Source organism: Gilliamella sp. Gris1-4 (assembly GCF_001690335.1).
Lineage (GTDB): Bacteria > Pseudomonadota > Gammaproteobacteria > Enterobacterales > Orbaceae > Gilliamella > Gilliamella apicola_P.
Window position 1 is genome coordinate 1 of record NZ_LZHA01000032.1, and the last position, 57671, is coordinate 57671.

General features: G+C 35.7%; 47 protein-coding genes, 1 tRNA gene and 1 CRISPR repeat array. Of the genes, 27 read left to right on the plus strand and 21 right to left on the minus strand.

What is annotated here, in order from left to right; genetic code table 11:
• Nucleotides 1-63: 63 nt before the first annotated feature.
• The 8 genes from A9G31_RS03940 to A9G31_RS03975 form a co-directional block, all read right to left on the minus strand.
• Complete coding sequence (locus tag A9G31_RS03940) at nt 64-366, minus strand: IS3 family transposase (protein WP_065560538.1); 303 nt, start codon at nt 364-366, stop codon at nt 64-66.
• 203 nt (nt 367-569) lie between these two features.
• On the minus strand, nt 570-1334 hold the full coding sequence (locus A9G31_RS03945) for a histidine phosphatase family protein (protein ID WP_065560578.1): 765 nt from the start codon (nt 1332-1334) through the stop codon (nt 570-572).
• 13 nt (nt 1335-1347) lie between these two features.
• Nucleotides 1348-2676, minus strand: coding sequence for a hypothetical protein (locus tag A9G31_RS03950; protein WP_065560539.1), 1329 nt, complete (start codon nt 2674-2676; stop codon nt 1348-1350).
• A gap of 266 nt (nt 2677-2942) precedes the next feature.
• Nucleotides 2943-4337: a glycoside hydrolase family 1 protein gene (locus A9G31_RS03955; RefSeq protein ID WP_065560540.1), complete on the minus strand. Its 1395-nt coding sequence runs from the start codon at nt 4335-4337 to the stop codon at nt 2943-2945.
• 3 nt (nt 4338-4340) lie between these two features.
• Complete coding sequence (locus tag A9G31_RS03960; RefSeq protein ID WP_065560541.1) at nt 4341-6257, minus strand: beta-glucoside-specific PTS transporter subunit IIABC; 1917 nt, start codon at nt 6255-6257, stop codon at nt 4341-4343.
• A gap of 193 nt (nt 6258-6450) precedes the next feature.
• Nucleotides 6451-7293, minus strand: coding sequence for a BglG family transcription antiterminator LicT (gene licT, locus A9G31_RS03965; protein ID WP_065560542.1), 843 nt, complete (start codon nt 7291-7293; stop codon nt 6451-6453).
• Nucleotides 7294-7466: 173 nt separating this feature from the next.
• Nucleotides 7467-9341, minus strand: coding sequence for a molecular chaperone HtpG (htpG, locus tag A9G31_RS03970; RefSeq protein WP_065560543.1), 1875 nt, complete (start codon nt 9339-9341; stop codon nt 7467-7469).
• A 312-nt stretch (nt 9342-9653) separates the two neighbouring features.
• Nucleotides 9654-11015: a sodium-dependent transporter gene (locus tag A9G31_RS03975; RefSeq protein WP_218056365.1), complete on the minus strand. Its 1362-nt coding sequence runs from the start codon at nt 11013-11015 to the stop codon at nt 9654-9656.
• 478 nt (nt 11016-11493) lie between these two features.
• Here A9G31_RS03975 and ubiG point away from each other — a divergent pair, with 478 nt between their 5' ends.
• The 3 genes from ubiG (at nt 11494) to guaB (ending at nt 15307) form a co-directional block, all read left to right on the plus strand.
• On the plus strand, nt 11494-12204 hold the full coding sequence (gene ubiG, locus A9G31_RS03980; RefSeq protein ID WP_065560544.1) for a bifunctional 2-polyprenyl-6-hydroxyphenol methylase/3-demethylubiquinol 3-O-methyltransferase UbiG: 711 nt from the start codon (nt 11494-11496) through the stop codon (nt 12202-12204).
• Between the two features lie 112 nt (nt 12205-12316).
• Nucleotides 12317-13639 carry a gluconate transporter gene (gene gntT / locus A9G31_RS03985; RefSeq protein WP_065560545.1) on the plus strand — a complete coding sequence of 441 codons (1323 nt, stop codon included), beginning with the start codon at nt 12317-12319 and terminating at the stop codon, nt 13637-13639.
• A 201-nt stretch (nt 13640-13840) separates the two neighbouring features.
• Nucleotides 13841-15307 (plus strand): IMP dehydrogenase, encoded by a 1467-nt coding sequence (gene guaB, locus A9G31_RS03990; protein ID WP_065560546.1) that lies wholly within the window; start codon nt 13841-13843, stop codon nt 15305-15307.
• A 2134-nt stretch (nt 15308-17441) separates the two neighbouring features.
• Here the strand turns inward: guaB and A9G31_RS11580 are convergent.
• On the minus strand, nt 17442-17675 hold the full coding sequence (locus A9G31_RS11580) for a hypothetical protein (protein WP_141671376.1): 234 nt from the start codon (nt 17673-17675) through the stop codon (nt 17442-17444).
• 70 nt (nt 17676-17745) lie between these two features.
• Here A9G31_RS11580 and A9G31_RS03995 point away from each other — a divergent pair, with 70 nt between their 5' ends.
• Both A9G31_RS03995 and A9G31_RS04000 read left to right on the plus strand, forming a co-directional pair.
• Nucleotides 17746-18810 (plus strand): hypothetical protein, encoded by a 1065-nt coding sequence (locus A9G31_RS03995; protein ID WP_065560547.1) that lies wholly within the window; start codon nt 17746-17748, stop codon nt 18808-18810.
• A 1062-nt stretch (nt 18811-19872) separates the two neighbouring features.
• Nucleotides 19873-20199 (plus strand): Grx4 family monothiol glutaredoxin, encoded by a 327-nt coding sequence (locus A9G31_RS04000; protein ID WP_065560580.1) that lies wholly within the window; start codon nt 19873-19875, stop codon nt 20197-20199.
• Between the two features lie 92 nt (nt 20200-20291).
• Here A9G31_RS04000 and rnt read toward each other — a convergent pair whose 3' ends face one another.
• The gene (gene rnt / locus A9G31_RS04005) at nt 20292-20984 is read right to left on the minus strand and encodes a ribonuclease T (RefSeq protein WP_141671377.1); all 693 of its coding nucleotides are present in this window, start codon (nt 20982-20984) and stop codon (nt 20292-20294) included.
• Between the two features lie 215 nt (nt 20985-21199).
• On the opposite strand from rnt, the gene A9G31_RS04010 reads away from it, so the two are divergent.
• From A9G31_RS04010 to cysZ, 7 genes are all read left to right on the plus strand, one after another.
• A complete protein-coding gene (locus A9G31_RS04010; RefSeq protein ID WP_065560549.1) occupies nt 21200-21958 on the plus strand; it encodes a Nif3-like dinuclear metal center hexameric protein in 759 nt (252 codons plus the stop codon).
• Between the two features lie 95 nt (nt 21959-22053).
• Nucleotides 22054-22932 (plus strand): 4-hydroxy-tetrahydrodipicolinate synthase, encoded by an 879-nt coding sequence (gene dapA / locus A9G31_RS04015; protein WP_065560550.1) that lies wholly within the window; start codon nt 22054-22056, stop codon nt 22930-22932.
• A gap of 30 nt (nt 22933-22962) precedes the next feature.
• Nucleotides 22963-23730, plus strand: a complete 768-nt coding sequence (gene bamC / locus A9G31_RS04020) for an outer membrane protein assembly factor BamC (RefSeq protein ID WP_065560551.1) — start codon at nt 22963-22965, stop codon at nt 23728-23730.
• A 65-nt stretch (nt 23731-23795) separates the two neighbouring features.
• Nucleotides 23796-24506 (plus strand): phosphoribosylaminoimidazolesuccinocarboxamide synthase, encoded by a 711-nt coding sequence (gene purC / locus A9G31_RS04025; RefSeq protein ID WP_065560552.1) that lies wholly within the window; start codon nt 23796-23798, stop codon nt 24504-24506.
• Nucleotides 24506-24961, plus strand: a complete 456-nt coding sequence (locus A9G31_RS04030) for a DUF441 domain-containing protein (RefSeq protein WP_065560553.1) — start codon at nt 24506-24508, stop codon at nt 24959-24961. The genes purC and A9G31_RS04030 overlap by 1 nt, the downstream gene beginning before the upstream one ends.
• A gap of 3 nt (nt 24962-24964) precedes the next feature.
• Nucleotides 24965-26980, plus strand: coding sequence for a tRNA(Met) cytidine acetyltransferase TmcA (locus A9G31_RS04035; protein WP_081299335.1), 2016 nt, complete (start codon nt 24965-24967; stop codon nt 26978-26980).
• Nucleotides 26981-27159: 179 nt separating this feature from the next.
• Entirely contained in the window at nt 27160-27990 is an 831-nt protein-coding gene (cysZ, locus tag A9G31_RS04040) for a sulfate transporter CysZ (RefSeq protein WP_081299336.1), read from the plus strand.
• An 8-nt stretch (nt 27991-27998) separates the two neighbouring features.
• On the opposite strand, the gene A9G31_RS04045 is transcribed toward cysZ, so the two are convergent.
• The 5 genes from A9G31_RS04045 to pdxS form a co-directional block, all read right to left on the minus strand.
• Nucleotides 27999-28187, minus strand: a complete 189-nt coding sequence (locus A9G31_RS04045) for a YpfN family protein (protein ID WP_065560555.1) — start codon at nt 28185-28187, stop codon at nt 27999-28001.
• A 71-nt stretch (nt 28188-28258) separates the two neighbouring features.
• Complete coding sequence (gene dapE / locus A9G31_RS04050) at nt 28259-29398, minus strand: succinyl-diaminopimelate desuccinylase (RefSeq protein ID WP_065560556.1); 1140 nt, start codon at nt 29396-29398, stop codon at nt 28259-28261.
• Between the two features lie 15 nt (nt 29399-29413).
• Nucleotides 29414-29770, minus strand: a complete 357-nt coding sequence (locus tag A9G31_RS04055; protein WP_034914226.1) for an ArsC family reductase — start codon at nt 29768-29770, stop codon at nt 29414-29416.
• A 370-nt stretch (nt 29771-30140) separates the two neighbouring features.
• A CRISPR array of direct repeats spans nt 30141-30588; the repeat unit is 28 nt; unit sequence GTTTACCGCCGAGTAGGCGGTTTAGAAA.
• A gap of 137 nt (nt 30589-30725) precedes the next feature.
• Nucleotides 30726-31325 carry a pyridoxal 5'-phosphate synthase glutaminase subunit PdxT gene (pdxT, locus tag A9G31_RS04060; RefSeq protein WP_065560557.1) on the minus strand — a complete coding sequence of 200 codons (600 nt, stop codon included), beginning with the start codon at nt 31323-31325 and terminating at the stop codon, nt 30726-30728.
• Nucleotides 31325-32212 (minus strand): pyridoxal 5'-phosphate synthase lyase subunit PdxS, encoded by an 888-nt coding sequence (pdxS, locus tag A9G31_RS04065; RefSeq protein ID WP_065560558.1) that lies wholly within the window; start codon nt 32210-32212, stop codon nt 31325-31327. Before pdxS ends, pdxT begins: the two co-directional genes overlap by 1 nt.
• 202 nt (nt 32213-32414) lie before the next feature.
• Between pdxS and A9G31_RS04070 the strand changes: the two genes are divergently transcribed.
• The 3 genes from A9G31_RS04070 (at nt 32415) to A9G31_RS04080 (ending at nt 35401) form a co-directional block, all read left to right on the plus strand.
• Nucleotides 32415-33824, plus strand: a complete 1410-nt coding sequence (locus A9G31_RS04070; RefSeq protein ID WP_065560559.1) for an aminotransferase-like domain-containing protein — start codon at nt 32415-32417, stop codon at nt 33822-33824.
• Nucleotides 33825-34315: 491 nt separating this feature from the next.
• A complete protein-coding gene (locus A9G31_RS04075) occupies nt 34316-34579 on the plus strand; it encodes a SemiSWEET family transporter (RefSeq protein WP_034914233.1) in 264 nt (87 codons plus the stop codon).
• A gap of 417 nt (nt 34580-34996) precedes the next feature.
• Entirely contained in the window at nt 34997-35401 is a 405-nt protein-coding gene (locus tag A9G31_RS04080) for a DUF1161 domain-containing protein (RefSeq protein ID WP_065560560.1), read from the plus strand.
• Between the two features lie 56 nt (nt 35402-35457).
• Here the strand turns inward: A9G31_RS04080 and asnA are convergent, their stop codons facing one another.
• A complete protein-coding gene (gene asnA / locus A9G31_RS04085; RefSeq protein WP_065560561.1) occupies nt 35458-36450 on the minus strand; it encodes an aspartate--ammonia ligase in 993 nt (330 codons plus the stop codon).
• A gap of 435 nt (nt 36451-36885) precedes the next feature.
• On the opposite strand from asnA, the gene A9G31_RS04090 reads away from it, so the two are divergent.
• Genes A9G31_RS04090 through A9G31_RS04100 form a run of 3 tightly spaced genes read left to right on the plus strand, consistent with a single transcriptional unit; the run spans nt 36886 to nt 39148 of the window.
• Nucleotides 36886-37656, plus strand: a complete 771-nt coding sequence (locus A9G31_RS04090) for a basic amino acid ABC transporter substrate-binding protein (protein WP_065560562.1) — start codon at nt 36886-36888, stop codon at nt 37654-37656.
• 18 nt (nt 37657-37674) lie between these two features.
• Nucleotides 37675-38439 (plus strand): amino acid ABC transporter permease, encoded by a 765-nt coding sequence (locus tag A9G31_RS04095; protein ID WP_065560563.1) that lies wholly within the window; start codon nt 37675-37677, stop codon nt 38437-38439.
• Complete coding sequence (locus tag A9G31_RS04100) at nt 38426-39148, plus strand: amino acid ABC transporter ATP-binding protein (RefSeq protein ID WP_065560564.1); 723 nt, start codon at nt 38426-38428, stop codon at nt 39146-39148. The genes A9G31_RS04095 and A9G31_RS04100 overlap by 14 nt, the downstream gene beginning before the upstream one ends.
• Before the next feature lie 86 nt (nt 39149-39234).
• Here the strand turns inward: A9G31_RS04100 and fabB are convergent, their stop codons facing one another.
• Nucleotides 39235-40446 carry a beta-ketoacyl-ACP synthase I gene (gene fabB, locus A9G31_RS04105; protein WP_065560565.1) on the minus strand — a complete coding sequence of 404 codons (1212 nt, stop codon included), beginning with the start codon at nt 40444-40446 and terminating at the stop codon, nt 39235-39237.
• 265 nt (nt 40447-40711) lie between these two features.
• Between fabB and A9G31_RS04110 the strand changes: the two genes are divergently transcribed.
• Together A9G31_RS04110 and A9G31_RS04115 are read left to right on the plus strand one after the other, a co-directional pair.
• Nucleotides 40712-41971 (plus strand): putative DNA modification/repair radical SAM protein, encoded by a 1260-nt coding sequence (locus A9G31_RS04110; protein WP_065560566.1) that lies wholly within the window; start codon nt 40712-40714, stop codon nt 41969-41971.
• Between the two features lie 2 nt (nt 41972-41973).
• Complete coding sequence (locus A9G31_RS04115) at nt 41974-42789, plus strand: TIGR03915 family putative DNA repair protein (RefSeq protein WP_065560567.1); 816 nt, start codon at nt 41974-41976, stop codon at nt 42787-42789.
• Nucleotides 42790-42904: 115 nt separating this feature from the next.
• On the opposite strand, the gene A9G31_RS04120 is transcribed toward A9G31_RS04115, so the two are convergent.
• On the minus strand, nt 42905-43663 hold the full coding sequence (locus A9G31_RS04120; RefSeq protein WP_065560568.1) for an MlaA family lipoprotein: 759 nt from the start codon (nt 43661-43663) through the stop codon (nt 42905-42907).
• Between the two features lie 126 nt (nt 43664-43789).
• Between A9G31_RS04120 and A9G31_RS04125 the strand changes: the two genes are divergently transcribed.
• From A9G31_RS04125 to tkt, 6 genes are all read left to right on the plus strand, one after another.
• A tRNA-Arg gene (locus A9G31_RS04125) sits at nt 43790-43861 on the plus strand.
• Between the two features lie 859 nt (nt 43862-44720).
• On the plus strand, nt 44721-44963 hold the full coding sequence (locus tag A9G31_RS04130) for a FeoA family protein (protein WP_065560569.1): 243 nt from the start codon (nt 44721-44723) through the stop codon (nt 44961-44963).
• Nucleotides 44960-47287 carry a Fe(2+) transporter permease subunit FeoB gene (gene feoB, locus A9G31_RS04135; RefSeq protein ID WP_065560570.1) on the plus strand — a complete coding sequence of 776 codons (2328 nt, stop codon included), beginning with the start codon at nt 44960-44962 and terminating at the stop codon, nt 47285-47287. Before A9G31_RS04130 ends, feoB begins: the two co-directional genes overlap by 4 nt.
• Before the next feature lie 75 nt (nt 47288-47362).
• The gene (locus A9G31_RS04140; RefSeq protein WP_065560571.1) at nt 47363-47599 is read left to right on the plus strand and encodes a FeoC-like transcriptional regulator; all 237 of its coding nucleotides are present in this window, start codon (nt 47363-47365) and stop codon (nt 47597-47599) included.
• Nucleotides 47600-47880: 281 nt separating this feature from the next.
• A complete protein-coding gene (gene tal, locus A9G31_RS04145) occupies nt 47881-48831 on the plus strand; it encodes a transaldolase (RefSeq protein WP_065560572.1) in 951 nt (316 codons plus the stop codon).
• Between the two features lie 138 nt (nt 48832-48969).
• Complete coding sequence (gene tkt, locus A9G31_RS04150) at nt 48970-50976, plus strand: transketolase (RefSeq protein ID WP_065560573.1); 2007 nt, start codon at nt 48970-48972, stop codon at nt 50974-50976.
• 215 nt (nt 50977-51191) lie between these two features.
• On the opposite strand, the gene A9G31_RS04155 is transcribed toward tkt, so the two are convergent.
• The 3 genes from A9G31_RS04155 to A9G31_RS04165 form a co-directional block, all read right to left on the minus strand.
• Nucleotides 51192-52580 carry an MATE family efflux transporter gene (locus tag A9G31_RS04155; RefSeq protein WP_065560574.1) on the minus strand — a complete coding sequence of 463 codons (1389 nt, stop codon included), beginning with the start codon at nt 52578-52580 and terminating at the stop codon, nt 51192-51194.
• Nucleotides 52581-52588: 8 nt separating this feature from the next.
• Nucleotides 52589-53905 carry a 30S ribosomal protein S12 methylthiotransferase RimO gene (rimO, locus tag A9G31_RS04160; protein WP_065560575.1) on the minus strand — a complete coding sequence of 439 codons (1317 nt, stop codon included), beginning with the start codon at nt 53903-53905 and terminating at the stop codon, nt 52589-52591.
• Nucleotides 53906-54238: 333 nt separating this feature from the next.
• A complete protein-coding gene (locus tag A9G31_RS04165; protein WP_065560576.1) occupies nt 54239-55165 on the minus strand; it encodes a siderophore ABC transporter substrate-binding protein in 927 nt (308 codons plus the stop codon).
• Between the two features lie 167 nt (nt 55166-55332).
• Between A9G31_RS04165 and A9G31_RS04170 the strand changes: the two genes are divergently transcribed.
• Nucleotides 55333-57303, plus strand: a complete 1971-nt coding sequence (locus A9G31_RS04170) for a TonB-dependent receptor domain-containing protein (protein ID WP_065560577.1) — start codon at nt 55333-55335, stop codon at nt 57301-57303.
• Nucleotides 57304-57671: the final 368 nt, after the last annotated feature.

Sequence of the window (57671 nt, forward strand, 5' to 3'; positions counted from 1 at the left end):
TTCGGGTTACATTTAAACATCGACATAATGCACGTAAGCTGTATCGATGCTTATTATGTAAAATTAACTCGATTTTCTTCCCATTATCAACGTCGCTTGCTTTAGGATATCATTCTCCATTAACAAGCGTTTATTCTCTTTGCGTAGCGCGATAAGTTCGTTATCTTCAGTTCGACGATTATCTTTTGCGATGAATGAGCCGGTAGTTTGGTACTGCATTATCCAATTATCTAATGCTGATTTGGTGAGGTCATACTCTGCGACGATATCCGCACGTTTTTTACCATTTTGATATAGCATGACCATTTGTTTTTTGAACTCGTTAGTAAAACTACGTTTTGCTCTTCGTGATGAATCGATTGCCATTGTTGTTACCTTCTCTTATTTTTAGTTTATCATAACAATGACCTTATAAAACTGGTACTAATTAGTGTAGCCGATCCAATTTAATAAATACACTATTAAATTATCCTTGTTTATAGCGATAAATACTACAAATTTATCGATTAATATTATGAGCTAATCGTAAATGTGAAATATGGCTCATTGGTGAGCCATACATTTTGAAGTTATTTTGCTTGATTTTTACCTTTTTCGACGTAGCTCATATCTCCAAGGCTTTCAACAATAAATTTACCATCGTCGGTGTAACGAATTTTAGTAACACTTGCGTTACCTAATCCAGCTGTAATTGGTTTATCTTGCCATTCTTGAACCATAGCCATAATTGCTAAACCGTGAGATACCACAAGCACGTTGCCACCACCTTGTGCTTTGGCTGATTCAGCAATGGCTTTTAATGATGCTTGCATACGATTTTTTACTTTATTGTAGTCTTCGGCTTCGCCTGATTTCTCAACTGCGGCGATTGCATCCATCATTGCTTTTAGGGTAACCTTGCCTTGAGCCATATCCGCCATTAGCTCTTTATCTGATGCATAACCTAAATGCTGTGCAGCTGGTGTCCACATGTTCGGATCAAAATCTCCTTCATAATCGCCAAAACACTGTTCACGCAAGCCTTCCATTTCATTAATTTGAATTTTATCGCCTTTAGTTTCTAAAACAATGCGAGCAGTTTGTCGTGCTCTACCTAAATCACTTGAATAAACTGAAATAAATTTGACATCTTTTAAACCACGACCAAGCTGCTGGGCAACTTCAACACCAGGTTTGGTGAGTGGTGTATCTGACCAACCTTGAGCTCGATGTACATTATTAAACATAGTTTTACCATGGCGAGTGACATAGATATATACATCATCCGCAAAAGCTTGCGATAAGGTCGTTATTGAAATAATTAATGAACTAATTAATATAATAAATTTTTTCATTGTTTTGTCCTCTTTATAATAAATTAAATCGGTAATCAATTACCGTTTCCGCCGAAAGTGAAGGTGAACGTTGGTATTTTCCGTGTCTAAGTTTTGGTGTCAGATCCGAAGCACTGACTGTTTTATAAGACCAACCATATCCAACCTTCGATAAAATAGAAAAATTTTTAAAAGCGCCACTAGTTGGTTTCCATATATCAAAAACGTTAATTTCGCCATTTTTTAATGTATTATGTTTGTAATTAAATTGGCCATAATTCATATATAAGCCTGTACTATTATCTTTAATAAAATCATAACTCATTACTGTTGTTAGTACCAATTCACCATCACGCAAATAATCTGCGCCAGCAGCGGCAAGACCGTTAAAACGAGCCCGAGTATTTTTACCTAAATGTCGATTATAATATCCGATAGCGTTATGTTTGTTAGCATCTGTATAGGCTAAACCGACTTTAATACTCCAGTCTTCTTCTTTCCATTCTACATCGGTTGCATAGTGCCATGCGTGATCTTCAAACTCTTTTTTGTTTTGTTTCATGGCATCATAATTGTCAAGAGCATAACTTCCGTAGAATTGTCCGCCTAAGATTAATTTTGGGATTGGTTTATAAGACAATTCAATTACATGGCGTCTTAAATAATCTTTAGCAACACCATAAGAATAATCTAAAGTAAGATCTTTATCTTTATAAGCGATCTCAGCTGTTGAAATATTATTAATGACTTTTTTACGATCTGCCGTTAAAAAACGCAATTTTTTAGCAGATTCACGGGGTAGGGTGCTATCAATATAAGCTAATGAAAAATAAACGTTATCATATTTTAGAATTCCGCTATAACCAAGATAACTATTGCGAGTAAGATGTTTGGTTGAACTTATGACGCCTAAATCTTTCAAGCTATGCCATCCAGCTTTACCATTAAAATTAATACCATCATTACCTAATTTTATTTTGGCATAACGTTGGGTAAATTTATTAAATCCGTGAGCGTTATGTTTGTTATAGCCTTTACCATCGTTATAAAGTAGGTTACGGGTCGCAAAGTAATCACTAGCGCCTAATCTTATTATGTTATCATAGGTGACATCAAAACCAATCATGTCAAATAAATAACCTGATTTATAATCAAAACTAAATGCTTGCCCCCAAGCGCTGTGTACTTCTTTAGGTTGGGATGCATTTTCTTTTAAATATTTCCAATGGTTTCGGGTAGAAAATACAAATTTGGTGTCTTTAAAAAATGTATCATCGAGGATTGAGTTCTGGGTTGCTGCATTTGCTAGAATAGAATAACTTGATATCCCTAATAGCATTATTGTGAGATATTTTATTTTCATTGTTCTTTTTCCTAATCGTTTTTATATTAAAAAACCTAAATACCAAATCAGAGATAACTTTCTAATTAATATTTAGGTTTTGCCTGCCAAAAAGCAGTAACAATCCAATAATTTAAAGTTTTATTTTATTTTTATGTATATGTTTTTTTATAGTAATATGGTTAATTTAAATAATTTATATCTCCATTCGATTAGCTATTTACCTTGTCACATGTTTATTAAAAAAATAATAGGAGGATAAGTAGCATCAATCCTCCCAGATTATCTTATGCTTTCAAATTTTCACCTTTTGATGAAATCACGGATTGATACCAGTAGAAGCTTTTCTTTTTATAACGATTTAATGTGCCTGTGCCATCTTGATTTAGATCTACATAAATAAATCCATAGCGTTTAGTAACTTCGGCTTTAGATGCACTGATAAGATCTATTGGTCCCCAACTGGTGTATCCCATGACTTCAACACCATCGTTGATGGCTTCTCGGATTTGTACTAAATGATCATTCATATAATTAATCCGATAATCATCATTGATTGTATTGTCTACTTCTAATTTATCTTTAGCACCTAAGCCATTTTCGACAATAAATAACGGTTTTTGATAACGCTCATAAAGTAAATTAAGAAGATAACGAATCCCAATTGGATCGATCTGCCATCCCCATTCGGATGCTTTAAGATAAGGGTTAGGCACCATATCTAAAATATTACCTTTGGTTTTTTGTGACTCATCATCTGTTGCACAGCAACTCATGTAATAACTAAATGAAACAAAATCGACTGTTTCTTTAAGATCTTGTTTATCTTGTTCAGTAATATCAAGCTTAATATGATTTTCTTTAAAGAAGCGATCCATATAGGTTGGATAATAACCACGCACCTGAACATCCCCAAAAAATAACCAACCATGATTTTCTTGATGAGTTTCCCAAACATCTTCAGGTTTTGGTGTAAGAGGGTAAGCCACAGCACCTAATAACATGTTACCAATTTTTGCATCTGGAATGATTTGATGACAGAGTTTAACTGCTCGACCACTGGCAACTAATTGATGATGAATTGCTTGGTAGATTTGCTGTTTGGTACTGTTTCTGTCCAAACCAACACCAGTGAAAGGTTCATGTAATGACATGTTGATTTCATTGAAGGTAAGCCAATATTTAACCTTATTTTTATAGCGTTCAAAAACAGTTTTAGCGTAACGAGTGAAAAATTCAATGACTTTACGATTTTCCCATCCACCATATTGAGTAACAAGATAATAGGGCATTTCATAATGTGATAAAGTGACTAGTGGTTTTATGTTGTGTTTTGCCATTTCATCAAATAATTTATCATAAAAGGCTAAACCAGCTTCATTTGGTTGCTCTTCATCGCCATTAGGAAATATGCGTGTCCAAGCAATTGATGTGCGTAGACAAGTGAAACCCATTTCAGCAAATAGAGCAATATCTTCAGGATAGCGATGATAAAAATCGATAGCTTTGTCTTTTATACTAGCAATATCAGTTTCATTGCGATTGATGATGTCACCAAATAAACCATTTGGCGTACAATCTGATGTAGATAAACCTTTACCACCTTCACGGTAAGCTCCTTCAACTTGGTTAGCGGCAATGGCACCGCCCCAAAGAAAATCATTAGGAAATTGTGTTGACATGTTTTACTCCTTATTTTGGGATAACACTAATAAAGCCTCTCCGCTTTGAATATTATCTTGTTCAAAGATACATTGTATATCTTGATAACTATCACTATTAGTAATGATAATTGGTGTGGTAACTTCAAAACCAGCTTGCTTAATTGCCTCTATATCAAAACTGACTAGCAAATCACCTTTTTTTACTTTGCTACCAGCTTCTACGTGAGCTTCAAAATGTTGACCATCTAATTTAACGGTATCAATACCGATATGAATTAATATTTCAGCTCCAGATTCGGTTTGAAAGCCAATTGCGTGTTTAGTTCGAAATAATGACACAACTTCACCATCATCAGGTGCAACAGCTTGACCAACAGTTGGAATGATTGCAATACCTTTACCCATTAATTCACTGGCAAATGTTGGGTCATTAACCTCGCTTAGTGGTGTGACCTTTCCTGTCATTGGACTAAAAATAGTGATGTCATCATTATTGATATTTGTTTGGTTGTTGTTGCCTTGGCTATTTGCTTGAGCCTCATGAATATCGTTTGGTGATATCATGCTGATTTTATCTTTTGATATACCAAACAAATAAGTCGCAATTAAGGCAATAATAAATGAGATAACACAAGCAAAAACAACTGCATAAAATTTATCGTCAATACCGTGTTCTGGGGATATTAATTGTAAAAAAGAGAAGACATTAATAAAACTGAAAGAATAAATCACACTATGGTAGCAACCAATAATCGCACCGCCAATAATTGCCGATAAACAACCAATAATAAATGGTCTTTTTAGGGGTAAGTTTATACCGTAAATAGCGGGTTCAGTTACGCCAAAAATACCAGACAGTACAGAAGAGCTTGCTAATGCTTTAAATTGTGGATCTTTTGCTCTGAGCATAACAGCAAATACAGCTCCAACTTGTGCAAATACCGCAGGAAATAATATAGGTAATAAAAAATCTTCATGATTTGTTGCTACATTGTTTAAGCAAAGCGGAACAAGTCCCCAATGAATGCCAAAAATTACCAGAACCTGCCAAAGTGGCGCTAAAATCATTGATGCAATAACTGGATTTAGTGCATAGAGATATTCAATTCCACTTGCTATATAACCGCTACCATAAGTCACTGCTGGGCCAATAAGTGCAAAGGTTAATGGTACTGTAATAACAAAGCTAAGTAACGGTGCAATAAATTTTTTAAAAGAATCATGCATGATTTTATTAAAGTTTCGTTCTAGTAACGAATAAAACCATGCTGCTAAAATGATTGGAAATACAGATGAAGCATAAGGAATTAAGTCAATTGGAATACCAAATAAATGTGTTTCTAGCAAAAACTTTCCTTGTGGTATCATGTTACTAACACTAGGGTGAAGCAATGCTCCGCCAATTGCTAGTCCCATATAAGGATTACCACCAAATTTTTTAACGGCAGAAAAGCCTAAAATCATAGGTAAGTAATAGAGTGGGGCGTCGGATATGGCGTCTAAAAAGTTAAAAGTTGAGGTGTTGCGCTGAACGACATCCATTGTTAGTAATAGCGCAAGTATGCCTTTTAAAATACCGCCTGCTACCATAACGACTAATACAGGAATAAAAATATTTGATACTAAGTCGATCAGTTTTGATAATATGCCCGATTTTTTATTTGGTTGTGTATCTGTGTTGGTTGTTTCGTTTAGGTTTGTTAACTGCATAATGTCACTATAAACATCAGCAACATTATTGCCAATTACAACTTGAAATTGCCCACTATTTTGTACAACGGTTATTATGCCTTTTCGTTTTTTTAAAATTTCGGCATTTGCTTTAGTTTCATCTTTTAGTGCAAATCGTAAACGGGTTGCGCAGTGTACTAGGCTGATGATATTGTTCTTCCCGCCAACATGTTGAATTATTGATTCGGCAAGTTCTTTGTTTTTCATACCTTATCCTTATTTTTGAACAAAAAAAAACCTAGCACCCCAATAAGTTAGGGTTCTAGGTTTTGCTTACAAAGTAAAATAGATTTAACTTTGCAATAACAATCCAATTGATGATTGATTTAAACTAGCATAAATTTTAAAAAATAGGTAAGACTTATGTAATAATAATTATCAAATTGTGATTCACTTCACATTATATTTTTTTAAGTTCAGTGCGTAGCCTTTCAATATGAATGGTTAAATACAAGCTTTCATCATCAGAAAGCGGATGTTGATATTGTTGTATTAAATGTAAATCTATCTGTTTAGTACAAAGATAGGCTAATTCGTATTTTTGTCGTACTAATTCATACAAAGAATTATCTTGTTGTGTTTGCTTGCTGTGGCTTAAAATACGATGAGCAAAGAATTTTAAATGAGTAACAAAACGTTGATAAGATAGGCAATTTTCGTCATATTCAAAGTTAAAGTGATATTTCACTATATTAAGAATTTCGCGCATGATTTTAGTCATATTAACAATATTGGGCATTGTGTCATTTAATTGCGCATTGATAATATGAAAAGTAATAAAACCAGCTTCGTCTTCAGGTAATTCAACAGATAATCGTTCTTTTATTATTGATAATGCATACAAACCGATTTGAAACTCTTTAGGGTAAAACTTTTTGATTTCCCAGAGAAATCCATTAGGAATATCAAAACCTTGTTTATGGCGTTCAATGGCAAAATGGATATGGTCGGTCAGCGAAATATAAATGCTGTCTTGTAATTTGCCATCTATGCATTGTTTTGCATGATTAATAATAATTTCAGATGTGGTCAATACCTCAAAAGGAATTTTTGAAAGTAATTCTTCAAATTTAGGAGATGTTTCTTTATTATCGAGTGAAAACTGCTTTTCAATAAGACTTGTATCAATTAAGTCACCTTCACGTTTTTTAAATCCAATTCCACGGCCGGTGACAATTAATTCATTACCTTTAGCATCAAGTGTAACAATAACATTGTTGTTTAATATTTTATAAACTTTCATTGAATATGATTAATTATAGCTATTTATTCATTATGAATAGCAATAGAAAAATCGGAAGCAAAAATATAAAGAAATGTGATAAACATCATATTTTAAAAAAATATTGTTTTTCTTTTACTATAAAAAAGCCCCGATAGGGTTAATGTATCGAGGCTGGTTAGTCTATTATTTTATTATTGTGCTAATAATTTATTCATGGTTTGAATAAATTTACTTGGATCACTAAGTGAACCTTTTTCAGCAAGTAAAGCCTGATCTAGTAGTAGTTCTACCCAATCGTTAAATGCGCTTTCATCTTGCGTATTGGCAATACGTTTAACCAGCTTATGATCTGGGTTGATTTCAAACGTGTATTTTATGTCTGGTGCTTTTTGACCTGCTGCAGCAAACAATTTAGCCATTTGTGTGCTCATTTCGTCGGCGGCAGTGGTAACAATCGCAGGTGTATCAGTTAAGCGATGCGTTAATTTTACTTCTTTCACTTTATCGCCTAATGCAGTTTTAACTCGTTCGATAAATGGTTCAAGCTCTTTTTCAACTTGTTTTTGCTCTTCAGTATCTTGATCAGCAAGTTTTTCAATAGATTCATCTGATTTGCTGATTGATTGGAATTGCTTACCATCAAATTCGGTTAAATTGCTCATCATCCATTCATCGATGCGATCAGATAATAATAACACTTCAATGCCTTTTTTGCGGAATAGCTCTAGGTGAGGGCTATTTTTAGCAGCACCATAGCTGTCGGCTGTGATGTAGTAGATCTTTTCTTGACCATCTTGCATACGGCTAATGTAATCTTCTAGTGATACTGTTTGTGCATCGCTATCAGTGTGGGTTGAGGCAAAACGAAGTAATTTAGCAATTGCTTCACGGTTGGCAAAGTCTTCACCAGTACCTTCTTTTAATACTAAACCAAACTCGCTCCAAAACTGTTGATACTGTTCCTTATCGTCTTTAGCAAGTTTTTCAAGCATCTGTAACACACGTTTAGTACACGCATTACGTAAGTTTTGAGTGATTTTGTTATCTTGCAAAATTTCGCGCGATACATTTAATGGCAAATCATTTGAATCAATTAAACCTTTTACAAAACGTAAATAGTTAGGCATAAATTGTTCAGCATCATCCATAATAAATACACGTTGTACATACAGTTTTAAGCCGTGTTTATTATCACGATTCCACATATCCCAAGGCGCTTTTGCTGGAATATAAAGTAAGCTAGTATATTCTTGTTTACCTTCAACACGGTTATGACTCCAGCTTAATGGATCGGCAAAATCATGTGATAGATGTTTATAAAATTCTTTGTATTCTTCGTCAGTCACTTCTGATTTACTACGAGTCCAAAGAGCTTGTGCTTTGTTAACTTTTTCCCATTTTACTTCTTTGCTTTCTTCATCAGTAGTTTGCACTTCAACAGGCAGTGAAATGTGATCAGAATATTTGCTGATAATAGAGCGTAAACGCCAATCATCTAAAAACTCTTTTTCATCTTCTTTTAAGTGTAAGGTGATTTCGGTACCACGAGTTTCTTTATTATCATCAGATATAGTATATTCACCTTCACCAGCTGATTCCCACATAACCGCTTCATCAGCTTTTGCAGTTGCTGCACGGGTTCTTACTGTGACTTTATCAGCAACAATAAAAGCAGAATAAAAACCAACACCAAATTGACCGATTAGTTGACTATCTTTGGCTTGATCGCTACCAATGGATTCTAAAAAAGCTTTGGTACCTGATTTAGCAATAGTACCTAAGTTTTCAATGACTTCATCACGCGTCATACCAATGCCATTATCAGCAATGGTTAGAGTACCTGCTTCTTTATTAGTTGAAATGCGCACACCAAGTTCGCCATCACCCGCGTATAAATCTGGGTTTTCTAACGCTTTAAAACGAAGTTTGTCGGCGGCGTCAGATGCGTTTGAAATAAGTTCTCTTAAAAAAATCTCTTTATTTGAGTATAAAGAGTGAATCATTAAATGTAGAATTTGTTTAACTTCGGATTGAAATCCACGAGTTTCAGTGCCTTGCTTACTCATTGACTAGTTCCTCTATTATATTTAGTCATTTCAATTAATTCTAATGGCGAAAATGATTTGTTATTAACTAACTTTTATCATTTTGCTCAGTTTAATAGCGCATTGCCAGTTAGATTAACCGAATAAAATTAACATAATGGTTTGATTTATTGATGTATTGCTATATGGGAGTAAAAAACCAGATTTCAATAGGGGTTAAGACATTTATTCATTGTTTGGTTATTTTTTGTTAAAAATGCAAAAAGAGAGCAAAAAAAAAGCCTTGAAGGGATTAAGGCTTTTTAATTAAAGGTTATTTTAAATTAATAAAAATTACATAAATCCATAAACAAGAATTAAAATAACAGCAGCTGGAATAACGAATCGTGATAAAACAGTCCAAATGCTAAACCAGAAATTATTTAAATTTAATTCTTCTCGGATGCGTTTTTGGTTCATCATCCAAGCACCAAATATCACTGTGCCTAAACCTGTAACAGGTAACATTATTTTACTAGTTAAGTAATCAAGCAAATCAAATATATTTTTACCAAATAGTTTCACTTCTGCCCATTCATTAAATGATAAAATACATGCGATACCTAATGCCCAAATAATTAAACTACTTAAAATTGTTGCTGATTTTCTACCCAATGGTGTTTTTTCTTCTAACAATTCAACTGTTGGTTCAAGTAATGAAATAGAAGAAGTTAATGCAGCAAAAGTAAGGAAAATAAAGAATAAAACACCTAAAACAGTGCCGCCAGCCATATTACCAAAAGCAATCGGTAAGGTGACAAAAATAAGTCCTGGGCCTTCACCAGGTTGTAAACCGTTAGCAAATACCAGTGGGAAAATCGCCATACCAGATAGCATCGCTACAATTACATCTAAAATAACTACAGTACGTGCAGTTGATAGTAAGTTCACATCTGAACCCAGATAAGAACCATATGCCATCATAATCCCCATACCTAAAGATAGACTAAAGAATGCATGTCCTAATGCCGCCAATACTGCTGTACCGTTAATTGCAGACCAATTAGGGGTGAACAAGAATTTAAAAGCATCATAAAAAGATGGACCGCTAACATAAGCAGCATAACCAACTAAAACAAGTAATAATACACCTAGCCCAGGCATCATCAATTTGCAACCGCGTTCCAAACCAGCACCAACACCAAGAGCAACAATAAATGCTGTAGCAAACATAAATACGGTGTGCCAAGTTAGTAGACTGTTAACATTACCAAGGAAATGGGTAAAAAGTTGACCAGTAGCTTCGCCATTAGCACCTTCGAAAGAACCTTGAGCAGCTAAAACAATGTAATCGGTCGCCCATCCCCCGATAACACTATAAAATGATAGAATTAAAAAAGAACCTACTACACCAATAATACCAACCCAGCGCCATGATTTAGAACGACCTTCTGAAACAGCGACATCTTCCATAGTATGAATTGGATTTTTTTGCCCTCGACGTCCAATTAACCATTCTAAAACTAAAATTGGCAAGCCAATAACAAACATAAATAATAAATAGGTAAGCACAAACGCAGAGCCACCCATTTCACCAGCCATATAGGGGAATTTCCAAATATTACCTAACCCAACAGCAGAACCCGCCGCAGCTAGCATAAATCCCATGCGCGAACTCCACTGTGAGTGACTTTTTTTCATAGTACCAGTACTCATTAATATTGTTTCCTTTAATCTCAATTAGTTTAATTTGCGTTGTGAAAAAAGTGTTTCTTTTATAAGTGAATTTTTAATCATGCCATGAAACACATCTATAAACAAGACATTATGCATGTTATTCGTTATATCTGTATAAAAATTTAGCGGGTAGTGATACAAATGTATCATATTTATTTTTAAGGGGATTAGCTAATTGTTATGCCATATTAAACATCTTTAATACATCAAAAATACAACTAAAAAGGGAAGCAATGTAAAAAGCGGTCGTTATTTTAACAAACCTATTTTTTATTAGTGTCGTCATGAGTTTATGTTACATCATTAATAATAGTGGTAGGCAAGGGAAAAATGGGTAATAAAAAATAATAAACGTACTAGCATTTAAATAAACAAGATTAATTAGGCTGATTTATTGATAATCACAAGCACATAGCATATAGTTAATTTTAGATTTTACTGATATTAAAGAGTCACTATGTCGCAAAACATCGACCAAAACGAAATTAACAAATTTTCACAACTTGCTGCCGATTGGTGGAATCCAAATGGTAAATGCAAACCGTTACACATCATCAATCCACTGCGTGTGGATTATATAAAACAAAAATGTGGATCACTAACCAGCAAACAGGTGCTTGATGTCGGTTGTGGAGGTGGAATATTGTCTGAAAGTCTAGCAAAATTAGGCGCTCAAGTTACTGCGATTGATCTTGCCGAGCAATCGCTAGCCGTTGCCCAAATGCATGCCTTGCAAAATGATCTAACTATCGATTATCAAAAACAGACAGTTGAAGATCATGCCCAACAACACCCTGCAAAGTATGATGTCATTACTTGTATGGAGTTATTAGAACATGTACCTGAGCCGTTTTCAGTCATACAAGCATGTGCCAAATTACTTAAACCAAAAGGTAAACTATTTTTATCAACTATTAACCGAAATCATAAAGCCAAACTATTATTGATTTATGGTGCAGAATATATTGCTCATTTGGTACCTAAAGGTACGCACGATTTTAATCGTTTTATACGCCCATCAGAGCTAATGGCACTAGTTGATCAAGCAAAATTGGAGGTAGAGGATATTATTGGTATGGAATATCTTTTATTTAAAAATCAATTCAAATTAAGTTCAAATGTGGATATAAATTACATATTAATGGCTCAAAAATCAGATTTATTTTAAAAATGTGATCGATTTCTCATTTTAGATATTTTTCACTGTGCTTTTTTTAAAATCCTATATAATTTCGCATGTTACCGATAACACGGACTATTTTATTTTAGAGGATCTATTTATGCCGTTAATAATAATTGCTATTGGTGTAGCTCTGCTACTTATTTTAATGTTACCACTTCGAGTCAATGGTTTTATTGCTCTAATTCTAGTTGCGCTAAGTGTTGGTGTAATGGAAGGCATGCCAGTTATGGATGTGGTGAAATCCATAAAAAATGGAGTAGGCGGTACACTTGGTAGTTTAGCCTTAATTATGGGCTTTGGGGCAATGTTAGGAAAACTATTAGCTGATTGCGGTGGAGCTCAACGTATTGCAACAACGCTAATTGAAACATTTGGTGACAAAAAAATCCAATGGGCGGTTACACTTACTGGTTTTATAGTGGGTTTTGCACTTTTCTATGAAGTTGGCTTTGTTCTGTTATTACCATTAGTATTAACTATTGCTGCCACGTTACGTATATCGCCACTATATATTGGTATTCCTATGGCTGCGGCTTTATCTGTGACGCATGGCTTTTTACCTCCACATCCAGGTCCAACAGCAATTGCAGAAATTTTTAAAGCAGATATGGGGCGTACTTTACTCTATGGTACTATCATCGGTATCCCTACGGTAATTTTAGCAGGACCGGTATTAGCAAGATTACCATTTATTCGCATAATTAATCATCCAATTGAAGAAGGTTTATATAATTCTAAAAAATTTACTGATGAGCAAATGCCAAGCTTTGCGGTCAGTGTTTTTACTGCTTTAATTCCGGTTATTTTAATGTCAATTCGTGCAGTTTGCGATATGACTTTAGATAAAGGACATGCAGTATTACCTTATGTAGAGTTTCTAGGTGATCCAGTCATTGCAACTTTGATTTCTGTATTAGTTGCGGTATTTACATTTGGCTTGTTACGTGGACGCTCTATGGTTGAGGTTAATACAACTTTAGTTGATTCAATCAAAATTATTGCCATGATGTTATTAATTATTGGCGGTGGTGGAGCATTTAAACAAGTGCTTGTTGATAGTGGTGTAAAAGTTTACATTGAACAAATGATGCATTCATCAAATATTTCACCTATTGTAATGGCTTGGTTAATTGCGGCATTGCTTCGATTAGCGCTTGGTTCTGCAACTGTTGCAGCATTGACAGCTGGAGGCATTGTGTTCCCTCTCATTGCATCAACCGGAGTAAGTCCTGAATTAATGGTTATTGCAACAGGTGCCGGAAGTGTTGTATTTTCGCATGTAAATGATCCTGGATTTTGGTTATTTAAAGAATATTTCAATTTAAGCATTACTGAGACCATGAAATCTTGGTCATTGTTAGAAACCATAATTTCCGTTTGTGGATTAGTAGGATGCTTAGCTATTAATATGGTTATTTAGCAAAACATTAAAAGCCTAATTTTTGCCTCACTAGTTTTTATTTAATTAGTGAGGTATTTTCAACATATCTTCACTTATATTTAGTTCTTTTGGGTCTTTATTTAAAAATAGCGTTAAATTCTACTAGCCTTTTAAGTAAAAGATAAGTAGAATGCCTCGGCAATATTTTATCAACAATTTAACTCAATGGTGAATATTGTCATGTCCCGTATTGTCAAAGAAGCTCTCACGTTTGACGACGTGCTATTAGTTCCCGCTCATTCAACTGTATTACCTAACACGGCTGATATTAGCACTCAACTAACCCAAACTATCAAGCTCAATATTCCAATGCTTTCTGCCGCAATGGATACTGTAACTGAATCAGATTTAGCTATTGCACTAGCTCAAGAAGGTGGTATTGGGTTCATTCATAAAAATATGTCAATTGAAAATCAAGCCAATCATGTAAAACGTGTTAAAAAACATGAAAGCGGTATAGTACAAGATCCTGTATCAGTCCTACCAACTGCAACTATAAAGCAAGTTATCGAACTAGCTAAAGAGTACGGTTTTGCCGGTTTTCCGGTTGTGACTGAAACTCAAGAACTAGTTGGCATTATCACCGCACGCGATGTACGATTTGCAACAGATCTCTCTTTACCTGTTACTGCGGTGATGACACCAAAAGAACGCTTAGTGACTGTAAATGAAGGTGAACAACGAGAAATCGTACTACAAAAAATGCACGAATACCGTGTTGAAAAAGTCCTTGTTGTTGATGGTCGATTTCACCTAAAAGGCATGATCACGGTCAAAGATTATAACAAAGCTGAACAAAAACCCAATGCTTGTAAAGACGAGCAAGGTCGTCTGCGTGTTGGGGCCGCTGTTGGTGCAGCAGCAGGTAATGAAGAACGCATTGCAGCATTAGTAGAAGCTGGTGTTGATGTATTATTAATTGACTCGTCACACGGTCATTCCGAGGGGGTACTTGAACGCATTCGCCAAGCAAGAAAGACCTATCCAGAACTGCAAATTATTGGAGGTAATGTTGCTACAGCCGAAGGTGCTAAAGCCTTAATTGATGCCGGCGTTAGTGCTGTTAAAGTTGGAATTGGTCCAGGCTCTATTTGTACAACTCGTATTGTCACTGGCGTTGGTGTACCACAAATTAGTGCTATTATGGACGCAGTCGAAGTGGCGCAAAAGCACAATATCCCAGTTATTGCTGATGGTGGAATTCGTTTTTCTGGTGATATCGCTAAAGCGATTGCTGCAGGCGCGTCCTGTGTGATGGTTGGTTCTATGTTTGCAGGTACTGAAGAAGCTCCTGGAGAAATTGAACTATTCCAAGGTAGAGCCTATAAATCATACCGAGGTATGGGATCGCTTGGTGCCATGGCTAAAGGATCTTCTGATCGTTATTTCCAAACCGACAATGCTGCCGATAAACTTGTGCCGGAAGGTATAGAAGGGCGTATTGCCTACAAAGGTTTACTAAAAGAAATAGTTCACCAACAAATGGGGGGATTAAGATCTTGTATGGGATTGACCGGTTGCGCAACAATTGATGAGTTAAGAACTAAATCTAAATTCTATCGTATTACAGGCGCAGGAATGAAAGAAAGCCATGTACACGATGTACTTATCACTAAAGAACCACCTAATTACAGAGCTGGAGCATAAAACTAGGAGGGAGAATTCTCTCCCAGTTATCACTTCGCATTTTATTCAGGTTTTAATTTAAATTTCTGATACAAATTGTAAATAAAAATACTAACCTTCAAAAACAAAACAACGTCAAAAAGCAACAAAAACACATTTTATAATCAAAAACACTGTTTTTAAATCATTTGTAAAGACTTAAAAATATTTCATAAAATAATTTAACCAATCATTGCGAAGTTTTACAAAATTCTCAGCCAAAAAGCTAGCCAAGCTTAATTTAAGGATTATAATTCCTATATACGCAAAGGTTATGTATTTCATGAATAGTAGAGTTGATGCTTTAGTAAAATATGAATTTATCTTGCATAAGTTATTTGCTAACTGAAAGATAGGATAATTATTCTATCTAAATAAATATCTTGATATTTCAAATATCCCGACATCGTGTTTTAGACACCTTACAGGGGTGGATAGAGATCCGTAACGAGACTTCTATCTAAGTTTGTAAAAGTGAAATAGTGTACTTAACAAATATTGAAAAATTAAATCTGGGTAAGATTCCCGTTTATTCACTCGTAATAAACTTAATAGTGATGAACCAAGATAGAGAAGATTAATTTTTCACAGTTAACTTTATCAACAAAATTAACCAAGCAGTTGGTTGTAGTGATGTTTTATGTATTCGCGTGGTGTCCCTGCATCAGCATGAGTTTTATTCTGACTCGATTACTTACTATGAACTATAACTTGCTTTTACTGTCAGTTATGACAAAACTAATAAATATGGTGGTCTAACTGGTAGGTAGGATGAAAGGAAGGATTTGATTGTTAAATTTACTATATCTACACTTATGGTCGCAACTTCCCGACTATAGGTGTTTAAGATTTAGCAAATCAAAAACCAACTGACTTGGTCCTTATTGTAGGCAATAAAGGATAAAAATAACCCAAAAACAGCTTTACTTTTAAATAAAGTTTGCCACGTAAATATTTTATCTAACTAATTCATTAATGATATGAATATCTTATAAAAAATTTTATAGAAAATCAGCTTCTCTCATATCCTAAGAAGATTTTTACAATGTTAGAATGTGTTGATAACAGACTAATTTTAAAGTGTTAATTAGGAATTATACGAGCGATATCAAGAATAAAAATAAAATCACACAACATCTACAAAGATAAGTATTTCTTTATTTTTCCTTGCGCTTATTTACATAAAATACACGGAAAAACTAGCTTAACAGCTTCCAATATTTATACTTTCAATTGGTTAAATTTGGTTATATTTAATAAACCCCCTACCAGAAAAAACGAATTCAAACAGAAAAGTTAACAAGTAAAACGCAATGAGTTTTAATAATGGATAAAGTGCAGGAAGTACTGGTCTTGGCAAACCTATATTCGAATTTATCATTGACTGTTCTATTGTTACTGCCGTAAACATTCGATTTGCAGGCATTATCAGTAACAAATGACTTAATTAATGATGCTATGCCATCTTCAACGATTAATAGTTATCAGCCTCGAATAGGGAAAGGATTCATTACGGAATGGGGCTTTATATCTGTATATAAAAATGCAAACATCTTTCATAGTAGAATTTGTATGAGTGATTCGAATGCAGATGGCACCATCAAGTTTGCAGTCTATGAATATAGTAGTAGAATTTCTGCTACCCCAAAGATAGAACTCTATGTGTCGTTTGTCTGACTCCTTAACTTCTGTGTTAGTGTTATGGGTAGGGCAGAAATGGAGTTTAAAGAATCATAAAGAACGATCCTGTAATTGTTTGATTTTATTTGAATGATAGCATAAAAACTTCAATAAAATCAATAGCATACTGGAACGATTTTAGGCCTTTAAAAAGCACCTACTCCACCAGTCCCAAAAAACACCCAACCGCTACGCCCCCATAAAAAACGCCACTCCCCAAAAAAAAGCCAAAGCAACCCCAAACTTACCCTTAACAAATCTTTACAATAAATTAACAAAAAAAGTGGCGCATTATTCATCATCAAGTTATAATTTTTGAGCTTATTCAGGCAAGGGGTCGCTCAAAATTCAAACGAACGGATATAAAAATCTAGAAAAAACAAGAAATTACTTGACAAGTAAATAAAAATGCATTACCATGGCTGGCATGCCAAACCTATGCCCTAAATCTTATTGATTCGCAAGGTGGCCAAAGTAGGGCGCCACAGTTATTTTCATCATCGAAGTCATTTCGCGTAGCGAAATTGACGCCGTCGTCGGGGTCTTTACCGCCGATATCCAAGAGGTTATCCAAACCGCTATTATTATCAAAATCGGCATTATTCTTTGCGCCGTTATTGTTATTGTCATATACGCAGGGTATACAGGCGTTAACGGTAAATACAACCAATACTATTCACGGTAGTGGGCCGTAAACGTTTGATGGAGGGCGGACAAAGGCAACTAATACAGACACCTTTTTGGCAATCGAGTTACCAGATGGAAGAACTATCACGCCATCGACCAACACGTCAAGTTCGACAAACCCGATAATGTTACCTAGTGGTAATTTTACATTTAATGATATTCATATGGTAATACCCTCGGGTTCAACGGCTACCAGTTTAAATAGCTTAATTAGCCAAGGAAAGTGGGGGGATGATGATGGTGATGGACAGGTAACAGCGACAGGGAATGTATCAGTATCAATTTATGATAAAGACGGTAGAACTGTTAGTCGAGGTAATACATTAAGCATTTGTAGTGCGCCTTATAAAGTAACCTTAAGTAGTACAGGAGGAAGTTTAGCTACACAGTACGGTATACCCAATAGTAGTACTTTTAGCGGAGGCACTGCGGAGTATTATATCACTTTACCATCACAGCCAGTTATTTGTTACGTAAAGTCGAATTTTGATCGAGGCACAAATACGAGCTTTTTAGCTCAGCCATTGTATGGTTTAAATTTTCCAAGTACGGGAGTCAATGGTTTTGGTTTCAGCTTAGAGATAGCAGGAGTGGATGCAAGTCAGTTGACGTGGGCTTCTGTCAGTCGTGGTGGAATAACGGTATCGGTTAGTTCGACAGGATCAGGTGCCCAAGTAGGATTATATGGTCCAGATACTTCTCAGGATAGAGAAAGTACACCTAATCCAATTGCTCCTCGCCCCTCGTTGCCACAGACATTTGAGCTAGAGGGAAGGGATAGTAGTGGTAATGTTGTCGTGAAATATGGATTTATATTGAATAAGTGGTTCGTCAAGCGACGTGTAGCCGAAGATAATAATGGTGATGCACAGGGTAGATGGTGTCGTAGTTTAGGCTATCGTCTTTCTAAAGTACGTGATTTAACTAATGCACGTCGTGGTCAGAGGTGCTCACGTCGAGTTGGTGGGGGGCTTTCTTGTGAGTGGGGTCCTATCTCTAGTGGATATTTCAAGGTCGATGAGCTCGTAAACGATCGCCCAGGCTGTGTCAAAATTGAAGATGGTACTCCAATGTGGAGTAAAACTCGTCTTACTTTTGCCTTTTGCGTCACCCCTTAGTTCTTAGCGTTTAGTTCTTAATCCTTAGGGCGCGGGGGTGGTTATGGTGCTTGAGAGGATAATATAAAAAAGAATAAAGCCCCCGCGTAAGTTGGGACGTTTCCCTTAGGGTTGCGCCGTTGTGGCAAAGCCACAATAGCGCCGCCCCCCCGCCGCCGACGCTGAAAGTGTCGATGGCTGTTTTAGTGGATTACGCTGTGGCGGTTTAAAGCTGTGGTCTATTTTAGTTCGGCAAGGTTTCGGACGTTTTAGCTTTGGGTGAATAAAATAACTACAGTGACAACGTCCGAGTCAGGGAATTAAAGCGAATTCCCTGACAACCCACGCTTTGGCTACAGAATGTGGCCTACGGCTGCCCGACGCCGACGCTCGGTCTTAACGCACCGTTTGTGCGATTACTCGTATCATCCTGATACTCGCCTCTACGAGGCCACCTTCGCTGTGCTCAGATGTTCAAATTTGTTCCAGACAAATTTGTCAAGCGCGCCACAAACTCGCCAAACGTCCTGTTTGGCGTGCTAACCTCGCTCTGTTGTCGGCACATTCTAACGCCGTAACAAGACAGATAACATAACCTTAAGTGGTTTTTATAAATTATTTTTTTAAATAAAAGTATCAATTTAAAGCTACAACATCTATTGTTTTTATCATCATCCCAACAAATATCCGCCTATTGTGGATAGTGCGTTTATTCAAGAGTTAAAAAACTATTTCAGCCAATAGCAGAACACACTGTGCCTGATGGGGCTATAGCTTAAGGTTGTGTTTTTGCTAAAAAGCACTAGGTAAAAACTATAATAAAATCAATAGTATACCGGAGCGCTTTTAAAGCTAAAATATAATGCTATTAAGTTAATTCATCAAACAGAATGGGTGGTGGGTTATGTTTTTCTTGGAACATAAATTTTTGAGAAAAATTTAAACATTTTGCTCCTTTATCTGTTTCAAAAATATTCGTTAAACAACGTTATTACAAGATACCAGTAGGAACAAACCCAATTGTACGGTAAAATAGCTCGCATTATTACAATAAATTTCCAAGGAAATCGCATGACGACTGAAATGACAACACTCGACAAAATCAAAAAACAAATTGCCGATAACCCGATTATTTTATATATGAAAGGTTCGCCAAAATTGCCAAGCTGTGGCTTTTCGGCTCAGGCGGTGCAGGTTTTGTCGCAATGTGGTGAAGCGTTTGCTTATGTTGATATTTTACAAAACCCTGATATTCGTGCCGAATTACCTAAATTCGCTAATTGGCCAACGTTTCCACAATTATGGGTTGAAGGCGAATTAGTAGGTGGCTGTGATATTATGCTAGAGATGTTTCAAACAGGCGAACTGCAAGCACTTATTAAGCAAACTGCGGAAAAGTATAAATCCTAATTTGATGCAGTATGGTAAATTAAGCGCGCAAAATAGGCGCGCTTTTTTATTTTTGTAAATTTGTAAATTAACACTGTTTATTCTTGAAATTGTTACTGTTCATATTGTTGTTTATTATCTAAATCTTTTTCGATTTTTGTATCTACATCGGAATCCGTAACTGCCAAAGGCCATCCTCCAAGTGATTTAAGTCGATTAACAATTTTACAAAAAAGTATTGCTGTTTTTTGTGTATCATATAGCGCACTGTGAGCTTGCTTATGATCGAATGTGATTTGTGCTGTTTGACAGGCTTTGGCAAGCACTGTTTGGCCAAAAACCAAACCACTGAGTGACGCTGTGTCAAAGGTAGCAAATGGGTGGAATGGATTGCGCTTTATACCTGTGCGTTCAGCAGCTGCCATTAAAAAACTATGATCAAAGTGTGCGTTATGCGCAACAATCACTGCCCGAGTACATTCACTAGCTTTTATGCCTGATCTAACCATTTTAAAAATTTCGTCTAAGGCGTGCTTTTCGTCAACACTGCCACGAAGTGGATTATCAGGATCGATGCCATTAAAAGCAAGAGCTGCTGGTTCTAAAATTGCACCACTAAATGGATTGACATTAAATTGTAAGGATTGATCTGGCTCTAGCCAGCCATCTGGGGTCATTTTTAAGGTGATAGCGGCGATTTCTAAAATAGCGTTGAGTTTTGGATCGAATCCAGATGTTTCAATATCAATTACAACAGGATAAAACCCACGAAAGCGTTCACATAATTTGGCGTTTGGCACGTTAATTTTTCTTATCTATCAAAAAAGCGCTATTATGACAGCTTTTAACCTGTTCGCCTAGCATTGGCTACAAGAGTTTGTATTCAATTTGTTAATCTTTGTAAAAAGCTATACAGTAAGTCTTATTCAAATTACATTAAAACTAATGAGTAGATGCGATTATTGGTTAATGTGATTATAATTATCAATCATCATCAAACAATATGAAAACTGAACGAATAATGTACAACTTTGAATTAGAACAGATAATTAATAACGAACTACAAATTAGTCGTTATCGTGACTATGCGCCAAATGGATTGCAAGTGCAGGGGCGTAAGCAAGTGAATAAAATTGTCACAGGCGTGACCGCTTGCCAGTTATTGTTAGATAAGGCGGTTGAATTAAAAGCTGACGCGGGTCTGGTACATCATGGCTATTTTTGGAAGAGTGAGCCGCAAATCATTACAGGCATTAAATATCAAAGGATTAAAACACTATTAACTAACGATATTAATTTATATGGTTATCACTTGCCATTAGATGGCCATCCTGTTTTGGGCAACAATATTGAACTGGCTAATTTATTGGGTATTTCAATCGATAAACGTAATGACATTACCGATCTGCTTTTTACTGGTATATTAAACACGCCACTTACTGCTTTACAATTTAAACTCCAACTTGAGCAAGTATTACACAATAACCAGCAACAAGTACTATTTTGTGGAGATAATGCTCCGCAAGTTATTAATCGAATTGCATGGTGTAGTGGTGGAGGGCAAGATTATATTGAACAAGCAGCATTAATGGGAGTGGATGCTTTTTTTACTGGAGAAGTGTCTGAACGCACTATCCACATTGCACGCGAATATGGTATTAATTTTTATGCCGCTGGACACCATGCTACCGAACGTTACGGTATTAAAAAATTGGGTGAATGGCTAGCGAGCTGTTACGGTGTTGAGGTTATTTTTGTTGATATTGATAATCCTGTATAACAAAAGTTGAATTTGGTCTAGAAATATCGCATACTTATCGGCAGATTTTTATTCTTTACGTTGTGTTATAAACCAATTATATGAGAGGTCGTTTTATGTTTACAGGAAGTCTGGTCGCACTTGTTACTCCCATGGATACAAAAGGAAACGTTGACCACGTAAGCTTAAAAAAATTGGTCGAATATCATATTGCAAATGGAACATCGGGTATTGTTTCGGTTGGTACAACAGGCGAATCAGCAACACTTGATCACCATGAGCATATTGATGTAATTAAAAGAACAATTGACTATGCTGATGGGCGTATTGCCATTATTGCTGGCACAGGCGCAAACGCAACGAAGGAGGCTATAGAATTAACCAGTAAGGTCGAAAATATTGGCGTCGTAGGCTGTTTAACGGTTGCACCTTATTATAACAAACCGACTCAAGAAGGTATGTATCAACATTTTAAAGCTATTGCCGAAAGTACGGACTTACCACAGATTTTATATAATGTACCAGGCCGTACGAGTAGTGATATCAAGCCTGAAACTGTTGGGCGTTTAGCTAAAATTAAAAATATTGTTGCATTAAAAGATGCAACAGGCGATTTATCAAGAGTTTATCCTACTCGCAAATTGGTTGGAGCTGATTTTAAATTATTGAGTGGCGATGATTCAACCTTTTTAGATTTTATGATTTTAGGTGGCGATGGTGTTATTTCTGTAACAGCAAATGTTGCAGCCAAGGCGGTTGCTACTGTGTGCCAGCTTGCGGCTAATAATCAAATTCAAGAAGCCCGCAATTTAAACGATACTTTAATGGCTTTACATCACAATTTGTTCATCGAACCCAACCCAACACCAGCTAAGTGGGCTTGTGCAAGATTAGGTTTAATGCAAAATGCAACAATTAGATTACCAATGGTCTCATTGAGCACATCGTCAATTCCTGCGGTTGAACAAGCGTTAAAAGACGCAAATTTATTGTAATATAACCTTTAATTTTAAAAGCAGATATTTATGTTAAATAGCACATTAAACAGAACATTAAACTTAACCTTATTTAAAGGTAACGTCATTAAAAAAACAGCTGTTTTAACCGTTTTGACTTCTCTATTTCTTGTTGGCTGTGGTAGTGATCAAAATTTTAAGCGTGAAGTTGATGGTAATGAAGATTATCTTAAGTCGCCTAGTTTAAAGCCGTTAATTATTCCTGAAGGTACTTCTGTGCCGGCGGAAAGTGGTGATTTTTATATTGTTACAACTGAGGTTAAAGGCGAATTAGGTAAAAAGCTTGATATTAGACCACCAGTTTTACCGATCCCAACTATTCAAGATGCATTTGCGATTTATAATAATGGTTCGGTCACGTTTAATGCGCCATTAAGCAATAATATTTGGGATCGTATTCCTGATAGCTTGAGTAAACGAAATATCTTTATTGCTAGTGGTGACAATAACAGCATTAAAACTAATAAGGCCTTTATGGTGCGTGCAGACGAAGATCAAGCCGTTGAAGCCAGTTATTCAATGACACGAGAATTATTGGGCGATACCGAAACAATCACCATTTCAATTACCTCATTAACCCGTGGTACTGAAGATTTAATTTCACAACCAATTGAAGTACAACGCTATGTTGTTGGTTTATTTAATGACATAATGGATGATGTAGCGCCTGATTCAGTTCGGGTTGTGCCACGAAAAACACAAGACAAAGAGGCTGAAAAGGAAAATGCCGAAGGCAAAAAAACAGCAACAGCCATGAGCGGTGCAAATCAAGAATAAGTTTGGAATTTAAGGAGCGAATAGCTCCTTAATTATTTATTGGCAATTGATATAAGGTTATAAACATGAAAAAGTTGGCTGAGCTTTATCGTGGTAAAGCTAAAACAGTATATACCACCGAAAACTCTGATTTATTGATTCTTGAGTTTCGTAATGATACATCGGCATTTGATGGCTTGCGTATTGAACAGTTAGATCGTAAAGGCATGGTTAATAATAAATTTAACTATTTTATTATGAGCAAATTGCGCGAAGCTGGCATTCCAACTCAAGTTGAGACCTTATTATCTGACAATGAAGTGCTGGTTAAAAAATTGCAAATGGTACCTGTTGAATGTGTGGTACGTAATAGAGCAGCGGGCTCTTTAGTTAAACGTTTAGGAGTTGAAGAAGGTAAAGTTTTAAATCCTCCTACGTTTGAATTATTCCTAAAAAACGATGCATTGCATGATCCAATGGTTAATGAATCACACTGCAAGGCTTTTGGTTGGGCTAGTGATGATCAACTTGCTAGAATGAAAGAACTTAGCTTTAAAATTAACACAATCTTGACTGATTTGTTTGATAAAGCAGGACTAATATTGGTTGATTACAAACTCGAATTTGGATTATTTAAAGGCGAAATCACTTTGGGTGATGAGTTTTCTCCTGATGGTTGTCGTTTGTGGGAAAAAGAGACAATGAAAAAAATGGACAAAGATCGCTTTCGCCAAGGTTTGGGTGGTGTGATTGAAGCCTATGAAGAAGTAGCAAAACGAATTGGTGTTCCTTTGTAATGTTTGCACAGTTTGATATCTCTTTTTTTCTACTTTTGGGGTTAGCGGCGCTGTGTTATTTAACACACAATAACACCGTGACATTTGCAGTGCTGTTATTGTTACTGTTTAAATTAACGCCGCTTGCCACTTATTTTCCATTTTTAAATCAATATGGCTTAACAATTGGTATTGTTATTTTAACTGCCGCAATGATGGTGCCTTTAGCTGATGGTTCGTTAAAAATAGGCGATATTGCTAAATCATTTACCACTTGGCAATCTATATTAGCTATTTTTGTTGGAATTTTAGTATCTTGGCTTGGTACGCGAGGTATATCCCTCATTGGTGCACACCCTACGATTATTAATGGCTTAATTATTGGTACGCTAATTGGTGTGGCTTTTTTCAAAGGTATTCCTGTTGGTCCTCTGATTGCTGCAGGTATTTTGTCGTTGTTAATTGGAAAAAGTTAACCTATGCACAAGTATCCCAACAGCACAAGAACGCTATGGGTGTTACAGGGTGAAACCACACAGTTATTCGAGCAACTTAGCCAGACTATTTGTTATTACTCTGGTGATTGGTTAACGGTTACATCTCACTTTGAACTTTCTAGTTATTTACCCAACACATTAATTTCTGATGTAATACCGCCCAATCAAACTAAACAGTTATTGGGACGCCAGTATCGACATGCTATTTTTGATGCAACGGTTGGATTTAATCTTGATGCCTTTGCTATGCTTGTTGGCACGTTAGTTAAAGGTAGTATATTGGTTTTATTATTGCCTAAGAATCTGTCTACTTGGCATGATCAAGATAGCTTACGCTGGAACGAAAGCCAAATGCCCATTAATGTGCCTAATTTCGTTGCCCATTTAATACAGAGTTTAACTGAATTTGGTTTATCAATTTATCCTAAAATTTCATCAAAACAGGTTATGTCTTCTAAGATATCTTTGCCTGAAGTTATTATTGATGATGTTTGTGATTTAGCCGAGCAACAAGCAACTTTAAAACAATTATTAAATAGCACTAAGCCTATTAACGTATTAGTCGCTAAACGTGGACGCGGTAAATCGGCACTAGCTGGGTTATTTAGCCATTACCAACGTTGTATTGTGACAGCACCAAATAAATCAGCACTGACCACCTTTTTTGCTTTTGCTAAGCCCGATACCCCATTTTTTGCCCCAGATGAATTAATTGCTCAAGCATGTATTACCGTTGCCGATTATTTAATTATTGATGAAGCTGCCATGATCCCACTTCCTATGTTGGAAAAATTGTTAAAACTAGCTAAAACAAATAACACTCGAGTATTATTAACAACGACTGCTGATGGGTATGAGGGTACAGGGCAGGGCTTTTTATTGAAATTGTTATCAGGTAAAGCATGCCAATGTTTTCAGCTAGTTACCCCCATTCGTTGGCAGGCAGGTGATATGTTAGAGCAATTTAGTGATCGGTTGTTACTTAATGGTTTATTAACAAAGGGCGATAATTTTGATGTAAGCTCATCATCAATCCAATATTCAAAAGTTGAACGTAATAATGTTGATACATTAAGGTCAATATTTTATTTATTGAAAGTAGCTCATTACCAAACTACGTTAGTTGATTTAAGACGTCTGTTTGATGCGCAAAATTTGACAATTTGGCAAGCGACAGCTAACGATAACCAAATAGCTGCCGCACTCACTGTTGTTGAAGGTAACTTACCAGATAGTTTAATAACCGAAGTGTGGCAAGGTACGCGTCGACCAAAAGGTAATTTAGTAGCACAGTCGTTAGTTGCCCACGCAGGTGAGCCGCAGGCGGCTAAATTGCGCTCAGTTCGGATTAATCGTATTGCGGTTATTAGTGCCTATCGGCGACGGAATATAGCAAGGCAACTTGTGCAAGCTATCTTTGAAGATGCCAAAGCTCAAAATATTGACTTTTTATCGGTTAGCTTTGCTTATACTCCGTCAAATTACCAATTTTGGATTGCTTGTGGGTTTGTTTTGGTGCATGTCAGTAGTCATAAACAGGCAAATAGTGGTAGTTATTCAGTTATGGCGCTAAAGCCATTAACCGATTCAGGGCGAAATCTAACCATTAAATTAAAACAAAAATTACAGCGTAATGTTTATTGGCTCAAAGATATTATTGATTTACCATTTACTGAGATGATTGAAAGTAAGGATAAGTCACAACTAACACAAGATTTAGACGCCTACGATTTTGATGAACTAAACGGATTTGCTTACTATCATCGACCGTTTGAAGCCACTTATGCCACACTGTGTCGATTAGTTCGCTATAATCAAACGCATCAACAATCGCAACCACAGCAACAACTAACATTGCCTGTGTTATCAGCACTAATAAAAAGCAAAAACAACCAATCTTTGCTCATTAGTTCATATCAACTTGCAGGAAAAAATGCATTAATGCAAACCATCAAGCAAGAGATCAAAACATGGTTAGCAATTCAAGTTAGTAAATAATGGCAATAATATGCTTTTTGACGAAAAAACCAATAATAAAGATAGCTGATTATCATTGCAGGTTACCAAGGGCTATGTTTACAATAGTTACCATGTTTAAGTTCAACTTAATTTTTACCCAACTAGTTTAAACTTAACTAGTTTCAACATAATTCGTTTTAATTAAAAAGGAATTGAATGTGACGCAAAATAAATTAGAAAACCAAGCACAACATCGCCATTCAAAAAAACGAACTCAAAATCCAAACAATCAACCCACAACAGGTATTGAGTATTTTTTTAAAGGTTGGTCATTGGCATTTAGTCCAGGTATTAAGCGATTTGTTTTTTTACCATTAATTGCCAATGTTGTGATTATGTCAGCATTATTTTATTGGTTCTTTACGGCTATCTCGGGCATGGTTGATTGGGGAGTGTCGTATATGCCAAGTTGGTTACACTGGCTTGGATATGTTATTGTTTTTATTGTTATTTTAGCATTGGTTATTTTGTTTTGTTATTTCTTTAGTACGGTAACCAATATCATAGCAGCTCCGTTTAATGGCTTGTTAGCTGAACAGGTTGAAGCACAGTTAACGGGGATCCCCGCAGCAGATATGTCGTGGATAAGTCTTATTAAGGATCTTCCTCGTATTTTTAAACGTGAACTACAAAAACTACTTAACTATTTATTATGGGCAATTCCGATACTGCTAACTTATTTTATTCCTGTTATTGGGCAATCAGTAACGCCAGTGGTTTGGTTTTTATTTACCGCTTGGCAAATTAATATCCAATATGCTGATTATGCCTTTGATAACCACAAAATTACTTTTCACCGTATGCGTGAATTACTCAAGCAAGATCGGGTAGATAATTTAACTTTTGGTATGATAGTCAGCTTTTTTACCATAGTGCCATTGCTTAATTTAATTGTTATGCCTATTGCGGTATGTGGCGCAACGGCAATGTGGGTTGATCGCTACCGTCATCAAGCCTTATTTGACAGTAGTAGCCAAGACTTTCGTTAAGCAGAGGGTTATTTTTTCTTCGTCGAATTTGTTGATGGCCAATCGTCGTCATCATATTGATAAGGGATAGGTTTTATCCCTTTCTTTTTTTCAAGATACGCTTTATAACTTAGTCGATTCAGCGCCTTAATAGTATTAATAAAAATCCCAATTAAAATAACCACAATTATCCACCAGTAATCTTTAAGCCACTCCATCGTACTTCCTCTTAGGTTAAAATCGCAATCGCCAAGTTATAGTTGCTAGGTCAACAACAATTGTGCCACAATTATACCAACAGTAATTTTTCTAATATGCGGTTATAAATTGCAGTTAAGGTAATTATATCTTTGCAGTTGGCGTTTTCGTTGACTTTGTGAATAGTCTTATTTAATACGCCTAGTTCGATCACTTGACAGCCCATCTTAGCAATAAAGCGTCCATCTGAAGTACCGCCGCTGGTCGATAGCTTGGTATCAATGTTGGTAAATTCCTTAATAGCACTTGCAGCAGCGTTAGTTAAATCGCCTTGTGGTGTTAAAAAAGGATGTCCTGATAATCGCCAAGATAACGTATAGTTCAAATTATGTTTTTGTAAAATCTGCTCAACGCGCGCTTTAATTATCGTATCAGTTAATTCACTACTATAGCGAAAGTTAAATTGCACACTTAGATCACCTGGCACAACGTTTTCAGCACCTGTACCGCCATTAATATTGGCAATTTGCATAGTTGTTTGAGGAAAATACTGATTGCCTTCATCCCAAACAGTGCTAACTAGTTCATTTAATGCAGGAGCAAAGCGATGGACAGGGTTATCGGCAAGGTGAGGATAGGCCACATGACCTTGAATACCATGCACAACTAAATTAGCTGTTAGTGAACCACGGCGACCGTTTTTAATTTGATCGCCAAGTACAGCATCGCTTGACGGTTCGCCCACAATACAATAATCAACACGTTCTTGACGCTTCATTAGCAAATCGACAACCTTAACAGTGCCATCGGTTGCATCGGCCTCTTCGTCTGATGTAATTAAAAAAGCTACTCGCCCAGCGTGATTTGGATGTTGCTTAATAAAATCTTCAGCCGCACAAACCATGGCAGCAACGCCACTTTTCATGTCAGATGCACCACGTCCATAAATCACGCCTTGTTCATCAATGGTTGGCGAAAAAGGAGGATAAAGCCATTTGCTTTCATCACCAGCTGGTACGACATCGGTATGTCCAGCAAACATTAAGGTTTTGCTGTTAGCCTTGCCATGATAAGCCCATAAATTTTTGGTCTTTCCAATATTAACTTCTTCAATAGTAAAACCGAGCGGTTTTAGCCGTTCAATAATCATTTTTTGACAATTTTTATCGTCAGGACTTATTGATTTTTCGGCGATGAGTGCTTGAGTCAGTGCAATAACAGGTTCAGTCATAGTGGTCTCGATTTTTTATTTAGATTGCAAAATAAATTGTGAATAAAGTTCCTCTGAAAAGCCCAACAATGCACGCTTTCCATCGATAAGTAAAGGGCGTTTTAAAATAGATGGATTGGCTAACATAATCTTTTTAGCTGTTTGAGTATTATTAACCTCAGCACGAACAGATTCATCTAACTTACGCCAAGTAGTACCCCGTGTATTGAGCAAGCTTTGCCAATCAATCAATTGTAAAAAAGCATCCAATAGCTCTTCTGAAAGCCCATCGGTTTTATAATTATGAAATTGATAGCTTACATGATGATCATCAAGCCAAGTAAAAGCTTTTTTCATTGTGTTGCAGTTTTTGATACCGTAGATGATATACATAGTAGGTGATCCAACATTGAAAATAATAGCAAAGATTATAACAGTTATCGGCTTGAAGCGGCAAACTAAAGGGATTTATTTGTATTAATTCATATTAATACTCATATTTAATCTTAGTTGTTAAAGCCAAATGGTTATTAGTGAAAGTTTGAAAATTTTAAATAATTTGGATGGTGAGTTAAGAAATGAATTTTTGAACAGATAATTTCACTCATTTTAAAAAGATCAAACTATTGCTAACCCTTTTTTTTAACAATAAATAAAATCAAATAAAAACAACACACTAAAAAAGCTCTAAAAAAAAGGGTTTTCAAAAGCAAAAATCCTATTTGTCTTTTGCGAAACAAGGTTTATATTATATCGGTTTCTAGTTTACCGCCGAGTAGGCGGTTTAGAAAATCAGTACCACATGGTGGTGCACAAAAAAGAAGTTTACCGCCGAGTAGGCGGTTTAGAAAGCACGATGTCGCTTACTGAAATAACAGAAAAAGTTTACCGCCGAGTAGGCGGTTTAGAAACATATCGCCAACGAACGGGAATATATCTCTTTGTTTACCGCCGAGTAGGCGGTTTAGAAACGTATAACTGGGCGAGTTGGCTATACTGCCGCGTTTACCGCCGAGTAGGCGGTTTAGAAATTTAGATGAGCATTTGAAAACAAACGACAGAAGTTTACCGCCGAGTAGGCGGTTTAGAAAAATTAAGTCAATCAGTGATACAGGTGCGTTTAGTTTACCGCCGAGTAGGCGGTTTAGAAAATTCCCAAGCCTTTTTCGATCATTACTGAATGGTTTACCGCCGAGTAGGTGCCATATAAATTAAAAAAGCCCTCAGACGAGAGCAATAGGTGTCTACTGACAGAATAGCTGGCTATGGTTATTAGCTGTGTTCAAAAATTTTATTGAACGCTTAAGCTAGTTGTCATTATCAATAGTATAAAATGATTATTAATTAACTAATTGCAGCATTTTTCAACAAAATAACTCATAATTCGATTATCGACGGTTAGTTCGGGATGAAATGAGCAAGTCAAAATGTTATCTTGCTGCGCCATTACACAATGATTATCAATAAAAGCTAGCTGATTGACTTGCTCACCAGCTTTTGCAATATATGGAGCACGAATAAATACTGCTGGAATTTGCTCACCAATAGTTGGTATATCTAACATTGTCTCAAAGCTGTTAATTTGCCGACCAAAACCATTGCGTTCAACGCAAATATCCATCAAATCTAATAATTCGACTTCGTTATGAGTTGTCGTTTTGCCACAAAGCACTTGCCCAGCACAAGTACCTAAAATTCCTTTGCCTTGTTTGGCAAATTGTTGAATGGGCGCTAAAAGCCCATTTTGTTTAATTAATCGACTAATTGTGGTCGACTCTCCGCCGGGAATGATTAAACCATCTAAATTAGCTAATTGTTCGGGTTTCTGAACTAGTATTGATTGTACAGTATCGATACTATTTAGCATCGAAATATGCTCACTAACTGCTCCTTGTAAGTTGAGCACACCAATGTACTTAACATTGCTTATTTTGGATGATTTTGCCATTACCAACCTCGATCTTGCATTCTTTCTGATTGAGCAAGTGTGCTGATTTCAATGCCTTTCATGGCTTCGCCTAATCCTTTTGATAATTCGGCTAATCGTGGATAATCATCAAAATAAGTAGTAGCTTGCACAATGGCTTTGGCAAACTTTTCTGGATTTTGAGATTTAAAAATGCCCGATCCAACAAAAACACCATCGGCACCCAGTTGCATCATAAGTGCCGCATCGGCGGGGGTAGCAACGCCGCCAGCGGCAAAATTCACAACTGGTAACTTACCTAGTTGTTTTACTTGTAATACAAGATCATAAGGTGCGCCAATTTCTTTAGCAAAAGTCATTAGCTCATCTTTTGATTTTCCTGTTACCAAACGGATTTGCTCATTGACTTTACGTATATGGCGAACAGCTTCAACAATATTCCCTGTTCCTGGTTCACCTTTGGTACGTAACATTGATGCTCCTTCACCAATTCGACGCAGTGCTTCACCAAAATCACGACAACCACAAACAAAAGGCACGGTAAATTCATCTTTTAGAAGATGGTACTGTTCATCGGCTGGGGTTAGTACTTCGCTTTCGTCAATATAATCAACCCCCATTGATTCTAAAATACGTGCTTCAACAATGTGGCCAATACGTGCCTTAGCCATGACCGGTATACTAACTGCATTCATGACTTGTTCAACAATAGTAGGATCTGCCATTCGAGCGACACCACCAACAGCTCGAATATCTGACGGTACTCGCTCTAAAGCCATTACCGCAACTGCACCAGCTTGTTCGGCAATTTTAGCTTGTTCAGCATTAACAACATCCATGATTACCCCACCTTTTTGCATTTGTGCCATACCACGTTTAACGGTCTGTGTTCCTGTAATTTGATTCATTTTTTACTCCTAGTTGAAAATTGGCCTTGTTTGAAAAGTATTATTCAAAAAGAAACAATTAGACGAAACAGCCAATTGGACTATAATAAAACCATCCAATTTTAGGTTTATTGGTGTTACTATAAAAATCGTTTAGGTAGACTATTGATTTTATTTGATTTTTAATGTATTTTCTAAAAAAACAAGTATTTAAAAATAAAATATGTGGCAAAAACAAAAACTAACCCAATTTGAAGGATCACTTTTTCAACAATTGACTCACTTAATTGAACATTATATTGAGCAAGGAATTTTGATTGCTGGCGAAAGGTTACCTTCAGAAAGGGATCTAGCCAAAATGTTACAGATTAACCGCTCAACTGTAGTACATGCATTGGAGCTGTTGACTGAACGAAGCATACTAATTCGACGTCGAGGCAGTGGTACTTATGTCAATAATAAAAAATGGGGCGTACAAACTTATTCATCGATCAATTGGCGTTTACCTGCCCATTTTTATCGAGATAATAAATCATTTTATCAACAAAAAGTGGCACAAGTACGTGCGCAACAAGTGCATATTTGCGATCTGGCTAATGGTGATTTGCCAACCAATTTAATTCCCAAACTACAGCTACCTAATACCTCGTTAAATGAATTGATTATGCATGAAAAAAACAGCGATGCATTACAATTAGGTTTACCATCGCTTAAAGCTCAAATTGCAACTTACATGCAAACGCAGTTTTCTATGCAAGTTGATATTAACGAAATTTTAATTACATCGGGCACGCAACAGTCGTTATTTCTTATTACACAGGGTTTACTTAAGCCAGGTGATACAGTTGGAATTGAATCTCCTTCCTATTTTTACTCCTTACCTTTGTTTCAGGCTGCTGGATTACGTTTATATGGTATTGAATGTGATAATGAAGGTATTACTCTTGAAAGCCTAGCAAATTGCGTACAACAACATCAAATAAAATGGTTATTTTTGAATCCTATATTTCAAAACCCAATGGGCTTTGTTATGAGTAATAAACGAAAACAGGAAATTCTTGCATTTTGCCGTTCGCAATGTATTGGTATTGTTGAGGATGATGCCTATAGCAGTTTAGCGTTTAAACCTAATTTGCCAGTATTGCCCATAAAAAAATGGGATCAGCATAATCAAGTTATCTATTTAGGATCGCTATCAAAATATATAGGGGGAAATATCCGTATTGGGTGGATGGTAGCACCGCGTAATATTATCAAAAATCTGTCCAATATTCGGCAACACATTGATTCGGGGTTAAGTATATTGCCGCAATTATTAGCTCAAGAATATCTACAGCATCATCACACTGTCCATCAACAACAGCTACGGGAAACGTTACAAAGCAGAGCAGAGCAGTTAATGTATTGGTTGGATTGCTATTTCGGTGGTGAGATTACTTATCAACCTCCACTAGGTGGCTTTCATTTATATGCGCATTTACCTGTAAAAACGGTAGCGCAAGAATTAGCTGTGCTTAATAAACTGTTATCAAAAGGAGTGACGGTATCGCAAGGGGCTGACTTTGGCGATAATTTAGGAACAATTAGATTAAGTTATGGGCATTTTGAACAGCAAATAATCTCAAAAAAATGATAAAAACACTTGCTTTTTTAGATAAAATAAAATTGATTTTTTGGTCGTTTAATATTTAAACTCTTTAGTAAATTTAATAATAATCAACACATTAAGAAGTTATCAACAGGTTTATTCAGTACTTATTAAGTCATAAAGTGAATAAATATCTTAAGTCCCTTTTTTAATTATCCGCAAATAAACCACACTCAAAAAAGCTGAATAGACAATTGAGCAAAATATTACCTTTTAACCAATTATTGAAATTAGTTTTACCTTGTTATTTACCTTTTTAATGAAATGCTAATAATTGGTATATTTTTATAACATTATGATTAAATATAAAATCACTTATAAATAACATTAGGGATTAATTAAAAATTGGTTAATTACTTACCTTTTTTTAACTATACTTTACCATTGAACCAAATATGTTAGTTTACTGCCACTATTCTAACTCGTTATAATTACAAGCATCAGGTGAAAACCATAAACGATATTAGGAGACTATTTTGCATCTTTCATCTAAGGCTTTTCGTATTTTAGGTATTATCGCTACAGTGGCGTCATTAGGGATGTATGTTTCTTATATTCCACAAATCATCGATAATTTGCATGGATTGAAAACAAATCCAATTCAACCATTAGCCGCTTCCATTAACTGCTCGCTATGGGTCTGCTATGGGCTGCTACAAGAAAAGAAAGATTGGCCACTAGCAATTGCTAATTCGCCAGGAGTAATTTTTGGGTTAATTGCTTTTTTTACTGCTCTATAATTTACATAAGATCATTATGTAACAGGTAATCAGTTGCTCTTAAATTATCGTTTTTGGGATAGCATTTTTATTGTTAGAGTTCATAGTAAATTTCAACAAGAATTGTAAAAAAAGATTTTTTTGTTATCAAATTAAATCAAAAATTGTTCAGGTTAATATTTAATCATTTATAAAATTATTTAATAATTAAAATGTTATTGAGTTATTAACAGGTTTGTTAAATACTTATCAAATTGTACAGTGAATAAATCAAGTTAATCGATTTGCTTTAATATTACCGAAAAAATGATAGATTTGTTGAAATTTGCAATTATGCTGGCAGATTATTTTTAAGTACATCTTAAAAGAAGATAGACAGACTAATAGATAGTTTTATAATGCATCCAAAAATCAAATAACCGTCAAAAGGGAAAGAAAATGAAAAAATTAATCGGTATATTTTTACTTAGTTTACCCATGTTGGCTGTAGCTTCAAATTGTGATGAAATTAGTACTAATATTGCTGAAAAAATCAAAAATAACGGTGTTGATCCGTCACAATTTCAGTTAAAACTTGAATCATCTGATAAGCCAGAACAGCAAATTGAAGGTAAAATTGTTGGCTCATGCGATCGTGGTCAACAACGTATTGTTTATGTTCGTTTGGATGGTTTAGCAACACAAACACAAACACAAACACAAACACAAACACAAACACAAACAGAAACTCAGCCAGTTAATACAAAAGTTGAAACTGAGAACAGTAAAGATAAAGTTGAACCCTCAATCAACACGCCAACAGAATCTACACCAACTGAAGGTGAATTACCTGTTACAAATTAATTGAATTATTTTTGAAGAAATATAGGGCGTAATGCCCTATATTTGTATGTTTGGGATTAGAGCAAATGGCTATAATTTGCTTTAACATCATCGTCCCATACACTTGATTGTACTTGACCAATGTGTTTTTGTTGTAAAAGCAACATAACCAAACGTGATTGCCCAATTCCACCACCAATGGTTTGTAACAAATCGCCATTGATTAATGCTTTATGCCAAGCAAACTCTAAACGATCTTCGTCATTTGTTAGTTTTAATTGACGTTTTAACGTTTCAGGATCGACCCGAATTCCCATTGATGAAATTTCAAATGCCCTATGCAAAATTGGATTCCACACTAAAATATCGCCATTTAAGCCATTAGATCCTAAATCGTTTTCACTGCTCCAGTCATCATAATCAGGTGCACGAGCATCGTGCTTTTCATTATTTGATAATTTACCGCCAATACCAATTAAAAACACGGCTCCAAGCTCTTTAGTTATTGCGTTTTCACGCTCTTTTGGGGATAAATTTGGATAGCGTTTTAATAACTGCTCACTATCGATAAAGGTGATAGATTCGGGTAAAAATTGTGAAAGATGATACTGTTGTGAAACAATTTTTTCGGTCGCTTTAATGGCAGCATAAATATTTTCGACCGTTTGTTTTAGATAAGTTAAATTGCGATCTTCTGGGCGAATTACTTTTTCCCAATCCCACTGATCAACATAAACTGAATGAATTGGCGAAAGTTGATCTTCGTCTGGGCGTAATGCTTTCATATTAGTGTAGATTCCTTCGCCAACTTCGAAATGGTGATCGCTTAAGATTTTACGTTTCCATTTAGCTAGTGAATGTACCACTTCATATAGTGCATTAGGTATTGCTTTTACCTTAACTTGCACTGCGTGCTCGGTACCTGACAGATTATCTTGAATACCATCGCCAACTTTACTTAGTAACGGAGCTTGCACTTCGATCAGTGATAAACGCTCGGCAAGTTGCTCAGCAAAAAATTGCTTAACAAAGCTAATTTGCTGTTGCTGCTCTTTAAATGATATCGTCATGTTTACGCTCTAATTATTTAATTAATTTTCAGTGTGTCAGTAAAGTAAACTAGATGAGTGAATTTTGCAAGATGAAGATAGAAAGGTATAGCATCGACTTGTTTTAATTGAATAAAATCGTTATTTAGTTAAAAAATGCAATCAAAAAACTTCAATAAAATCAATAGTCTATCGAAGAAATTTTACTTTTAAAAAATCCTCTATAATTTCCAATCAAAATCCAAGTCACATTGTTTACATATCTTTATAAAAAACATCTGAACCTTTTCAATAAAAAATAAAATTTACATAATTAACCATCAGTTTATGATTTGTTTTTTTCTATTTTTATTATAAGTAAACCTTATTAAGTTATTTTAATAAAATATTAAGTTGCAATATTTTGCTCAAAAGTTATTATATTTTTCCACTTTATTTACAATTAGGGCTATCGCAATGAAGTCTTTTTTTTCGTTAATCTTTGCAAGTTTTGTGCTTTTTTTTACTGCTGTTTCTTATGCCGATGAGCCAACTTATGTGGTTGGTGCCGGTGGTACATATCGTCCATTTGAATTCGAAAATAGCCAACGTCAGCTAGAAGGCTTTGATATTGATCTGATTAAAGCAATTGCCGATGCTGAGCATTTTAATATTAAGCTGATTAATACGCCTTGGGATAGTATTTTTGCAAGTTTGAATAATGGTGAGCGTGATATTATTATTTCAGGAATTACGATTACCGATAAACGTAAAAATTCGGTTGATTTTTCACTGCCTTATTTTCCTGCTGAACAAGTTATTGTAACGCAACAAGGATCTCATATTGCCTCGCTTGCTGATTTGAGTACCAAAACAGTTGGGGTGGTTAATGGTAGTACAGCCGATGTTGTTGTATCGAAGGTTTTAGGTCGCAATAGCCGTGCTATTAAGCGTTTCGATAATACGCCGCTACTTTTACAAGATCTATACGAACAAGGTATTGATGCTGCGGTTAGTGATGTTGGTGTAGTTAAGTTTTATATCAAAATGCACCCAGGTAAGGATTTTAATTTGATTTCTGATTCAAATTTTGAACCGCAATATTTTGGTATCGCTGTTGCTAAAGGTAACCAAAAGTTAAATGATAAAATCAATGCAGGGCTTAAAAAAATTGTTGCTGATGGAACTTATAGCAAAATTTATCGCAAATGGTTTGATGACAACGTACCAACTTTACCAATTAATTAATTTGGGCAATAGGTTTTAGTGATGGGATTTAACTGGGATATTATACAAGATTATCTACCGCTGTTTATTGATGGCGCAATAATGACAGTGACCTGCACTGTTGTTTGTGTAGTGCTTGGTACTTTTTGGGGCTTAATATTAGGAATTGGTCGGGTTGCTCAATGTCGGCATGGTATTTATAAATATGTGCTGTGTGTGTTGGTTAAGTGGCCGGTGAAAATTTATGTTAGTGCCTTTCGTGGTACGCCATTATTTGTGCAAATTATGGTGACTTATTTTGTTGTTATGCCATTTTTGTTACATCCTAATAACGGTATTTTGGTGTCCGATTATTTGATTTCGCCAGAAGTTGCACGATATTTGCGTGTTCAATATGGCGCGTTTATTTCGTGTATTTTGGCGATTACTTTGAATGCTGGTGCTTATATTTCTGAAATATTTCGTGCTGGTATTGAGTCTATCGATAAAGGGCAAATGGAAGCTGCTCGTTCGCTCGGTATGGGGTATGGCAGTACAATGCGTAAAGTCATTTTGCCTCAAGCCTTTCGCCGTATGTTACCGCCTTTGGGCAATAATGCAATTGCTATTTTAAAGGATTCGTCATTAGGTTCGGCTATTGGGCTGATTGACTTGGCTTATGCGGCTCGTACCGCAGGTGCGGCTAATGCGGTTTATGCTGAGCCTTATTTTGTTATTTCGCTTGTTTATTGGTCTATGACTTTTTTATTATCGCTTCTTGTAAAATATATGGAAAAAAGGTTAAGTAAAAGTGATTCACATTAATAATCTACAAAAGCAGTTTGGCGATATCCATGTATTACGCGGTATTACCTGTGATATTCAAGAAAAAGAAGTTATTTCGATCATTGGTCCATCGGGTTCTGGTAAGAGTACTTTTTTGCGTTGTATTAATGCGTTAGAAGATATTACATCGGGCGAAATTGTTGTTAATGGTTTTAAAGTACATGATCCTAAAACCAACATTAATCGTTTGCGTGAATCGGTTGGTATGGTGTTTCAGCGCTTCAATTTGTTTCCTCATATGACTGTGTTGCAAAATTTGATTTTAGCGCCTATGGATGTCAAAAAAATGGCGAAAACTGATGCCATTGCTAAAGCCGAAAGTTTGCTTGTTAAAGTCGGTTTGATTGATAAGATTGATGCTTACCCGAGTCAATTGTCAGGTGGTCAGCAGCAACGTGTGGCAATTGCTAGGGCTTTGATGATGGATCCTACTGTGATGTTATTTGATGAGCCTACCTCAGCACTTGATCCAGAACTTGTAGGCGAGGTGCTTGCTGTTATGAAGTCGCTAGCAGAAGAAGGGATGACGATGATCGTTGTTACCCATGAGATGGGTTTTGCCAGAGAGATGTCTAACCGTGTGATTTTTATCGATCAGGGAATTATTCAAGAGCAGGGTTCACCAGAGCAGATTTTTAAAAATCCACAAAATGAACGTACTCAACTATTCTTAAGTAAAGTGTTATAAATATTTGCTTTTTTATTATCAATCCTACAAAAAACCGTTCAATTTAGAACGGTTTTTTATTGGTTGATATTAATTAAATTTGCTTATTAAGCTTTGTATTTTTTCATTACAATAGAGGCATTAGTACCACCAAAACCAAAGCTATTTGACATGACTGTTGTTAGTTCACGCTTGGTTGGTTCAGTAATAATGTTCATGCCGATTGCTGCTTCATCAAGTTCATCAATATTGATACTTGGTGTAATAAAGCCATGTTCTAACATTAATAATGAATAGATAAGCTCTTGCGCACCTGTTGCACTTAATGAGTGACCAGTCATTGATTTGGTTGATGAAATAGCAGGGATGTTATCGCCAAATACTTGTTTGATTGCCCATAATTCTTTGACATCACCAACTGGGGTTGATGTGCCGTGGGTGTTGATGTAATCAACTGGTACATCTAAATCTTGAATGGCAAGTTGCATACAGCGCATTGCACCTTCACCTGATGGGGCAACCATGTCATGACCGTCCGATGTTGCGCCATATCCAACCAGTTCGCCATAAATATGAGCACCACGAGCAAGCGCATGTTCTAATTCTTCAACCACAACCATACCTGCACCGCCAGCAATAACAAAACCATCACGGTTTTTATCATAAGCACGTGATGCTTTTTCTGGGTTGTCGTTATATTTGGTTGATAAAGCGCCCATGGCATCAAATTCGCAAGACATTTCCCAGCAAAGTTCTTCACCACCACCCGCAAAGACGATGTCTTGTTTGCCAAGTTGAATAAGTTCAGCAGCGTGACCAATACAGTGAACTGATGTCGCACAAGCAGATGTCATTGAGTAGCTAATTCCTTTAATTTTAAATGGAGTTGCTAAGCAAGCCGAAATCGCCGATGACATTGATTTGGTTACAGCATAAGGACCTACACCTCGTAATCCCTTTTCTTTCATTCCGGCTACTACATTGTATTGTGTTTTAGTTGAGCCACCATAACCAGCAATTAAGCCAGTACGAGGGTTAGAGACTTGTTCAGGGGTTAATTTTGCGTCTTCAATAGCCTGTTGTAAAGCAAGATAACCGTAAATAGAAGCATCATTCATAAATCGAACAACTTTGCGATCAATGAGTCCAGTAGTGTCAAGTTTTACATTTCCGCATACATGGCTACGCATTCCGCTATCTTTCATTTCTTGAGAAAAGGTAATACCACTACGACCTACTTTTAGTGATTCTAAGACTTCTTTAGTATTATTCCCAATACTTGAAAGAATTCCTAACCCTGTAATTACAACTCGTTTCATTTACTATTTAGCTCCTAAGTTATCTGGCATCATATAAAAAAGTTTGTTGATTATAGCGTACAGTTGTAAGCTGAACAATACCTTGCCATGCTTTTATTTATATTTCCTAATATCACCGTAGTTATTTATATAAAAGTAGTCAAACCAATAGAACTGCCTAAAAGTAATGTCGGTAATGGTGATTTTTGTAGACAATATTTACTTGCTAAGCTTTATATTATTACTATATACTGTACAAATAAACAGTGATTTTAATGAGTTCAATATGAACGAAAAAATGATAACTAAACTTGAGATATTAGCTGAATCGGCAAAATACGATATTTCTTGCTCATCAAGTGGCGCTTCAAGAGGTAATAAAGGCATTAGTAGTGCACATAAGTCTGGTATTTGTCATACATTTACTGCCGATGGGCGATGTGTTTCGTTACTTAAAATTATGCTCACTAATTATTGTATGTTTGATTGTGCTTATTGTATTAATCGGCAAAGTAATGATATTCCAAGGGCAGGTTTTACACCACGTGAGTTGGCCGATTTGACCATTGAATTTTATCGCCGTAATTATATTGAAGGTTTATTTATTAGTTCAGGTATTGTAAGAAGCCCAGATCATACCATGGAAAGAATGATTCGAGTGGTAACGATTTTGCGTAATGAATATGGCTTTAATGGCTATATTCATATGAAAGCTATTCCTGGTGCTAGTAATGAGTTAATTAATCAAGCAGGCTTATTGGTTGATAGAATGAGCGTTAATTTAGAAATTCCAACTGAAGAAAATCTTAAATTATTAGCTCCTGATAAAGATCATCAAAGTATCTATCAGCCTATGCGACAAATACATCAGAATGTGTTAGAAAATATCGAAGATCGCAAAAAATTTCGCACTGCACCCAAATTTGTACCTGCTGGGCAAAGTACTCAAGTTATTATTGGTGCAACCGATGAATCAGATAAACAGATTTTGCAATTAACCGCCAAGCTTTACAAACGCCCAAGTATGAAACGAGTTTATTATTCGGGATTTATTCCAGTTAATAGTTATGACAAACGGTTACCTGTTGTACAAGACGTACCAAGAGTGCGAGAAAATCGTTTATATCAAGCCGATTGGTTATTGCGTTTTTATGATTTTAATGTTGATGAAATTGTTAACGATCAATATCCTGATCTTGATTTAAGCGTTGATCCTAAACTGGCTTGGGCTATCCGTAATCCGCAGTTTTTTCCCGTTGACGTTAATCGTGATAGCTATCAAAAAATTTTGCGAGTGCCAGGCATCGGTGTTAAATCGGCCAAGTTAATTGTGATGGCAAGACGTCATCGTAAGCTTACTTTTGATGCGCTTAAACGTATTGGTGTTGTTTTGAAGCGAGCAAAATTTTTTGTTGTTTGTCATGAAATGAGAAAATTTAAATTGCTTGATTCTTCGGCCGAATATATCCGACTATCGTTGCAAGATCCGCCTTTGTTAGAAGATAAACAAGATAATATTTCACAGCAATTAGTCATGGAGTGGTAGATATGTTGGCGTTTTATTATGATAAAAGCTTTGAAGGATTGCTATGTGCGGTATTTGATGCTTTTAAACTCAAAAAGATGCCTGAATGCCTGTTGGTTATTGGGCAGGTTGAACCGCTATTAGTGTCTAATAGGCATAATGTTGAATTTTGCGCTCTTAAATATGAGCGTGTACGTGTGGCGTTAATTAATAAGATTAGTAAAGTTACGCTTCGTCATTTAATGTATGTTTGGTTATCAGAATTGCCTGAAAGTGATTTAATTGTTTTTCGTTATATTTGCAAGGTATTTAAATCATCTAAATCAATCGAAACGGATTTTGCCGATAAAGATGTGTTATCTGTACATGATATTGCCAAAAAAGTTAGTCGGGAGCGGCATCGTATAATGCAATTTGTGCGTTTTAATGCAGTTGACAATCCTCTTAAAGGTACGATAGTACCTAATGAAAGGGAAGATAAGATCTATTTTTCGATCATTGCTCCTATTTATAACGTATTGCCTTTAGTTCTTAAATTTTTTAAAGATCGTTTTGCCGATCAAAAGTGGGCTATATATGATGAAAAGCGCGAATACGGTTATATCTATAATTTACATAGTATTGAACCGATCTCGCTCGTCGATAAAGATGATCTGATTATTAATCGTCAGGTGAATCAACGTTATTTATCTAAGGACGAAGTACTATTTCAGAATATGTGGTTACGCTATTGTAATGCATTAACTATAAAAGAACGAATCAATCCTAAATTACAACGTCAGCAAATGCCAAGCCGATTTTGGCAATATTTACCAGAAATGAAATCAATATCAAAATAAATATGTAAATAAAAAATGACTAAATTAGTATCATCATAAATAAAAGAACATAAAAAACCGCCAAATAACGGCGGTTTTTAATATGATTTAATAAAAGTACATAATTTAATAAAAATTATTGTGAATCGATATCATTAATAACATCATTAATCGATTCTTCACGTTGTTTCTGTTTACTTTCATCTACTTTACCACCCGATGCGATAAAGTCATTACGCTGGAAGTAAGCATTACGCATAAAGTTATAAGGATCATCGCTATTTTTAATTAGATCTTCATATTCGATTGCCATTGCTCGTGCTTCAACGCCATCAATTACACCACGTGCCAACATCCATTGCCAATCTATCCAAACAAGCGGCGGATAAAGAGTGTCAACAATGCCACCACCTTCTTCTCTCAATGTTGCTGAACCATAAAATGGCAGTACAACATAAGGACCATAAGGTACATCGTAATGACCAAGAACATCACCAAAAGTTCGTTTGCCACCTTTTTGTAATTGTGGATCAGACATGCTAGCAACATCCATCAAACCAGCAAAACCGAAAACGGTATTTAAAAAGAATCGTGCTAAATGTGTTCCAGCTTTATGAACGTCACCTTGTAATAAGTTGTTCACCATTGAAGCGGGTTCAGAAAGGTTAGATGAAAAGTTAACTACACCTGTACGAACAGGAGACGGAACATAATCTTTCCAAGCTACTGCGGTAGGGCGTAAGACATAGGGATCAAGGGCATAGTAGTTAACATCAAACATGGTTTTGTTAAAACCTGATAACGGATCACTATAGGAATTAGTTTCGGCCTGATAAGTAGCACAACTTGTAAGTGCCATTACAGAAAACATCATACCAACAATTCGTTTTTTCATAGTATTTTCGATTAAAAGTAATGAGGTTAATTATGATGCGATTGTATCACGATTACTTAAAATAGAAAATTTTTCGTTATTTAAATGGCATTATCTAATAAAATTTATTAAAATGTACACCCTTATGACCTCATAGTTAAATGGATATAACAAGCCCCTCCTAAGGGCTAGTTGCAGGTTCGATTCCTGCTGGGGTCGTATTTTAAGCGTTGGTAACTCTTTTTGCATTCCGTATTTATAATTAATTTCCTATTATTCTGTTATTAAAAATTAAATTTAAGAAATCTCATAAGCTTTTATAGTTTTTTAAAACTTTACTAATTATCTTTAGTAATTATGATTTGAAGAAAATAAACATGCTGTATAAATGTGTGCTTTTAATTTATATAATGTGAGGATATATTCATGACATTTACTTGCAGAAAGTTTTCTCGATCTGCGTGAAGTATTGTTATCTGAGTTGTTTATTTATGTATGGTCAATTATTCTGACCCTTTTATCAGTACAAGGGTTTAGTAAGAAATATCCTACTAACAGGGAAACTATTAACAGGAGATCCATTAAAAATATTCTTTTTTTCATACATTTCTTAATAAAATCATTTAAAAATGTCTATAACTATTAAAATAACCACAATGAAAATTAAATAACCAATACATTCAAAAAGAATAGATGTACGATATTGATACCGCTCCGACCTTGTTTCCTAATAAGTTGAATGAGTTTCTTTATTTCTTAACACATACAGAATGTCTTTTTAAAAATAAAATTAAATTAAACCCTATTATTAATTGAATGGTTTTTATGTAAAAAATTAACTTTTTACAGTAGCCAAATTTTGTCGCGATTATTTATTTTACCTATTTATAAACCCGACACAGCGAGGTTTGAATTTGTATTGTTTAATTATATTTACTATTTTTTTTCTGTTTATTTATTGTTATTGAGAATAATTCGCATTTTTAAACTAAAAATAACTTTGATTTTTTTAAAATATGCATATTTAGTTTAATATAATTAGTTTTATTAGTACTGTCGTTATTTTTTAGGAAGCATAATGTCATCTTTTACTCTTAACCAATTACCTTTAGGTCACGAAGCGGTTATTACTAGATTGTTACCTGAATCGTTGCCTTTTCGTCGAAAGTTACTTGCAATGGGTATTACGCCGGGGTGTAAGGTTCTGGCTGTACGAGTTGCACCACTTGGTGATCCGATTGAAATTAAAATGCGTGGATTTTTGCTTTGTTTGCGTCGTAAAGAAGCACAAGCCATTGAAGTTATGGAGGTAAGCGAATGAAGATAGCTTTAATTGGTAACCCTAATTGTGGTAAAACGACGCTATTTAATTTATTAACTGGCTCAAAGCAACGTGTGGGAAATTGGCCTGGGGTGACTGTTGAACGTAAAACAGGTGTTTTCACTTATCATAATGCACAATATGAAGTTGTCGATTTACCTGGTACATATTCGATTGAACCAGATCCACTTAGCGTTTCTCAAGATGAGCTTATCACACGTCAGTTTGTGTTGTCTGATAGTGATAGTGTTATTATTAATATTATTGATGCAACTAATTTGCAACGTAGTTTGTATTTAACTTGTCAGTTAATTGATTTACAAGTGCCAATGATTGTTGTACTAAATATGATGGATGCAATTAAAGCAATGGGCGAGCAGATTAATGTTGATATGTTGTCAACACTGTTAGGTTGTCCTGTAGTAGCAATATCATCAACCCAAAAATTGGGTCTATCGTGTTTTTATCAACAAATCGAAAATATGGTAGTTACACCACAAGCTGCTCATCCGTCGATTGATTTGCTTGGCGATGATCAGCAAGCGGTGATTAGTCGTTGTGTTTGTGAGTTACCAGATGATAGTGTTGTGCATCAATTCAATCGTTGGCAATTGATGGATGCGTTATTAGATGATTCGCGTTATAACTTGCTCGAAAGTGAAAAAGAGATGTTTGCAAACTGCCGTTCATTGCTTGCAAAATGGTGTGATAATGAAATTGATGTGGCGCTTGCTAGTGCACGTTATGATACGATTGATACAATTTGTAAGAAAGTGATTGATAAACCACGTGAACTTAGTCGTCGATTTTCAGATATATTGGATAATATTACTTTAGGGCGTATTACTGGTATTCCGTTCTTTTTACTCGCAATGTATGCCATGTTTATGCTAGCAATTAATTTTGGGGCTGTGTTTATTGATTTTTTTGATGTGCTGTGTGGTACTATTTTTGTCGATGGCACAACGCAGTTACTTCATGCTATCAATGCACCGAATTGGCTTACGGCTGTTTTAGCTAATGGGATTGGCCGCGGCATTCAAACTGTTTCAACTTTTATTCCTGTCATTGGGGCGATGTTTTTTTGTTTATCTTTTTTGGAAGATTCTGGTTATTTGGCGCGAGCAGCAATGGTAATAGATCGGCTGATGCGTTGCATTGGTTTGCCGGGAAAAGCATTTGTGCCAATGTTAGTGGGATTCGGTTGTGGTGTGCCAGCCATTATGGGCACGCGAACGTTAGAAAGTACACGTGATCGTATTATGTCGATCTGTATGATTCCTTTTATGTCATGTGGAGCAAGATTGCCGGTGTATGCTTTATTCGCTGTGATATTTTTCCCTAAAAATGCTTCTTTAGTGGTGTTTGCCTTATATTTGCTTGGTGTAGTTGTGGCAATGATAACCGGATTTATACTTAAATTTACGCTATTAAAAGGTTCATTAACACCGTTTATTATGGAAATGCCAGTGTATCGTATTCCGACTTTAAGTAGTCTAATTAGTTTAACTTGGCAACGTTTAAAGTCGTTTATTTTTAAAGCAGGTAAAGCCATTGTGTTGATGGTAACAATATTAAGTATGCTTAATTCATGGGGCAGTGATGGTTCGTTTAGACACGAAAGTTCGCAGGACTCTATGCTTTCTGTTGTTAGCCAAACAATCACTCCAGCATTTGCACCAATGGGGATTAAACACGATAATTGGCCCGCAACGGTGGGAATTTTTACGGGTATTTTTGCTAAGGAGTCGGTGATTGCAACGCTTAATTCGCTTTATTCGATGGGCGATGACAATGAGCAAGCAACTAAGTCGTTTGACTTGTCGCAAGGGATTGTAGATGCGTTGGCAACGATTCCTAAGAATTTAGCTGATTTGTCAGATGCGCTGTTAGATCCGCTTGGCTTATCTAGTGTTAATGATGATATTGATGCATTGCAATCTGATTTAGAGGTGGGTTCAACTGCTGTGTCAAAAATTAAAACCTCATTTGGTACGTCTGCAGCTGCAATGGCTTATTTGATTTTTATTTTACTTTATACGCCTTGTGCTGCAGCACTAGGTGCCGTGTACCGTGAAGCTGGTTTTAAATGGACTTTGTTTGTAGCCATCTGGACTTTTAGTATAGCGTGGTTAACGGCAACGATTTATTATCAATTTACATTGCTTGGGCATTCGCCTGTGGCAGTTTGGTGGTTGTTGGGATGCGGTACATTTATTGTTGTTGCTTTATTGTCCATGCGTGTTTTTGGGCGATATTTATCTTTTAATCAAGGTATAGTGCCTAATTTATCTGACAATAAAAATGCAACATGCTGTCAGTAAATTTGCTAGGTTAATGTGTAAAACATCATATAGAGGAAAAATACGCAGGTAACGCCTGCGATTTTAATTATAGCCATGTTAATAACATCAATTCGTGATTATGTACAGTTAAAAGGTCGTGCATCTTTGCAAGATATTGCACGTCATTTCCGCTTACCAGAAAGTGCTGTTACTCAAATGCTGGCTTTTTGGATTAAGAAGGGGACGATAAAGTTAGTAGAGCAAAATCAACCGCTATTTTGCCAAACAAATCAGTGTCATTCTTGTTCAAGTTGTGACTTAAGCCGTAACATTGAATATATTTGGTGCTAATTATTTTACTGTTTCTCATAGAAAATCAATACTGATTTTGTTTTGTGATTCAGTTCACATAATTGAGTTTATTTACACAATAAAAAAAGCAGTAATAAATCGTTCAATGAACGATTTTATTGCGAAAAATCCTTATGCTAGTTAACCTTATTCATGTTTTTAGCTATTTGTTTATTACTAACTATACGGTTAGATCATTACTGAATGACAAAGTCGTTTTATTATTGAATAAATGTTATTATACTTCCATTGTAATAAAATGCTGTATGAGGACAAATAGTATGAGTCAATTAGATGAGTTTAAAAAACTAACCGTAGTGGTAGCTGATACTGGTGATATCGATTCGATTAAGCAGTTTTCCCCTGAAGATGCAACAACTAACCCTTCTCTTGTTTTAAAAGCAGCACAACTCCCTCAATATCGTTATTTAATTGATTCTGCCGTGCAAACCGCTAAAAAATTAGGTGGTAGCAAAGAAGAACAATTAGTTAATGCATGTGATCAGGTTGCGGTGAATATTGGCGCCGAGATTTTAAAAAGTGTTCCGGGGCGAATTTCGACCGAGGTTGATGCCCGTTTGTCTTTTGATAAACAAGGCTGCATTGAAAAGGCTCGTAAAATCATTGCGCTTTATAAAGAAAAGGGCATTGATAAGTCTCGAATTTTAATTAAAATCGCATCAACGTGGGAAGGTATTAAAGCAGCAGAAGTGCTTGAACAAGAAGGTATCAATTGTAATTTAACGTTATTGTTTTCGTTCGCTCAGGCTCGTGCATGTGCTGAAGTGAATGCCTTTTTAATTTCTCCTTTTGTAGGTCGCATTTATGATTGGTATCAAGCTAAAAAGCCAATCGATCCTTATGTCGCTGATGAAGACCCTGGTGTTGTTTCAGTTCGTAATATCTTTAACTATTACAAACAACACGGCTATAAAACCATTGTGATGGGGGCAAGCTTCCGTAAAGTCGATCAAATTTTGGCATTAGCAGGGTGTGATAGATTGACAATTTCGCCTAACTTACTGGCCGAAATGCAACAATCAAATGCTCCTGTTGTACAAAAACTTAACCCAAATCAATCTGTGGTGGCTCGTCCTGCCCCTATGACTGAGGCCGAATTTAGATGGCAACATAATAGCGATGCTATGGCAGTTGAAAAATTAGCCGAAGGGATTCGTGCTTTTGCCGTTGACCAAGGCAAATTAGAAGACATGATTAGCGCATTGTTATAATCGTATAAAACAATTGGGGAGTATGCTCCCCATTTTTATGCTATTTTCTTTCGTTAATTTAAATAACGATTTTGCAAGTGATGTTAACCTTGCAGGTATTAACAAATTTAAACTCAAAATTTTTTTGGAGATGATGACATGAATGCAACCACACTATCTCACCGCGAACTGGCGAATGCGATAAGGGCATTAAGCATGGATGGCGTGCAAAAAGCAAAATCAGGCCATCCTGGTGCGCCAATGGGTATGGCTGATATGGCCGAAGTACTTTGGCGTGGCTTTTTAAAACACAATCCAACCAATCCTAAATGGGCTGATCGTGACCGTTTTGTTTTATCAAATGGTCATGCTTCTATGTTGATTTATAGCCTATTGCATTTAACAGGTTATGATGTGACGATTGATGATCTTAAAAATTTCCGTCAGTTGCATTCAAAAACTGCAGGTCACCCTGAATATGGTTATGTGCCAGGTGTCGAAACAACCACAGGTCCACTTGGGCAAGGTATTGCCAATGCTGTAGGTATGGCAATTGCAGAAAGAACATTAGCGGCACAATTTAATAAAGCAGGTCATACTATTGTTGATCACCATACTTATGTGTTTATGGGCGATGGTTGTATGATGGAAGGGATATCACACGAAGTGTGTTCATTAGCAGGCACGCTAAAGCTAGGTAAACTAATTGCATTTTATGACGATAATGGAATTTCAATCGACGGTGAAGTAGAAGGTTGGTTTACTGATGATACCGCAAAACGATTTGAAGCATATGGCTGGCATGTTATTCGTGGTATTGATGGCCATGATGCTAAAGCCTTAAAAGAAGCGATTGAACAAGCGCAAGCCGTAACCGATAAACCATCTTTATTAATGTGTAAAACGGTAATTGGTTTTGGTTCGCCAAATAAAGCAGGTAGCCATGAAAGTCACGGCGCACCATTAGGCGATGCCGAAATTGAAGCAACCCGTAAATCATTAGGTTGGAATTATCCTGCTTTTGAAATTCCTAAAGATTATTATGATGCTTGGGATGCGAAAGCAAAAGGTAAACAGCGCGAAGATGAATGGAATGCTCGTTTTGATGCTTATGCTAAGGCTTACCCTGATTTAGCTAAAGAATTCAAGCGTCGTGTTAATGGTGATTTGCCTGCAAATTGGTCACAAATTGCTAACGATGTGGTGAATAAACTCCAAGCAAATCCAGCAACTATCGCTACTCGTAAAGCATCTCAAAATGCTATCGAAGCATTTGCGCCAGCTTTACCTGAATTTTTAGGTGGTTCGGCTGATTTAGCACCAAGTAATTTAACAATGTGGTCAGGCTCTAAAGAAATTTTAGCTAATGCTGATGGTAACTATATCCATTATGGTGTGCGTGAGTTTGGTATGTCAGCAATCATGAACGGTATTGCGTTACATGGCGGATTTATTCCTTATGGTGCAACATTCTTAATGTTTATGGAGTACGCACGCAATGCTATTCGTATGGCTGCGCTAATGAAAATCCGTTCTTTATTTGTCTATACTCATGATTCAATCGGTTTGGGTGAAGACGGACCAACGCATCAACCCGTTGAGCAAATGGCAAGCTTACGAGTTACGCCAAATGTGAGTACTTGGCGCCCATGTGACCAAGTAGAATCAGCTATTGCTTGGCAGTATGGTATTGAGCGCAAAGATGGTCCAACTGCATTAATCTTCTCAAGACAGAATTTAAAACAACAAGAACGTACAGCTGAACAATTAGCTAATGTCTATCGAGGCGGTTATATCTTAAATGATTGTACTGGTACTCCAGAGTTGATAATTATTGCTACTGGTTCAGAAGTAGAACTTGCAGTTGAAGCTTATCATCAACTCACACAAGCAGGTAAAAAAGTGCGAGTTGTGTCAATGCCATCAACTGATGCGTTTGATAAACAAGATAGCACATATAGAGAGTCAGTATTGCCATCATCAGTGACAGCTCGCCTAGCTATTGAAGCTGGTATTAGCGATTACTGGTATAAATATGTTGGTCTTAACGGCAAAGTCGTTGGCATGACAAGCTTTGGTGAGTCAGGTCCAGCTGATCAACTATTTAAAGCATTCGGCTTTACTGTTGAAAATGTTATTGCTCAGGCAAATAGCTTATTAAAATAGCTAATTTTTGAATCAAATAAAGCCATTAATATTGAATTATTGATGGCTTTTTTCGTTATTTGACCAAACATGAGAATGTAATACAAAAGGTAATACTTTGATTATAAAATCATATATAAAAAGTGTTAGCCGCAATTGAAGTACACCTAACACTTATGTTGTGATTGATTTTTTAATCTAAAATATTTTGTATGAAATTTAGATTAAAAATTTTATTATCGAGAAGCTCGTTTTAAAATTACCGCCGTTGATTGTTTTTGTATATAGATCATTCTAGCTATTAATAAAAATGCTGCTACAGCAAGTCCTAAAATAATTCCTATCCAAAAACCTGCAGCTCCCATTGGCTCAGTAATAAAATCGGTCAATCCTAGTATGTAACCAACAGGCAATCCCACAACCCAATATGAAATGAGCGTGATAAAAAAGATGCTTTGGGTATCTTTGTAACCACGAAGTACATTACTTGCCACCACTTGCAAATAGTCAGATGCTTGATAGATAGCTAATAAGATAATAAGCTGTAAACAAATAGCAATAACGGTTGCTTCACTGGTAAATAGCGTAATTATTGGCGTTTTAAAAATAACTAAAATAAAGGCGACAATAATAGCTAAAGCAAAGGATATAGCCAAACTGATATAAGCGGTTTGCTTAGCTAATTCTGGCTTGTTGTTACCCAGTAAATAACCAACACGAATACTAGTTGCAACACCAAGAGATAGCGGTATGGCGAAGGTTAAACTGCTGATGGTGAATATAATTTGGTGAGCAGCAACGGTTATTGGTCCTAGTGGTGCAATTAATAAAGCGATCACCGCAAATAGGCTCATTTCAAAAAAATAAGCTAGCGCCAGTGGTGTACCTAATAGAATCACTTTTTTGATTATTGCAAAATCAACCAACTTGGTGATTGGCGTTTGTCGAATATCGCGTTGACTTGGGGAAGTTAATGTGTATATGCGAATTAAAATAAACATCAACCAAAATATAATGGATGCAGTAATACCACAACCGACACCACCAAAAGCAGGAAGACCTAATTTTCCATAAATTAATATGTAGTTTATCGGAATATTGGCAAGTAGGGCAGTAAATATAATAACCATCGCAGGTTTGGTATTAGATAACCCCTCGCATTGATTACGATAAACTAAGAATAATAAAAATGCCGGTACTCCCCACATAATCGCCCGTAAAAATGACACAGCCACCTCAAACATTTCAGGATCAATTGGGTGATCTGCTGAACTTCTTAAACTGATTATTTTGTCAGAATGATACAAAATTAACATCATAATGACAGATAAAAACAGCGCAATCACCACGCCTTGTCTCGTGTGCCCAGCGACTTGATCCCGTTTAGCTGCGCCGTTTAAATTTGAAATAATGGGGGTTAAAACGGTTAGTAATCCTTGACCAAATAAAATTGTTGGTAACCAAATTGAAACCGCAATAGCCACTCCAGACAGGGCGGTTTTACTATAATTTCCTGCCATAATGGTATCGACAAAAGTGATTGCGGTTTGCGATACTTGCGCAATTAGCACCGGAACTGCCAATTTAACCAGATTTTTTACTTCGTGTTTATAATGTTGTTTCATGGTGTTAATTAACGTTTAACCGTTCCCCATAGGTCGTACTCATCGGAATGCTCAATGTTAACCTGAACAATATCACCGACTTTGACTTGGTTTTCTTCGTTTAAATAAACAACGCCATCAATTTCTGGGGCATCAGCCATACTACGACCAATTGCGCCTTCTTCATCAACTTCGTCAATAATAACAGCTAAAGTTTTGCCTATTTTAGCTTGTAATTTTTGCGTTGAGATTTTTTGTTGTAATTGCATAAAGCGATCAAAACGTTCTTGTTTTATTGCTTCAGGAATTTGATCGGCAAGTTTATTGGCTTCAGCACCTTCTATAGGACTGTATGGAAAGCAGCCAACGCGATCTAATTGCGCTTGTGATAAAAAGTCGATCAGTAATTCAAAATCTTGTTCTGTTTCGCCGGGATAACCAACAATAAAGGTTGAACGTAACGTAATATCAGGACAGATTTCTCGCCATTTATGGATACGTTCTAAGGTTCTTTCAATGGTTCCAGGTCGTTTCATTGATTTTAAAACTGCAGGACTTGCATGCTGTAATGGCACATCTAAATAAGGCAAGATTTTACCATCAGCCATTAATGGAATAAGATTATCAACACTAGGGTAAGGGTACATATAATGCAATCTGACCCAAATGCCTAAGTTAGCTAATTGTTCGCAAAGGGTTTGGATATCGGTTTTTAATGGTGTCCCATTCCAAAAATTAGTGCGGTTTTTGACATCGATACCATAAGCTGAAGTATCTTGAGCAATAACCAATAATTCTTTAACGCCACTGTCGGCTAGTCGTTTTGCTTCATCTAAAACATTGCCGATTGGTCGGCTAACCATATCACCACGCAAAGAAGGAATAATACAAAATGTACAGCGATGATTACAGCCTTCCGAAATTTTAAGATAAGCATAATGTTTTGGTGTTAATTTAACCCCTTGACTTGGAACTAAACTAGTAAAAGGATTATACTCGGGTTTAGGGGCATATTTATTCACATGGCTTAAAACTGCTTCATAGCTATGTGGACCTGATATTTCAAGAACTTTTGGATGAACAGTTCTAATTTGATCTTCTTTGGCACCAAGACAACCAGTGACAATGACTTTGCCGTTTTCATTAAGAGCTTCGCCAATTGCTTCTAGCGATTCTTGCACGGCACTGTCAATAAATCCACAAGTATTAACAATAACCAAATCGGCATTGTCATAGCTAGATACCACTTGATATCCCTGCGTGCGCAGTTCGGTTAAAATTCGTTCAGAATCAACTAAGTTTTTAGGACAGCCAAGGCTCACAAATCCAATTGTAGGGGGTGACATATTCATAGTATTTATAATAGTGTTTTATATTTAATGAGGTAATGTTTGAGAATTCAATAAACTATATTTGTTAATTGTTATTTACAAATCAAAATGAAGTCACCATTTTATCACATTTCATTATAGTTGATACATCGATTTTATAATTTGAAATTTATATAAATAATGTTTTAACGTAGCTGTTAGATGTCAGCAATGACTTAGGATATAACTAATAAATTTGAATAAAAAGGCTTATTGGTTGAATGTTGTTGAACAACATAAAATAAAGCCTTTATTTGCAATAAAGGCTTTCAAAAAAATAGGAAGATAAACTTATTAACTAAGCTGATACTATTTCAATGCATTAGTGACTTCGTCTATTTGACGATTTATGCTTTCAGCACCACCACCCGACAAATACCAAAGATCAGGGGTTAAATAAACAACCTGTGTTTTGCTTTTGTTTAATACTTTTTGTGAAAAAAAGTGCTCAGCCATACCTTGATTGCCGATTGCTTTGCTACGATCAACAACAAAAAGAATATCAGGTTTGACTGATTTAATGTAATTATCATCAATAAAAATTGGTTTTGGTTTGCCTATTAAGTTATTTGCGGGCATAACGGTGAGTGGTACCGCTCGTTTAACATCTAGTACATCGTGAATCAATGCTGCGCTTGAGCTTGAATTGATAAGAATCATCTTTCCATCATTATGAATAGCAACAATAGCTTTTTTAGAACTAGCTTCGGCTACTGCTCGGGCATGTTGAATTTTTTCATCTAATGACTGAATAATATTATCAGCTTTACTTTCTGTGCCTGTAATATTTGCCAGTAGATGGATATGGTTTTTTGTTGATTCAACATAATTTTGGGCGTTCACACTTAAATTAATGACTGGTGCAATTTTAGATAGATCTTCAGTTTTACTAGCTTGACGCCCATCAATAATAATTAAATCTGGCTTAACTTGTCTGATTGCATCAATATTGGGGTCTTTCATATTGCCTGTATCGGTAATTGTTGTTTTGTTAAATTGTTGCAAATAAGAAGGGATAACTGATAGTGGAGTTGCAACAACTATCGAACCTTTACCTAACGCATCTAAAGTATCTAATGCCCCATAGTTCATGACAACAACTTTTTCGGGCGATTTAGGAACCTGTACCGTTTGGTTGTTGGCAGTTACACTCATTGTTGTCGTTGATTGGCAACCAGTTAAACTTAATATAATCGATGCAATACTACTTAAAAATATTTTTTTCTTTTTATTCATCTCAATTTTCCTGTGTTTATATAAATGATAATTATTATCATTTAACAAAAGGGATTTGTCTAGCTATAAATAATTTTTTAAAGATATTGATAATCATTCTCATATAGTGTAGTCTTCATATATCTTATAAATCTATAAATGTCATTATAAATAATAGGGTTATAACAATGAAAGCAAAAAAGAAGATTAAATTGGCTACAAATGTCATTAATACTAGTATTTTGTTGTCATTATCGACAGCTGCTATAGCAGCTAGCAATTCAGATACTGACACCATGGTTGTTACTGCATCGGGGTTTTCTCAACAAGTTAAAGAAGCGCCGGCTACCATTTCGGTAATTACACCAGAAGAAATTGAAAAAAAACCTTATCGTGATGTCACAGATGCGTTGAAGGATATTCCTGGAGTAAATATTACTGGTGGTGGTGATTCTACTGATATTAGTATTCGAGGCATGGATGCCAAATATACCCTAATACTAGTAGATGGCAAAAAGGTTAGTACCCGCGAAACAAGACCAAATAGTGATAATTCAGGATTTGAACAAGGATGGTTACCACCATTAACGGCAATTGAACGTATTGAGGTTGTGCGAGGCCCTATGTCGTCATTATATGGTTCTGATGCGATGGGAGGGGTTGTTAATATTATTACCAAAAAAGTGTCAAATAAATGGCAAAGTGGTATACGTTTAGAATCGGTTATTCCTTATCGTTCAAAAGAAAAAGATACATATACTGGCAGTTTTTCGACCATGGGACCGATTATTGATGACGTTTTAGGTATACAACTTTATGGGCAGTATTCAAATCGTCATGAAGATAAATTTCTTGCTGGTCATGCAGGACAAAAATTACGTAGTTTAAATGGTAAATTATCTTTAAATGCTACAGACACACAAAAATTTGCTCTCGATTTTGGACGAGCTTTACAAAATAGTAATGCAACTGCAGGAAAAACAAGAGATAAATCTAGAAGTGATTTTAATAGAGATAATAGACGAAATACGTTTGCTTTAACGCATAATGGTTTGTTTGGTGATGTTTCTACAACTTCATTTGTCTCTTATGAAGGAAATAATAACCCAAAAAGGAACATGAAAATTCGTAATACGGATGTAGATACACGTGTTACTATTCCTTTTAGTATTAACATGCTGACTTTAGGCGGAAAATATAATTATCAAGAGTTGCATGACGAAGGAAATCAACTAAAAACGACATTATCTAAAATTGATCGTTGGAATTATGCGTTATTTGGAGAAGATGAGTTACGTATTTTAGAAAATTGGAGTTTAACATTAGGATTACGTTATAACAAAGATGAAAATTATGGTAGCAACTGGAATCCAAGAGTTTACAGTGTGTGGAATATTGATGATAACTTTACGTTAAAAGGCGGTTATTCTACTGGTTATGCTACACCACAATTACGTTATGTGGTGACGGATTGGGGGCAAGTTACTGGTGGTGGATATTCTGATGGTATAATCATTGGAAATCCAGATTTAAAACCAGAAAAAACAAATAATTTCGAAATTGGTATAGGTTATACCAATGATTATGGTATTGATGCCTCTGCAACTGCATTTTACACAAAATATAAAGACAAAATTCAATCATATTATATTTGTAATCGTAAAAAAGGAAGCAAGTGCTTGTTGAATGGTTATAGTAAAAAGTTTGACTTTATACAAGGCCGTGAAAATGTGGGTAAAGCCGATCTTAAAGGTCTTGAGCTTTCATTCAAAACACCTTTATTTACTGATTTCTTATTAAGCTCTAACTACTCTTGGACCAAAACCGAACAAAAAAGTGGACAATTTAAAGGACGATCTTTAAATCGTACACCTAAGCAAAAATTCAACACTCAACTCGATTGGTATGCATCGCAGCAATGGGATTTATGGGCTAAAATGGCTTATTATGGCATGGAATCATCAAACAACCGCAATGGTACAAAAGTTGAATACCCAGGCTACACTTTCTGGGATATCGGTGCATCTTATCAAGTACATAAACAAGCTAAGGTTTATGCCGGTGTTTATAATCTATTTGATAAAAATGTAACTAACGATGATTTTGGTAAAACATTAGAAGGTAGACGCTATTTTGTCGGTACCGAAATTAATTTCTAATAAAACAATACATTAGTTTGAATTATTATTCTAAGGCAGCTTTAATATAGCTGCCTTATTATAAATAATTTATTAGTTTAGGCTTTTATGTGTAAAAAAAACGGTCTGAAAACGCATTGATTTTATTGTTTTTTTGTTAATTTTCTGGATTAAAACATGAAGTGCAATTTTAAACTTGGTAGAGTGAAGAAAGTAGAAAGTAGAAAGTAGAAAGGTGATTTATACTAGCACCTTCGCACCACCACAGTTTGGAGATTGCTATGCATTATAATCACCTTTCTAGGAAGGAAAGATACTAGATTTTGTATTTATAACTATACACAATATCTATTGAACTCACACACAAGAAAACGGCATAAGTTTAAAAG

Coding starts and splice junctions, on each gene's coding strand:
- bamC (WP_065560551.1), top strand. CDS start 22,963: ATGTTAAATAGCACATTAAACAGAACATTAAACTTAACCTTATTTAAA.
- asnA (WP_065560561.1), bottom strand. CDS start 36,450: ATGACGATATCATTTAAAGAGCAGCAACAGCAAATTAGCTTTGTTAAG.
- A9G31_RS03955 (WP_065560540.1), bottom strand. CDS start 4,337: ATGTCAACACAATTTCCTAATGATTTTCTTTGGGGCGGTGCCATTGCC.
- rimO (WP_065560575.1), bottom strand. CDS start 53,905: ATGTCACCCCCTACAATTGGATTTGTGAGCCTTGGCTGTCCTAAAAAC.
- A9G31_RS04120 (WP_065560568.1), bottom strand. CDS start 43,663: ATGAAAAAACGAATTGTTGGTATGATGTTTTCTGTAATGGCACTTACA.
- A9G31_RS03975 (WP_218056365.1), bottom strand. CDS start 11,015: ATGAGTACTGGTACTATGAAAAAAAGTCACTCACAGTGGAGTTCGCGC.
- dapA (WP_065560550.1), top strand. CDS start 22,054: ATGTTTACAGGAAGTCTGGTCGCACTTGTTACTCCCATGGATACAAAA.
- A9G31_RS04090 (WP_065560562.1), top strand. CDS start 36,886: ATGAAGTCTTTTTTTTCGTTAATCTTTGCAAGTTTTGTGCTTTTTTTT.
- htpG (WP_065560543.1), bottom strand. CDS start 9,341: ATGAGTAAGCAAGGCACTGAAACTCGTGGATTTCAATCCGAAGTTAAA.
- guaB (WP_065560546.1), top strand. CDS start 13,841: ATGTCCCGTATTGTCAAAGAAGCTCTCACGTTTGACGACGTGCTATTA.
- fabB (WP_065560565.1), bottom strand. CDS start 40,446: ATGAAACGAGTTGTAATTACAGGGTTAGGAATTCTTTCAAGTATTGGG.
- A9G31_RS03950 (WP_065560539.1), bottom strand. CDS start 2,676: ATGAAAATAAAATATCTCACAATAATGCTATTAGGGATATCAAGTTAT.
- A9G31_RS03940 (WP_065560538.1), bottom strand. CDS start 366: ATGGCAATCGATTCATCACGAAGAGCAAAACGTAGTTTTACTAACGAG.
- A9G31_RS04070 (WP_065560559.1), top strand. CDS start 32,415: ATGTGGCAAAAACAAAAACTAACCCAATTTGAAGGATCACTTTTTCAA.
- A9G31_RS04030 (WP_065560553.1), top strand. CDS start 24,506: ATGTTTGCACAGTTTGATATCTCTTTTTTTCTACTTTTGGGGTTAGCG.
- A9G31_RS04155 (WP_065560574.1), bottom strand. CDS start 52,580: ATGAAACAACATTATAAACACGAAGTAAAAAATCTGGTTAAATTGGCA.
- A9G31_RS04045 (WP_065560555.1), bottom strand. CDS start 28,187: ATGGAGTGGCTTAAAGATTACTGGTGGATAATTGTGGTTATTTTAATT.
- A9G31_RS04055 (WP_034914226.1), bottom strand. CDS start 29,770: ATGTATATCATCTACGGTATCAAAAACTGCAACACAATGAAAAAAGCT.
- tal (WP_065560572.1), top strand. CDS start 47,881: ATGAGTCAATTAGATGAGTTTAAAAAACTAACCGTAGTGGTAGCTGAT.
- A9G31_RS04010 (WP_065560549.1), top strand. CDS start 21,200: ATGTACAACTTTGAATTAGAACAGATAATTAATAACGAACTACAAATT.
- dapE (WP_065560556.1), bottom strand. CDS start 29,398: ATGACTGAACCTGTTATTGCACTGACTCAAGCACTCATCGCCGAAAAA.
- gntT (WP_065560545.1), top strand. CDS start 12,317: ATGCCGTTAATAATAATTGCTATTGGTGTAGCTCTGCTACTTATTTTA.
- pdxS (WP_065560558.1), bottom strand. CDS start 32,212: ATGAATCAAATTACAGGAACACAGACCGTTAAACGTGGTATGGCACAA.
- licT (WP_065560542.1), bottom strand. CDS start 7,293: ATGAAAGTTTATAAAATATTAAACAACAATGTTATTGTTACACTTGAT.
- A9G31_RS04130 (WP_065560569.1), top strand. CDS start 44,721: ATGTCATCTTTTACTCTTAACCAATTACCTTTAGGTCACGAAGCGGTT.
- A9G31_RS04115 (WP_065560567.1), top strand. CDS start 41,974: ATGTTGGCGTTTTATTATGATAAAAGCTTTGAAGGATTGCTATGTGCG.
- A9G31_RS04165 (WP_065560576.1), bottom strand. CDS start 55,165: ATGAATAAAAAGAAAAAAATATTTTTAAGTAGTATTGCATCGATTATA.
- A9G31_RS04000 (WP_065560580.1), top strand. CDS start 19,873: ATGACAACACTCGACAAAATCAAAAAACAAATTGCCGATAACCCGATT.
- tkt (WP_065560573.1), top strand. CDS start 48,970: ATGAATGCAACCACACTATCTCACCGCGAACTGGCGAATGCGATAAGG.
- A9G31_RS04035 (WP_081299335.1), top strand. CDS start 24,965: ATGCACAAGTATCCCAACAGCACAAGAACGCTATGGGTGTTACAGGGT.
- A9G31_RS04140 (WP_065560571.1), top strand. CDS start 47,363: ATGTTAATAACATCAATTCGTGATTATGTACAGTTAAAAGGTCGTGCA.
- A9G31_RS03960 (WP_065560541.1), bottom strand. CDS start 6,257: ATGAAAAACAAAGAACTTGCCGAATCAATAATTCAACATGTTGGCGGG.
- A9G31_RS04170 (WP_065560577.1), top strand. CDS start 55,333: ATGAAAGCAAAAAAGAAGATTAAATTGGCTACAAATGTCATTAATACT.
- A9G31_RS04110 (WP_065560566.1), top strand. CDS start 40,712: ATGAACGAAAAAATGATAACTAAACTTGAGATATTAGCTGAATCGGCA.
- A9G31_RS04080 (WP_065560560.1), top strand. CDS start 34,997: ATGAAAAAATTAATCGGTATATTTTTACTTAGTTTACCCATGTTGGCT.
- purC (WP_065560552.1), top strand. CDS start 23,796: ATGAAAAAGTTGGCTGAGCTTTATCGTGGTAAAGCTAAAACAGTATAT.
- pdxT (WP_065560557.1), bottom strand. CDS start 31,325: ATGGCAAAATCATCCAAAATAAGCAATGTTAAGTACATTGGTGTGCTC.
- feoB (WP_065560570.1), top strand. CDS start 44,960: ATGAAGATAGCTTTAATTGGTAACCCTAATTGTGGTAAAACGACGCTA.
- A9G31_RS03945 (WP_065560578.1), bottom strand. CDS start 1,334: ATGAAAAAATTTATTATATTAATTAGTTCATTAATTATTTCAATAACG.
- ubiG (WP_065560544.1), top strand. CDS start 11,494: ATGTCGCAAAACATCGACCAAAACGAAATTAACAAATTTTCACAACTT.